Origin of the sequence: Streptomyces sp. NPDC127119, from assembly GCF_042677425.1 — a bacterium.
Classification (GTDB): domain Bacteria; phylum Actinomycetota; class Actinomycetes; order Streptomycetales; family Streptomycetaceae; genus Streptomyces.
The window spans coordinates 1-46,170 of record NZ_JBHXTO010000073.1 but is presented as its reverse complement, the minus strand read 5'-3'; the positions used below and the strand labels follow the sequence as shown (position 1 = coordinate 46,170).

Here is a 46,170-nt window from a genome sequence, read left to right as displayed (position 1 = left end):
AGACAGCGGTGGGGGTTGCCCGCGCCTTTCCCCGCGCCCCCAAACCCAAAAGCCGGGGCGCACCCCCACCCCCTAGGGGCGCGGGGAACTGCGCGATCAGCCACGACGGGCCCGCAGCCAAGCTTCCGGCCGGCACCCCCACCCCCTGGGGGCGCGGGGAACGGCGCGGTCAGCCACGACGGGCCCGCGGTCGAGTCTCCGGCCGGCACCCCCACCCCCTGGGGGCGCGGGGAACTGCGCGATCAGCCACGGCGGGCCCGCAGCCAAGCTTCCGGCCGCCACCCCCACCCCCTGGGGGCGCGGGGAACGGCGCGGTCAGCCACGACGGGCCCGCGGTCGAGTCTCCGGCCCGCGGTTCCCCCCCCGGCCCGGGGAACCGCGCGGACGGCCCCCGCCGGGGCCGCAGTGGGGTTCAGCGGGTTCGGGAAGTCGGGCGGCGGGCTTCGAACAGTCCCGCCTGGGTTTCCGGGGGCGCGTTGCCCAGGGTGATCAGGTGGGGGGCCTGGGACAGGGCCGTGGACCGGGTGGCCTCCTGGGCCGTCCACAGCGCCCGGACCGTGCCCTGGACCGCCGCGGACGGATAGGAGGCGATGACGGTCGCACAGCTGACCGCCGCCGTCACCGCCTCCCCCCGCCCCGTCACCTCCGACACCAGCCCCACCTCGTACGCCCGCCGCGCGGAAACCCGTTCGGCCGTTCCCATCAGGGCCATGCGGGCGACCTCCCCGAACGGCATCCGCTGGGCCAGGTACACGGACTCGTACGCGCTGACCATGCCGTACGTCGTGTGCGGATCGAAGAACGTGGCCGTCTCGTCCGCGATCACGAAGTCCGCCTCGCCGAGCAGGTAGAACGCCCCGCCGCACGCCATCCCGTTCACCGCGGCGATCACCGGTTTCCACAGGCCGGATGCCTTCGGGCCGATCGAGACGAGTGGATCGTCCAGCATGTAGGGCGACTCCGGCTGCGGGACTTCCGCGTCCCGGTCGAGTCCCGTCGAGAAGGCCCGGTCGCCGGCTCCGGTGAGGACGATCGCCCGTACGGTGTCGTCGAATCTGAACTCCGCCCAGAGCGACTTCAGTCGAGCGGTCATCTCCAGGTCGATGGCGTTGAGGCGTTCCGGGCGGTCCAGTGTCACCACCGCGACGCCCGTCTCCTTGTCGGTGGTGGTCCGCAGGGGGGTCATGGCCGCTCCAGTACCCAGCGCGGCAGCCGGAGGCCGTCCCCGCTGTCGGCGCCGAACACCACCTGTACCCGCGCCCCGATCCGGATCCGTTCCCCCGCGACCGAGTTGAGCGCCGCGTCGGGCCCGCTGACGAGGTTGCCCACCAGCCGGATCCGGGGCGCGTCCGCCAGTTCGACGACGATCACGTTGTAGGGGGCCTGCGCCGCGTAGTCCGGCAGGAGCGGGGGGTGGGGGATCACGTACGACCAGATACGGCCCCTGCCGCTCATCCTGCGCCACTCGCTGTCGAAGGAGTGGCAGTGCGGGCAGCAGGGGCGGGGCGGGAAGCGCAGTTCGCCGCAGCCGGGTTCGGCGCAGGCCTGGACGCGCAGCTCGCTGCGGGCCGCGTACTCCCAGAAGGGGGCGCCGTCGTCGTCCACCACGGGTGTGAGCATGTGGCCTCCTAGGTTGACTCGGTTCCTCGGTTCCTCAGTTCCTCAGGAGCAGCGCGGACGTCGGGACGCCCTCGCCCGCCGTGACCAGGCAGGTCGCCGCGCCCGGCACCTGCGCCGTACTGGTCCCCCTGAGCTGCTTCACGCCCTCGTTGATGAGGTTGAAGCCGTGGACGTACGCCTCCGAGAGCCCGCCGCCGCTCGTGTTCAGCGGCAGCCGGCCGCCGATCTCCAGGGCGCCCCCTTCCGTGAAGGCGCCGCCCTCGCCCCGGCCGCAGAAGCCGTAGCCCTCCAGGGAGAGCGGGATGAGCGGGGTGAACGCGTCGTAGATCTGGGCGACGTCCACGTCCTCCGGGGTGAAGTCCGCCTGTTTCCAGAGATGGCGGGCGGCCGTCCAGGCGGGGCCGGTCAGCGGGTCGTCGTTCCAGTAGTTGACCATCCCGTGGTGCTGGGCGGGCAGGCCCTGGGCGGCGGAGTGCACGTACACGGGTCTGCGGCGGCAGTCGCGGGCGCGTTCGGCGGAGACGATCACGCAGGCCAACGCCCCGTCCGTCTCCAGGCAGTTGTCGAAGAGGCAGAGCGGCTCACTGATCCAGCGCGAGGTCATGTACATGTCCCGGGTCAGCGGTCGCTCGTACATCATCGCGGCCGGGTTCTGGTTGGCCCGGTTGCGGCAGGCGAGTGCCACGTTGAAGAGGTGGTCGCGGGTCGCCCCGTACTCGTGCAGATAGCGGCGGGTCAGCATGGCTATCTCGTCGGCGGGGCGCAGGAGGCCGAAGGGGCGGGTCCACTGGGCGGGGGTGGGGAGCTGGACGGTCGTGTTCTTCCACGGGCGCGGTCCGCTGCCGCGTTTGCGTGAGCGCCAGGCGACTCCGACCGTCGCCTGTCCGGTGGCCACCGCGGACGCCAGATGCGCGACCGTGGCGCACGAACCGCCGCCCCCGAAGCCGACCTTGCTGAAGAAGCTGAGGTCACCGAATCCGACGGCCTTGGCGATCTCGACCTCGTCGGTCTCCTCCATGGTGTAGGAGGCGAGTGCGTCGACCTCGGCCGGTGCGATCCCCGCGTCGTCGAGGGCGGCGAGGATCGCCCGGCAGGCCAATGTCTTCTCGCTGTCCGGGAGTTGCTTGGCGAAAGGCGTCTCCCCGATCCCGACGACGGCCGTCGCGTCCTTGAGTCCCGCTGCCCCTGTGCCCGCCGCTGCCCGTGCCATGGACGCACCTCCACCCTGGTCCACGAATGCTGACAGGGCGTCAGGCTACAGCTAATCTGACGGGTAGTCAGCTAGCGGTCGGCCGGTCGGTCGACCGACCGCTCGGGCGATGGAGGGAGGCCTGCTGTGCGCGGCGACTTGGAGTGGGAGACGATCCCGGGGCTCGTGCGGGCGGCGGCCGAGCGGTACGCGGACGTGGAGGCGGTCGTCGAGGGCCGTACCCGCGTCACGTACGCGGAGCTGGGTGCCCGGGTGGAACGCGCGGCGGCGGCCTGCGTCGCGAACGGCGTGGAGCCCGGCGACCGGGTGGCCATCTGGGCGCCCAACACCCTGGACTGGATGGCGTCCGCCCTCGGCGCGGTGTCGGCGGGCGCGGTCCTCGTCCCGCTGAACACCCGCTTCAAGGGGACGGAGGCCGCGTACGTACTGGCCCGGAGCCGGACGAAGCTGCTGTTCGTGACGGGCACCTTCCTGGGGACCTCGTACGTGGCGTCCCTGCGGCGGGCCTGCGCCGAGCGCGAGGAGCCGGCCGATCCCGGCGCGGGCAGCACCCGTACGGGCCGGGGCGCGGGCCCCCTCCCGGGGCTCCCGCATCTGGAGCAGGTGGTCGTCCTGTCCGACGACGCCCCCGCCGACTTCCGCACCTGGAAGGACTTCCTGGCCAGCGGGGACGGGGTGGGGGAGGCCGAGGTGCGGGCACGGGCGGCGGCGCTCGACCCGTCCGCCCCCTCGGACATCATCTTCACCTCGGGCACCACGGGCCGCCCCAAGGGCGCCGTGATCACGCATGCGCAGACCCTGCGGGCGTACGACGTCTGGTGCGAACTGGCCGGTCTGCGTGAGGGCGACCGCTATCTGATCGTGAACCCCTTCTTCCACACCTTCGGCTACAAGGCGGGCGTGATCGCCTGTCTGATGCGGGGCGCGACGATGATCCCGCAGCCGGTGTTCACCGTGGACACGGTCCTCGCGAACGTGGCCTCGGAACGCATCTCGGTGCTCCCCGGCCCGCCCACCCTCCACCAGTCCCTCCTGGACCACCCCAAGCGCGACGCGTACGACCTGTCGGCCCTGCGGCTGGTGGTGACGGGCGCGGCGGTCGTGCCGTTGCTGCTGGTGGAGCGGTTGCGGGCGGAGCTGGGCGTGGGCACGGTCCTCACCGCCTACGGGCTCTCCGAGGCGAGCGGGATCGTCACGATGTGCCGCCGCGGCGACGAGCCGGACGTGATCGCGTCCACGTCCGGCCGCGCGATCCCCGGCACGCAGGTGCGGGTCGTGGACGGGGAGGGCACGGCCGTCGCCCCCGGCACCCCGGGCGAGGTCCTGGTCCGCGGCTTCAACGTCATGCGCGGCTATTACGAGGACGCCGCGGCCACCTCGGAGGCGATGACCCCGGACGGCTGGCTCCGCACGGGCGACATCGGTGTCCTGGACGCGGCCGGCAACCTCCGGATCACCGACCGCATCAAGGACATGTTCATCGTCGGTGGCTTCAACGCGTACCCGGCGGAGATAGAGCAGCTCCTCGGCCTCCACCCGGACGTCGCCGACGTGGCCGTGATCGGCGTCGCGGACGCCCGGCTCGGCGAGGTCGGCAAGGCGTATGTCGTACGCCGTCCGGGCGTCCCGCTCACCGGCGACGACCTGATCGCCTGGGCGCGCCGCGAGATGGCGAACTACAAGGTGCCCAGGGCGGTGGAGTTCGTCGGCGAACTGCCCCGGAACGCCAGCGGGAAGGTCGTCAAGGGGGAGCTGCGCAGCCGGCGTTGAGGGGCCCCGCCGGTTTCTGGCGGGGCCCCGGACCGCTCACGCGCCGTGCGCTACTCGCGGGCGGACAGCGCGTGGGCAGGGGCCGTGCGCAGGGCCTGCCGGGTGGGGAGTTCGACCGTGACGAAGGCCGTGGTGATCACGGTCAGCGCGACCGCCGGGAGCAGCCACACCGGTCCCGCGGGCCACGGCCGGTCCAGGAAGCCGATGCCGAGCAGCACGAGCGGGATCGCGGACAGCAGCAGCCCGGTGGCGACCGCGGCGACCCCGATCACCGCGGCCTCGCGGCGCATCATCGCGAGGATCTGGCGCGGGGTGGTGCCGTTGAGGCGGAGCGTGGCGATCTCGTTGCGCCGCTGGGCGGTCGTGGCGACCAGCTTGTTGGCGATGGAGAGGAGGAGGTAGCCGAGGAGCACGACGATGGTGGCGAGGTTGATCCAGACCGTCGCCGGTGCGTCGCTCAGGCTGTCGCCGGACCCGGTGTCGGTGGGCGCCAGGGCCAACCCGGGCCGGGAAGCGGCGAGTTCGGCGAGGGCGCGCTGTGCGGTGCCGGTGCCGTCGGTGCGTACGAGGACCCTCTGGTCGAGGCCGGCGGTGGTGTGCCCCGCGGCGAGGTCGTGGGAGAGCGCGACCGGGCCGAAACCGAGGCCGCGGTCGTAGACGGCGACGACCTTCGGGCTGACCCGGCTGCCGTCCCCGAGGACCAGGTCGATCCGCTTGCCGACACCGGCGTCGCGGGAGCGGGCGACCTCGCTGTCGACGGCGACCGTGTCACCGGTGAGCCCGGCCAGGCTGCCGTCCCGTACGCCGAGGTCCAGGACGCCCGGCGCGGCCGGGGTCAGGATCATCGCGGAGGCGGCCTCGACCTCCGGTTCGCCGAACATCTCGTACTCCCACACGACCGTGGTGTCGCTGACCGGGGCCGCCGCCCGTACGCCCTCGGTCCTCCGCACGTCCGCGAGGGTGCCGGCGGGCACACCGCCGAGTCCCGGTGCGCTCAGGCTCTGCTGGGCGAGGGTGCCGGTGCGGGTGTCCTGCGCGGTGGCGCTCATGACGGTCGTCTGGGCGAGAATGTAGGTCAGGACGAACACGACCGCCATGGCGAGGGCGCTGACGACCCCCGACAGCCGTAGCGCGTACCCGCGGATGTTCGCCACCGCGAGCCAGGTCGGGGCCGAGACCCCGGGCCGCAGCCGCCGGGCCGCCGTGTCCCCGATGCCCTTGACCAGGGCGGGTCCCGCCAGGGCGAGACCGATCGCGCCGATGATGCCGGCCATGGAGGTGGCCGCCGCGCCGAGGACCGTCCGGCTCAGCAGCGGCACCACCGAGAGCGTCGTCGCGGCGACGATCAGCAGCAGGCCCGCGCGGATCCGGATCTTCGACGGCGTACGGGGCTCGCTGCGCGACTCGGCGACCGCCTCGGTGGCCGGCAGCCGCGAGGTGCGCCACGCGGCACCACGGGCCGACACCTGCACGGCGATCCCCAGGAGGAGGACGGCGGCGAGCGCGGGCAGCGGGCTGTACGTGAGCGGCAGGCCGTCCGGGATCACCGCGCGGTCGACGAGCATCCGCCGGAACTGACCGGCCAGCAGATAGCCGAGGCCCACACCGGGCACGACCGCCACAGCGGCGATGACCGAGGCCTGCGCGGCGGCCAGCCGCCTGATCTGCTTCGGGGTCGCGCCGACGGCCCGCATCAGGGCGAGATCGCGGCGCTGGCCGCCGATCGACACGGCCAGGGCGCTCGCCAGCACGAACCCGATGATCAGCATGACGATCCCGGAGAGCGAACCGGCGAGCAGGATCAGCAGCGAACGGGCCGCGCCCGCGCCGGGAGAGGCGATGTCCCCACGGGCGGAACCGGTGGAGACGATCACTTCGGCGCCGTTGTCCGACTCCTTGCCGGCCTTCTTGTCCGTGTCCTTCTTGTCCGCGTCGGTGCCGGCGTTCCTGATCGTCTCGCGGGCCGCGGCGGCCACCGCGGCCTCGGCACCCGGCTCGGTGCGCAGACCCACCAGGTCGACGGTCCCGGCGCGCGCCGCCGCATCGCCGCTGCCGCCGTCGCGGCCCGCCAGCCGCCGGGCCGTCGGGTCGGCGAAGAGGATGCCCGCGCCCGGGGCGTCGACCACCGCCGTGACGCGGTACTCGGCGGCGGACCGGCCGGCCGCGACGATCTCGACCCGGTCGCCCGCCCGGACCCCCGCGGCCTCGGCCGTCGCCCTGTCGAGCGCCACCTCGGCGGCCCCGGACGGCTTGTCGCCACTGACCTCCCGATCCGTGAGCAGCTCGGTCGAGGACCAGCCGTGACCCGCCGCCCGCGGCTCCTCGGCCGGTACGACGCGGCCGTCGGCGTCGACCACGGCGGCGGGGAAGCTGACGTCACCCACCGCCGCGGTGACACCGGGCAGTTCGGCGAGCCGGCCGACCAGGGAGGCCGGGACCGTGCCGCGTTCCGGGAGGGCGATCGGCAGATCCCCGGCCGGACGGAAGCTCTGGTCGGTGGAGACCACGACGTCGGCTCCGGCGAGCCGGCCGGCCGGCAGCTGGGAGCGGAGGCCGGACTCGGCCAGTACCCCCGTGCCGGTGATCAGTGCCGCGCCGCCGAGCACCGCGCACGCCACCGCGGTCAGGGCGGTGATCCGGTGTCCTGCCATACGGACCGCGAGATGCAGCATGGTTCTAGACCTCTCCCAGCTTGACGAGACGGTCGGCCAGTTCGGGGGCGCTGGGCCGGTACAGGCGCTCGACCACCCGGCCGTCGGCCATCACCACCGCGTGGTGGGCCTGGGCGGCGGCGGCCGGGTCGTGGGTGACCATCACCACCGTCTGGCGCAGTTCGTCGACCAGTTCGCGCAGCAGGCCCAGCACCTCGTGGGCGCTGCGCAGATCGAGGGCGCCGGTCGGCTCGTCGGCGAACACGACGGCGGGCTTCGCCACCAACGCCCGTACGATCGCGGCCCGTTGCTGCTGGCCGCCGGAGAGTTCGGCGGGCCGGTGCGACATCCGGTCGGCGAGACCGACCCGCTCGACCAGCGTCCGCACCCATTCCCGGTCCGGCGCGCGCCCCGCCAGCCGCAGCGGCAGCGTGATGTTGTCGGCGACGCTGAGGGCGGGGACCAGGTTGTAGGACTGGAACACGAATCCGATGTGCTCGCGGCGCAGTTCGGTACGGCGGGTCTCGTTCAGCCCGCTGATCTCGCGCTCGCCGACACGGATGCTTCCCGAGGTGGGGGAGTCGAGTCCGGCGGCGCAGTGCATCAGCGTGCTCTTGCCGGAGCCCGAGGGCCCCATCACGGCGAGGAACGTGCCGTGCTCGACACTCAGCGACACGTCGTCGAGGGCGCGGACACCTCCCGCGTACGTCTTGCTGACGTTCACCAGCTCGATGGCCGGAGCGGTCGGCGCCGCCATCGGGTGGCCGGCTCCCGCGAGGACCCCGCTCATCGCCGGCCCCGCAGGTGACGGACGACGAGCGCGGTCACGCACAGGGCGGTGACCCCGCCGCAGACCAGGTGGACCCCGGTGGAGGCGGCGCTGTACGAGGCCACCATGTTGCCGACGGTGCTGATCACCAGGACCAGCCACAGCACCGTACGCACGAAGCGGTCCCGGGTGAGGCCTTCGCGGGGCGCGTCCTGCCGTGCGGGGTCCGTGCTCCCGGCGAAGCCGTCGAGGCGGTAGGGGTCCGTGGTCGTCATGGCTGTCCTCTTCGGAGTCGTCGAGTTCTTCGGACCCTGCGCGGTTCACGGTTCGCGGTGAGTGGTGCCTGGTTCGCGGCCGGCGGTTCGCGCTGCGGGTCTCGCTGTCGTGCCTTCGAAGTTACGGATCAGGACCCCGGCCGGCCGAGCCCGCCAGCAGCCCGAGTGGGGGTACAGCAGGCTGTACCTCTACGCTCCTCCACGACGGTGAAGCGGTCGCTCGTACGGGGCCGTGAACGAGCGAGAGAGGAGGGGCGGATGCCGACCCCGACCCCGCCCGGCGGACCCGATGACGGCGACGAGGACGACAGGCCCGGGATCCGGGAGACCGTCGTCCGGGCCGCCGGTGCGGCCGTCGCCGCGCTGGAGCAGCTCGTCGGCGGACTCGGCACCGCGCTGATGGCCCTGCTCGTCCTCGCCTGGACGGCCGTGACCGCCGTGACCTCCCTGGTGGGCGTCGGACTGCTGATGGCACCGCTCACCCTGCGCGCCCTGCACTCGCTCGCCGGCCGCGAACGCGACCGGCTCGGCCGGTGGGGACCCGAGGTCATGGGCCCGGACCCGGCGCCCACCGCGGTACGGCTCGCCGTCGTCGACCCGACCACGCGCCGCGAGCTGCGCTGGCTGACCCGGCACGCCACACTCGGTCTGCTGCTCGGCCTCGGCGGCCTGCTGCTGCCGTTGCTGGCCCTGCGCGACTCCCTCTTCCCGCTGTACTGGCGTCTGCTGCCGGAGGGCGCCACCAGCACGTCCCTCGGGATAGGGGTCGCCGAGACCTGGGCCGACGCGTCCGCCGCCGCCCTCCTCGGGCTCGGCTGGACCGCCATCATCCTGGGCCTCAGCCCCGGCATGGCACGCCTCCAGGCAAAGCCCGGCCGACTGCTCCTCGCCGCCGGACCCGACACCGACCTGTCGCTGCGCGTCGCGGAACTCACCGCCACCCGGGCCGCCGCCCTGGACGCCCACGCCACCGAACTACGGCGCATCGAACGGTCGTTGCACGACGGCACCCAGAACCGGCTCGTCACCGTCACCGTGCTCCTCGGCGCCGCGCGCCGCATGGTCGCCCGCGATCCGGCGGGCGCCGACGAACTCCTCGAACGCGCCCAGAGCGCCGCCGAACAGGCCCTGTCCGAGCTGCGTTCGGTGGCCCGGGGCATCCTGCCGCCCGTACTGGCCGACCGGGGGCTCGCCGGGGCACTCACCGGACTCGCCGCGAGCTGCCCGGTGCCCTGCCGGATCGACGTCCAGGCGCCCGAGCGGTGCGCCGCGTCCGTGGAGGCGACCGCCTACTTCGTGGTGGCGGAGACCCTGACGAACATCGCCAAGCACAGCGGGGCGCGACAGGCGGCTGTCACGGTCCGCAGCGGTGGCGGGCGGCTGCGCCTCGACATCACCGACGACGGCCGGGGCGGCGCCGACGAGAAGAGCGGGTCCGGGCTCACCGGCATCCGCAACCGGATCGCCGCACACGACGGCACCCTCGAACTGGCCAGCCCGCCCGGCGGCCCGACGACTCTCAAGGTGGAACTGCCATGCGGATTGTGATCGCCGAGGACGACGCGCTGCTGCGGGAGGGGCTGGCGCTGCTGCTGCGCGCGGAAGGACTCGACGTGGTGGGTACGGCCGCCACCGGTGACGGCATCCTCGACGCCATCGACACCCACAAGCCGGATGTCGCCATCCTCGACGTCCGCATGCCGCCGACGCACACCGACGAGGGGATCGTCGCGGCGGTGGAGGCCCGGCGGCGACGGCCCGATCTCGCGGTCCTCGTCCTGTCGGCGTACGTCGAGCAGTCGTTCGCCACGGAGTTGCTGGGCGGCGGGGTGAGCGGGCTCGGCTATCTCCTCAAGGAGCGGGTGGGGCGGGTGGAGGAGTTCCTGGACGCGCTCCATCGGGTGGCGGGCGGGGGTACGGCCATCGACCCGGAGGTCGTCGCGCAGCTGTTCACCCGCAGCCGGCAGGACACCCGGCTGGAGCGGCTGAGTCCGCGCGAGCGGGATGTGCTCGCGCTGATGGCGGAGGGGTTGGGGAACGGGGCGATCGCCGAACGGCTCGTGGTCACGGAGGGGGCCGTGCACAAGCACATCCGCAGCATTTTCGCGAAGCTGGACCTGTCGCCGGCGGATCAGGTGGATCGGCGGGTCGCGGCGGTTCTGAGGTACCTGGACGATGCGCGTCGGCGGGCCTGACTGGCCGTCATGGGATGGCGCTGGCCGGGTTGTGGGGTGCGGGTTCCTCCGGCCGGGGTGTGGGGTGCGGGTTGGTGGGGGCTGGTCGCGCAGTTCCCCGCGCCCCTGGGGTGGTGGGGGCCTCCGGCCGGGTTGTCGTGTGCGGGTCGGTGGGGGCTGGGCGCGCAGTTCCTCGCGCCCCTGGGGTGGTGGGGGTTTCGGCGGGATTGTCGTGTGCGGGTCGGTGGGGGCTGGGCGCGCAGTTCCCCGCGCCCCTGGGGTGGGAGGTGGCTTTGGTCGGGTCTCGTGTGCCCCGCGGTCCTTCGAGCGTGGGTACAGCAGGCGCTACCTTCTTGCGGGGGAGTGCACCCCCTTCTGCCGGGGCGCCTGCTTGATCGTGATGCACAGGTGGAGTTTCTAGCGTGGTGGTCGTACCGCGACGACGGCCCGACCCCGACCGAGACGCTTGGAGCCCGTGACCCATGAAGACCGAACTCACCTCCCGAGTGGTGGCCACGACCCTGGCGACCGTACTGGCCGGCATCGGCCTGACCCTGCCCGCCGCGGGCGCGACCGGCGCCACCGGCACACCCGCGCACAGCGCCTCGCACAGCAGGGCGCTGCAGGCCGGCGTGGACGCGGTCATGAAGACCGGGACCGTCGGGGTCGTGGCGCGCTCGACGGGCCCGCGAGGCGCGCGGTACGCCACCGGCGGGGTCGCCGACCGGACCACGGAGGAGGCCGTACGCCCCGGTGACAAGTTCCGGATCGCCAGCGCCAGCAAGACGTTCGTCGCCACGGTGATCCTGCAACTCGTCGGCGAGGGACGCCTGTCGCTCGACGACACCGTGGAGCACTGGCTGCCCGGAGTCGTCTCGGGCAACGGCAACGACGGCGGCGCGATCACCGTACGGCAGCTGCTCCAGCACACCAGCGGGCTCTTCGACTACACGTCGGACTTCCCCGAGTTCACCAGCACGGCCGGCTACCAGGCCGAGCGGTACCGCACCTGGACCCCGGAGGAACTGGTCGCCGTCGCGATGCGGCACACCCCCGGATTCGCGCCGGGCAAGGGGTGGAGCTACTCCAACACCAACTACATCCTCGCCGGAATGATCATCGAGAAGGCCACCGGGCACACCTGGAACGAGGAGGTCACCAACCGTCTCATCCGCCCGCTGGGCCTGCGCGACACCCTCGTGCCGACCACCGAGTCCCGTATCCCCGGACGCCATCTGCGCGGCTACTCCAGCTTCGAGGAAGCGGGACCGGCGATCGACATCACCGAACTCAACGCCTCCGCGGGCGGCGCGGCGGGCGCCATGATCAGTACGACGGCCGACCTGAGCCGCTTCTACCAGGCGCTCCTCGGCGGCCGGCTGCTGCGCCCGGCGGAGCTGACGGCGATGAGGACGACCGTGCCGGCCCCGGAACTGGATTCCGCCTGGCCCGGCGTGCGGTACGGCCTCGGCCTGATGAGCGTCCCGCTGTCCTGCGGGGGCGTCTACTACAGCCACGGGGGCAACCTCCCCGGCTACACCACCCGCAACGGCATCAGCGCCGACGGCAGCCGCACCGTGGTCCTGAACTCGACCGGCGACGGTTCGACGGACTCGTCCACCCAGGACACCGAGAACGCTGTGATCGACGACGAACTCTGCGCGTGACACCGACCCCGGGCGCACCCCGTCAGGGGCGCCCTGAAGGGGCGCGGGGAACTGCGCGACCGGCCCCCACCGGCCCGCAGATGCGCACGCAACGTGCCTACGTAGGAGTCGCCGAGCCCCGCGCAAGCGACTCCCGAGCCGCCGCGCGCAACGCATGGATCTCGTCCCGGGCCCCACTCCGCGCGGGAGCGCCCCGCCCGGCGGCGCCCACCGTGTGCTCGGCCTTGCGGAGCCGCGCCGCCGTGGACGGGAACCTCGCGATCTCCACGGTGACGGCCCAGGTGTCGAGCAGCTGGATGATCGGCCCGAGACTGCCGGTGCGCGCGGCGGCCTCGATGGCCCCGTCGGTCTCCCGCTCCAGTTCGGCGAGCCGGTGCGGGGCAACCCGGATGACGGCCGCGCGTAGGGCGCCGGGTGTCCGTTCCGGCCGGGGAACGAGGGGTCTGCCGGGCTCGATGGGCTGCGCTGTCATCGTGATCCGCACAGTACGGCGTACGGGCGGGCACCGCGAGGGGCGGGACGGGCCCGGCGACGAATTCCGGCCGCACCCCCGGAAGCCCCGGGCACGACGACGGGCCGAGCGCCGGTCCGGGGCTCGGCCCGTCGGGTGGCGGGATGTCAGCGCATCGGGTTGTCCGGCGGGGTCACGGGCATCGGGTTGTCCAGCGCGACCACCGGCATCGGATTGTCCGGCGCGGGCGCGGGCATCGAGTTGTCGGCCAGCGCCGGACTCGCGGCCGCGGCGGTGACGCCGAGCATCAGGGTGAGGGTCGTGAGTAACTTCTGCGTACGGGTCATACCGACTCCTGGGTGAGAGGGAACGGCCGGACGCCCGAAGACGCCGGTCCTGTACGGGTGCTTCGCCCCGCCGAGCCGAAACGGCTGACGTCGCCGATCGGCCGGATCGTGTCCGGACAGACTTCGGCCGCGGTGGCTCCCCCTCCGCGCCACCGCGGCCGATCCCCGTCGGGAGAAAGGTCTCTACTTGCCGCCGTCGAGGTCCAGCGCGGGCGGCGAAGGCATGCCGTTGTCCAGCGTCCGGATGTCGCTCTGGGGCGGCATCGGCATCCCGTTGTCCAGCGGAGTGGCGACCGGGTCCTCGGCGGGAGGAGTCGGCATCCCGTTGTCGAGCGGAGTGGCCACGACCGGGTCCTTCGCGGGAGGAGTCGGCATCCCGTTGTCCTGCGTGGTCGCGGTGGGGTTCGTGTCCTTCGTCTGGTCGCTCATGGCCTGTGTCCTCCGTTGTGTTGACGAGTGAGGAACGCCCGTCCAGAGACTCCCCCGAGGGCCGCTGGACGGGCGTTCGGAGCCGCACACTAGCCGTTGGGCTCCTGGTCAGACCGTCTGCCCCCCGACGCGACGGTGTGACAGATATGAGAGTGCCGCGCGGAGATAAACGAATGCTGAACGTCCGCAACGGCCCGGGTGCGGGCCCGTCGCTCACGCCGCCGTGGCGGGCGTGAGCAGGACCCTGACCTCCTCGGCCTGTGCGGAGCCGCCGTTCTGCTCCAGGAGGTTGACCGCCTCGCGCCAGCAGGCCCTGGCCCGGTCCACCTGCCCGACCATGGTGAGCGCCCGGCCGAGCAGCGTCAGCACGGTCCCCTGCATCCGGTCGCCCCCGATGCAGCCGAGCGCGAGCGCCTGCTCGGCGTGCTGGGCGGCCTGCGCGGGCCGGCGGGCCGCGAGATGCACCTCCGCCATACGGAAGTTGGTGGTGCCTTCCCAGAGCCGCTGGCGGTGGCTGGCGAAGACGGCGAGGGCGTCGGAGAACTGGTTGAGGGACTCGGCGTGCCGGCCGGCCCGGGTCAGCGCGATGCCCAGCGTGAAGTGCCCGTTGGCCAGCCGCAGCGTCTTGCCGATCTCCAGGTACGTGGCCAGGGCGCGCTGGGCGATCTCCACGGCCTTGTCGGTGTTGCCCATGCCGAGGTGGGCGCGTGAGAGGTTGCACAGGCTGAGCGCTTCGAGGGGCCGGTTGCCGATGGCGGCGTATCCCTCTATGGCCTGCTCGAAGTACGTCTTGCCGCTCGCGTACTGCTCCTGGTGGAGGAAGGTGAGCCCCCGGTCGTTGGCTGCCCAGCTCATGGCCATGGCGTCCTGGGCGGTCGCGGAGAGGCCCAGGGCGAGCTGGGCCTGCTCGGCCGCCTGCTGGATCCGGCCGGAGACCAGCATCGGGTGGGTGAGCGTGGTGCGTGCTCTGCCCTCCGCGTGGGCGTCCCCCGCGGCCCGGGTGGCGTCGCACATCGCCCTGGCCGTGGTCTCGTACTGATGGGAGTTGGCGCCCGACTCGGCGAGATCGCGGGCGGCCCACAGCAGATCCACCGCCCGCCGCAGGAACTCCGTCCCCGCCGACTGCCGTACGCAGGCCAGCAGCGGCGCGGCCTCCGTGTAGAGCCAGTCCAGCGCGGCGCTGCCTCCGGTGAAGGTCAGGCCCGGGTACTGCGTCGTCTCCAGGTGGTCGACCAGGCGGTCGCCGGGGCGCTCGATGGCGTACACGCCCGCGGCCGTGGCGAGGTAGAAGTCGAGCAGGCGCGACATCGCGGCGGCCCGTTCGCCCGGCGGCTGTTCGTCGCGTTCGGCGCACGCACGCGCGTAGAGCCGTACGAGGTCGTGGTAGCGGTAGCGGCCGGGTGCCGCCGATTCCAGGAGCGAGGTGTCGACGAGGGATTCGAGGAGTTCCTCGGTGTCGTCGAGGGGCAGGTCGAGGACCGCGGCGGCGGCGGCCAGGGACATGTCGGGGCCGTCCGCGAGACCGAGCAGCCGGAAGGCGCGGGCCTGGCCCGCCTCCAGTTGCCCGTAGCCCAGCTCGAAGGTGGCCTTCACGGCCAGGTCGCCGGCCTGCAGTTCGTCCAGGCGCCGCCGCTCGTCGGCGAGCTTCGCGGCGAGGACCGAGACGGTCCAGGTGCGGCGGGCGGCCAGCCGGGAGGCGGCGATCCGGATGGCGAGCGGCAGGAAGCCGCAGGCCGCCACGACGTCCAGCGCGGACTGGCGTTCCGACTCCACCCGCTCGGTGCCGACGATCTTCGTGAAGAGCTGGAGGGCCTCCTCCGGCGACATCACGTCGAGGTCGACCAGGTGGGCGCCGGCCAGGTCGACCATCCGTACCCGCGAGGTGACCAGCGCGGCGCAGCCCTCGGTGCCGGGCAGCAGGGGCCGGACCTGGGCCGCGTCGCGCGCGTTGTCGAGGAGGACCAGGACCCGGCGGCCGTCAAGCACCGAGCGGTACAGGGCGGCGCGTTCCTCCAGCGTGTCCGGAATGGACGAGTCCGGGGTGCCGAGCGCGCGCAGGAAGGCGCCCAGTACGGCTTCCGGCGCCGCGGCCCGTGCGCCGGCGCCCTGCAGGTCCACGTACAGCTGCCCGTCCGGGAAGGCGACCCGTGACTGGTGGGCGACGTGGACGGCGAGCGTGGTCTTGCCCACGCCGCCGATGCCGGCCAGCGCGGAGACGGCCATCACGCGGCCCTCGGCGCTCGCCAGGACCTCGCACAGTTCGGAGACGAAGGACGAGCGGCCGGTGAAGTCCGGCACGGTCGCGGGCAGTTGGGCCGGGCGCACCGGGGTGGCCGCGGTCTCCGGGGCCAGCGGCGCCGAGGGTTCGGCGAGGCCCGGGTCGGCCTGGAGGATGCGCTGCTGGAGTTCCTGGAGTTCCGGGCTCGGGTCCACGCCCAGCTCGTCGGCGAGCAGCCGCCGGGTGTCCGCGTACGCGGCCAGGGCCTCGGCCTGCCGGCCCGAGCGGTACAGCGCCAGCATCAGCAGCCCGCGCAGCCGCTCCCGCAGGGGGTGCGCCGCGGTGAGCGCGGTGAGTTCGGAGACCGCCTCGGCGTGGCAGCCCTGTTCGAGGTCCATGTCGAGGCGGGACTCGGTGAGCTGGAGCTTCCACTCCTGCAGCCGGGTGCGCTGGGTCTCCGCGTACGGGCCCGGAACGCTCGCCAGGACCTCCCCGTCCCACAGGCTCAGCGTCTTGTTCAGCAGGGCGCGCGCATGGCACAGATCGCCCCTGCTCTTCGCCTTCTCCGCGTCGGCCGCCAGCTCCTGGGCCAGCGCGAGATCGAGGGTGGCGCCGCTGCCGGAGACGTCGGTGAGCCGGATCGCGTACCCGCCGGACTCGCTGACCAGGACGCCGGGGGAGAGGATCTTGCGCAGTCGCGAGGCGTACGTGCGCACGGCCGCCAGCGCCTGCGAGGGCGGGTCGTCGCCCCACAGGGCGTCGATCAGCTCGCCTGACGTCGCCGTGCGGCCCTCACGGAGCAGCAGGGCGGCCAGCAGGGCGCGTTGCTGTGGGGACCCCGTGGGCAGCGCCTGTGCCCCCCGCCAGGCGCGCACCGGCCCGAGCACGCTGAAGCGCAGGGCCACCGATTCCTCGGGTTCCCACTGCTCCGGTACTCGCGGTACACCGTCCATCGCTGTCCCCCTGCCGAACCGTCATGACAACCAGGCCAGTTTGCCTTGTTCATGGCGGATGCGTCAGCCGTGGGAGACACCGATCACAGGCCGCCATGCCAGATTCACGCAAGCCCACACAGGGCCCACACCCCCTCCCCGCAACCATGCGGGGTCCCGCCCGCATTCCGGAGATCGCCCTCCAGTAGCTGACGGGCCGTCAGATCAGCGCTACCGTACAACGCATGGAGACCTTCCCGAAGATCATCTCGGTGGACGACCACACGGTGGAGCCCCCCAACGTCTGGCGGGACCGGCTCCCGTCGAAGTACCAGGACATCGGGCCGCGCGTCGTACGCGCCCCGCTGAAGGAAATGACCTTCCTCGGCGGGAAGTTCGCTCCCGTCATGGGCAGCCCCGGCGACGACGGGCCGATCGGCGACTGGTGGGTCTACGAGGACCTGCACCGCCCGCTCACCCGCCTCGACACCGCCGTCGGCTACGACAGGGACGAGATCAAGCTGGAGATCATCACGTACGAGCAGATGCGGCCGGGCTCGTACGACGTCCCGCAGCGCCTCGCCGACATGGACGTCAACCACGTGCAGTCCGCGCTCTGCTTCCCGACCTTCCCCCGGTTCTGCGGCCAGACGTTCACCGAGGCCGCCGACCGCGAACTGGGACTGCTCTCCGTGCGGGCCTACAACGACTGGATGGTCGAGGAATGGTGCGGGCCCGAGGCGCGGGGGCGGCTGATACCGCTCACGCTCATCCCTCTGTGGGACCCGCAGCTCGCCGCACAGGAGGTACGGCGCAACGCCGCCCGCGGAGTACGGGCCGTCGCCTTCTCCGAGATACCTCCGCACCTCGGACTGCCCTCCGTTCATACGGACGAGTGGGATCCGTTCCTCGCCGCCTGCGACGAGACCGGCACGGTCATCGCGATGCACATCGGGTCGAGCAGCCGGATGCCCTCCACCTCCGCCGACGCGCCACCCGCCGTCGGCTCCACCATCACCTTCGCCAACTGCTGCTTCTCGATGGTCGACTGGCTGATGAGCGGCAAGTTCGAACGCTTCCCGAATCTGAAGGTCATGTACGCGGAGGGCCAGATCGGCTGGATCCCCTACATTCTCGAACGCGCCGACGTGGTGTGGGAGGAGAACCGCGCCTGGGGTGGCGTCGCCGACAAGGTCCACCGGCCGCCGTCCGAACTCTTCACCGAGCACGTCTACGGCTGCTTCTTCGACGACGCCTTCGGCCTGAAGAACCTGGACGCCATCGGCGTCGGCAACGTCCTGTACGAGACCGACTACCCCCACTCCGACTCCACCTGGCCCGAGTCCCGCCAGGTCGGCGAGGCCCAGATGTCCCACCTGGACGCGGAAGTGGTGGACCGAATAGTCCGCACCAACGCGATAGAACTCCTGTCCCTGACAAAAGACGGCCTCTGGCCAGGGCAATAACCCCACCACCCCCGCCCCGAAAGGGGCGCGGGGAACGGCGCGCTGAGCCACGACGCACCCGCAGAAACGCGCAAGGGTCACCCCCCCTAAGGGGCGCGGGGAACGGCGCGCTCAGCCACAACGAGCCCGCAGAAACACACGAGCCCCCGCCAACCCCAACGCGTACACGCGAACACCTTGTCTGACGAGCCGTCAGCTACGACGATGGACCGCGGCCGATACATATGACGGCCCGTCAGATAAGGGGCGCCGCTCATGCAGATCCTGCCCGAAGGGCGACTGGCGTACGGGATGCAGCTCCCGGTCCAGTCACAGAGCACCCTCTACGCCGAGGCGTGGGAGGCCGACGCCGGCCCGGACGACCTCGTACAGATCGCCCGCACAGCGGACGCATCCGGCTTCGCCTACCTCGCGAGCTGCGACCACGTCGCCATCCCGCGACGCCTCGCCGCCGCGATGAGCACGATCTGGTACGACCCGGTCGCCACCCTCGCCTTCCTGGCCGGCGTCACCGAACACGTCCGGCTCCTCAGCCACGTCGCCGTCGTCGGCCTGCGCCACCCCCTCGCCACCGCCAAGCAGTACGCGACCCTCGACCACCTCAGCGGCGGACGGCTGATCCTCGGCGTCGGCGCAGGACACGTACAGGAGGAGTTCGAGGCGCTGGGCGCGGACTTCGAGCGGCGCGGGGCCGTACTGGACGAGAACATCGACGCGTTGCGGGCCGCGCTGGGCCCGGAGGAGTTCCCGTCCCACCACGGGAAGCTGTACGACTTCGAGGGGCTCGGCCAGCGGCCCCGGCCCGCGCAGGAACACGTACCCGTGTGGATCGGCGGGTCCTCGCCCGCAGCCGTGCGGCGGGCCGCGGTCCGGGGGGACGGGTGGCTGCCGCAGGGGGATCCGCGGGAGCGGCTGCCCGAGCAGATCGCCCGGCTGGGGCGGCTGCGGGAGGAGGCGGGGGTGTCCCGGCCGCTCGTCGTCGGCGCGATCACCGAGCCGCTGTACGTGGGGCGGCCCTCGTGGGCCGTGGGGCGCCGTACGGTCTCCGGCTCCGCCGAGGAGATCGCCGAGTCGCTGCGGGCGTACGGGGCGATGGGGGTGCATCAGATCCAGGTGCGGTTCCGGTCGCGGAGCCGGGCCGAACTGACCGACCAGATCGCGGCGTTCGGGTCGGGGGTCGGCCCGCTGCTCGGGTAGACGGCCGGCCCCGTACCCGGCTGCGGATGCGTCGTGGCTGGTCGCGCAGTTCCCCGCGCCCCTGACGGGGCGCCGTTCGCCGCGCCCTGACGGGGCGCCCATCGGCTAGGGAGTGATCATGGGCAAGTTGGACGGTCGGGTCGTCGTCGTCACCGGGGCGGCTCGGGGGCAGGGGGAGCAGGAGGCGCGGCTCTTCGCCGAGGAGGGGGCCTCGGTCGTCGTCGCCGACGTGCTCGACGAGCAGGGGGAGACCCTCGCCAAGGAGCTGGGGGCCCGCGCCCGGTACGTGCACCTGGACGTGAGCCGGGAGGACGACTGGACCGCCGCGGTGGCGGTGGCGAAGGAGGCGTACGGGAAGGTCGACGGGCTCGTCAACAACGCCGGCATCCTGCGCTTCAACGCCCTCGTCGACACCCCCCTCGACGAGTTCATGCAGATCGTGCGGGTCAACCAGGTCGGTGTCTTCCTCGGCATCAAGGCCCTGGCCCCCGAGATCGAGGCGGCCGGCGGCGGGACGATCGTCAACACCGCCTCGTACACCGGGCTCACCGGCATGGCGTACGTGGGCGCGTACAGCGCGAGCAAGCACGCCATCGTCGGCCTGACGCGCGTGGCGGCGCTGGAGCTGGCCCCGAAGGGGATCCGCGTCAACGCCGTCTGTCCCGGCGCGATCGACACCGCCATGAGCAATCCGGCCCTGCTCGACCCGGCGACGGCGGACACCGGCTCGGCGGACACCGGCTCGGCGGACACCGGTTCGGCCGAGGCCGAGGCCGCGGCGGAGGCCGCGGAGGCGGCTTCGGCGGCCGTCGCCAAGCTGTACCGCAAGCTCGTGCCGATGGGCCGGATCGGCCGGGCCGAGGAGGTGGCCCGTCTCGCGCTCTTCCTGTCCTGTGACGACTCCTCCTACATCACCGGCCAGCCTTTCGTGATCGACGGCGGATGGCTGGCGGGCGTGAGCGCGATGTGAGCGGTGGCCGGGAGCCGAGAGCCCGATGTGACGGTCCATCAGCTATTGACGCCTCACGGGTGCGGTGCCACAGTCGGCGGCAGGTCAATCTGACGATGCGTCAGGTTCGGCGTTCGCCGGACGGATGACGGACACAGGGGACGGTGAACCTCCTTGGAATTCGGGCTCTTTGTACAGGGATACGTGGGCAAGCGGGCCTTGACCGATCCGCTCGCGGAGCACAAGGCGCTGATGGAGGAGACCGAGTACGTCATCCAGGCCGACAAGTCCGGCTTCAAGTACGCCTGGGCGTCGGAGCACCACTTCCTGGAGGAGTACTCGCACCTCTCCGCCAACGACGTCTACCTCGGCTATCTGGCGCACGCCACCGAGCGCATCCACCTGGGATCGGGCATCTTCAACCCGCTCGCCCAGGTCAACCACCCCGTGAAGGTCGCCGAGAAGGTCGCCATGCTCGACCATCTCACCGAGGGCCGGTTCGAGTTCGGCAGCGGACGCGGGGCCGGCTCGCACGAGATCCTCGGCTTCCTCCCCGGCATCACCGACATGAACCACACCAAGGAGATCTGGGAAGAGACCATCGCCGAGTTCCCCAAGATGTGGCTCCAGGACGAGTACGTCGGCTTCCAGGGCAAGCACTGGCAGCTCCCGCCGCGCAAGATCCTGCCGAAGCCGTACGGGAAGTCGCACCCCGCCATGTGGTACGCCGCCGGGTCGCCGCCCTCGTACTCCATGGCCGCCCGCAAGGGGCTCGGGGTGCTCGGGTTCAGCGTGCAGAAGGTCTCCGACATGGAGTGGGTCCTTGAGCAGTACAAGACGGCCGTCGTCGAGGCCGAGCCGGTCGGGGACTTCGTCAACGACAACGTGATGGTGACGACGACGGCGGTCTGCGCGCCCACGCACGACGAGGCGATACGGATCGCCGTGAGCGGCGGACTGCACTATCTGCCCTCGCTCGTCTTCCGCTACCACGACACGTTCCCGCGGCCCGAGGGTTTCCCGGTCTGGCCTGAGACGCTGCCGGAGTACAACGAGGAGTTCATCGAACTGCTCATCGCCGAGGAGCTGTTGATCTGCGGGGACCCGGACGAGGTGCTCACGCAGTGCAAGCGGTGGGAGCAGGCCGGGGCCGATCAGTTGTCGTTCGGGCTGCCGGTGGGTGTGCCCAAGGAGGAGACGCTCCAGACGATCCGGCTGATCGGGGAGCACGTGATTCCGAAGATCGATACGGATCCTGTGCACCGGACCACGCGGTTCCGCGGGGCGGTCTGAGGTTCGTCGGAGGGTGCGGGCCGGTGGGGGCTTGTCGCGCAGTTCCCCCGCCCCCGAAAACAAACGAAGGGGCTGTCGTGCTTGACCATCTGATCAAGGGTGCGCGAGTCGTCGACGGGTCGGGTGGGCCCGCCTTTGTCGCCGACGTGGGGATACGGGACGGGCGGATCGCTGCCGTCGGGGCGGTCACCGAGGAGGCCCGGACGTCCGAGGACGCCTCCGGGCTCGTACTCGCGCCCGGGTTCGTGGATCCCCACACGCACTACGACGCCCAGCTCTTCTGGGACCCGTACGCGACGCCCTCCCTGAACCACGGGGTGACCACCGTCGCGGGCGGCAACTGCGGTTTCACGCTCGCGCCCCTGCATCCGTCCCGCCCCGAGGACGCCGACTACACGCGGCGGATGATGTCCAAGGTCGAGGGCATGTCGCTGGTCGCCCTTGAGGAGGGCGCGCCGTGGAGCTGGCACTCCTTCGGCGAGTACCTCGACGCCCTGGAGGGCCGGATCGCGGTCAACGCGGGCTTCATGGTCGGGCATTGCGCGCTGCGGCGGTACGTCATGGGTCCGGACGCGGTGGGCGGGCAGCCGTCGGACGAGCAACTGACGGCGATGGTCGCGCTGCTCGACGAGGCGATGGCGGCCGGGGCCTGGGGGCTGTCCACCACCCAGTCCTCGACCCACTCCGACGGCGACGGGAAACCGGTCGCCTCCCGGCACGCCGGACCCGCCGAACTCATCGCCCTCTCCCGGGCGGTGGGCGAGCGCGAGGGCACCCAGATCGAGGCGATCGTGGCGGGCTGCCTCGACCAGTTCAGCGACGACGAGATCGATCTGTTCGTCGAGATGAGCGCGGCGGCCGGCCGCCCCCTGAACTGGAACGTCCTGACGATCGACGCGGCCGTCCCCGAGCGCGTGCCACGGCAGCTGGCGGCGAGCGAGCGGGCCCGTAAGGCGGGCGGGCGGATCGTGGCGCTCACGATGCCGATCCTCACGCCGATGAACATGTCGCTGGGCACCTTCTGCGCCCTCAACCTCATCCCCGGCTGGGGCGAGATCCTGGCCCTCCCGGTACCCGAACGGATCGAGAGACTGCGGGACCCCGGGGTCCGCGCCGAGATGCTGCGGCGCGCCGACTCCAAGGAGGCGGGCGTCTTCCGCCGCCTCGCGGACTTCGGCCGGTACGTCATCGGGGACACGTACAGCGCGGAGAACGAGGGCCTGACCGGCCGCGTCGTACGGGACATCGCGGCCGAGCGCGGTCAGGAACCCTTCGAGACGCTGGTCGAGATCTGTGCCGCCGACCACCTCCGTACGGTTCTGTGGCCGATGCCGACCGACAACGACCCCGACTCGTGGACCCTGCGCCAGGAGACGTGGCGGCACGAGGACGTCATGCTCGGCGGGTCGGACGCGGGCGCCCATCTGGACCGGATGTGCGGGGCGCCGTACACGACCCGGTTCCTGGGGGATTGCCTGCGGGGCCGGAAACTCGTCACGCTGGAGCAGGCGGTGAAGATGCTCACGGACGATCCGGCACAGCTCTTCGGGCTCCGTGGGCGCGGACGGATCGCGGAGGGTTTCCATGCGGACCTCGTGCTCTTCGACCCGGAACGGATCGACGCCGGCAAGGCCACCCTGGTGCACGACCTGCCGGGAGACAGCCCGCGCCTCGACTCCAAGGCGATCGGCGTCACGGCCGTGTGGGTCAACGGCGTCGAGTCGATACGCGACGACGTGGTGACCGGGGCCGTACCGGGCAAGGTGCTCAGGTCGGGCCGGGACACCCACACGGTGAGCACCAAGTGATGACCCGTCAAGCGGGCCCTGAGCAGCGGCTGTTCATCGGCGGCTCGTGGGTGGAGCCGGACGGCGGCCACTACGAGGTGATCGACCCGGCGACCGAGGACGTCGTCGGGTTGGCGCCGGAGGCCTCGCGGGATCAGGTGCACGCGGCGGCAGGCGCGGCCCGCGAGGCCTTCCGGACGTGGTCGCGCACGACACCGGAGGAACGGGCGGCCGTCCTGCACCGGGCGGCCGAGGAGATCCGGCGCAACCTCCTCCCGTACGCCGAACTGGCGCAGGCGGAGACCGGGGCCACCACCGGCACCGCGCGCGGGATGCAGGTGGGGGTCGGGGCGGCCCGTTTCCAGCGGTACGCGCGCGTGGAGCCCGTCGAGGAGCCGCTGCCCCCGCAGATCAACGAGGCGGGCCCGTTCGGCGGGGCCGCCGTGCTGGGCGCGCTCGCCGTACGCCGTCCGGTGGGCGTGGTCACCTGCATCACGTCGTACAACAACCCCTGGGCGAACCCGGCGGGCAAGATCGCCCCGGCGCTCGCGATGGGCAACACGGTCCTCGTGAAGCCCGCCCCGCAGGACCCGCTCTCCGTCTACCGGATGGCCGAGGCGCTGGAGGCGGCGGGCGTACCGCCCGGGGTCGTGAACGTCGTCTCCGGCTCGCGTGCGGAGGCGGGAGAGGCGGCCGTCGACTCGGACGACGTCGACATGGTCAGCTTCACCGGCTCGACGGCCGTCGGCCGGCGCATCGCCGAGGTGTGCGGGCGCGGCATGAAACGGCAGCTGATGGAACTGGGCGGGAAGGGCGCGGCGATCGTCTTCGAGGACGCGGACCTGGAGTCGGCGGTCCGGGGCATCGGAACGACGTTCTCGTTCTACAGCGGCCAGATCTGCACGGCCCCGACCCGGGTGCTGGCGCACCGCCCGATCTACGACCGCTTGGTCACTCAACTGTCTTTTTACGCTCGCCAGTTGCCGGTGGGCGACCCCCGATCCCCGTCCACGGTCGTCGGCCCGCTGATCTCGTCCGCGCACCGGAACCGGGTGGAGTCGTACGTCGAACTGGGCCGCAAGGAGGGCGCGCGGGTCGTCGCGGGCGGCGAACGCCCGCCGCTCGACCGGGGCTTCTACGTGGCCCCGACCCTCCTGGCGGACTGCACACCCGACATGCGGGTGGTCCGCGAGGAGATCTTCGGCCCGGTCGTCGTGGTCGTCCCCTTCGACGACGAGGAGGAGGCGGTCGCCCTGGCCGACGACACCGACTACGGCCTGATCGACTACGTCTGGTCCGGCGACGTGTCCCGAGCCTTCCGCGTGGCGTCCCGCCTCCGCGCCGGCGGCGTGGGCATCAACACGGTGGGCCGCAACATGGAGGCCCCGTTCGGCGGCTTCAAACAGAGCGGAGTAGGCAGAGACGTGGGCTCGTACGCCCTGCACGCGTACGCGGAACTCCAGTCACTGGTGTGGCCGGGCTGACGTCTGCCGAGTCGGCTGACCGCCACCGTTGCACTCGGTGAGGCGTCAGGGACGAACTACTCGCGGACGAGGACCTCTGTCCCGGGCGCGAACGCGTCGACGGCCGTCTGAAGGGCGTGCGGGTCGAGGCGCCAGAGGTTGACGGGGCGGCTGGCCAGGAAGAGCTCGTGGTCGACGTGGGGAGCGAGTTTCGTCGTCTGATCCGGGCTGAGTCCGGCGTTCTGGCCCGGCAGGGGCGGTGCTCCGGCTCGTCGCTGAACCCCGACGTAGGCCATCGACGGGCCGGACATGCGCTGCTCCCACAGGACGACCGCGGTGACGTCCGCCCACGGCACGAACGCGGTCTGCGCCTTGTACCGGGCCGGAGCACCGCCGAGCAGTACGCCCTCGCCGTCCACGCGGAAGGCGACGAGCGGCGTCCACCCGGCCCCCGCCAGCACCTGGATCAGGGAGCGGCCGAAGCGGGCCTCGTACACGGCGTCATGGGAATCAGGCATGGCCAGAGGCTATCGGGACGCTGTTCGTCCCGGCCCGGCCGTCTGGCCTGTGCGGCATGCGGCATGCAGCAGGCTCGGAGGCGTGATCGGCGGCCGGACCACCGCGCGGACGCGGTGCGGGCCCGGCACCCGGCACCCGGCACCCAGCGCCCAGTGCTTCAGGGTGGCGTCCTGGCTCTCGGCGGGTTCCGCCGCGGTGGTCGCCATTGGTCAGCGGCGCCGCAGCGCCGGGTCCAGCAGGGACGGCGGGGTGTCGTTCTTTTCGTCGGGCGCCAGGTCCGTGCCCGGAGGCACGATCGTGTCGATGGCGTCCAGTACGTCGGCGGGCAGCACCGTGTCCGCGGCGGTGAGCTGTGAGCGCAGGTGGTCCAGGGTCCGGGGGCCGATGAGTGCGCTTGTGACCGCGGGGTGCGCGGTCACGAAGCCGAGGGCCAGCTGGATCAGGGTCAGGCCGGCCTCGTCCGCTACCCGGGCCAGCCGCTCGACGGCGTCGAGTTTGGCCCGGTTGGACGGGACCGCGGTGTCGAAGCGTTGCGGCATGAACGCCGAGCGGTTGGTGGTGACCTCCCGGCCCTCCCGGATCGCCCCCGACAGCCAGCCCGAGGCCAGCGGGCTCCACGCCAGTACCCCGAGCCCGTACTCCTCGGTGACCGGCAGGACGTGCGTCTCGATCCCGCGCTGCAGGATCGAGTAGGCGGGCTGCTCGGTGACGTATCGGCCCAGGTGGTGCTCCCGGGCGGCCCACTGCGCCTGCACGACGCGGTACGCGGGGAAGGTCGAGGACCCGAAGTAGCGGATCTTGCCCGCGCGTTGCAGGTCGGTCAGGGCCGACAGGGTCTCCTCGTCGCTGGTGGCCGGGTCCCACCGGTGGACCTGGTAGAGGTCGACGTGGTCGACACCCAGGCGCCGCAGGCTGTCGTCCAGCGCGGTGACCAGCCAGCGCCGCGAACCGCCCCGGTGATTGCGTTCGTCGCCCATCGGCAGGTACGCCTTCGTGGCCAGCACGATGTCGTCGCGGCGGCCCGCGATGGCCTTGCCGACCAGTTCCTCGGACTCCCCGGCGCTGTAGGCGTCGGCGGTGTCGATGACGTTGACCCCGCCCTCAAGGGCGGCGTCGACGATCGCGGTGGCCTCCTCCTGGGTGGTGCGGCCGATCCTGCCGAAGTTCATCGCGCCGAGCGCGAGGGAGCTGACCTGCACACCGGTGCGGCCCAAGGCGCGGTACTGCATGGCTGTGTTCCTCCAGGTGGGGCGGCCCCGCAGCCACCTCGTCGATAAGCGGAGCGTCGTTCCGGTAAACATACGGAACACTGTTCCGCTTTGCAAGGGCAGTCATCCCGCCTCTGTCGATAGCGGCGCTACGGTTGAGGGGTATCGTCGATACGGTATCGGTGTTAGCGTTGCTCTTGTCGGGAAGCGAGCAGCGCTACCCGCCGAGACGAGGAGCACCGTCATGACCGAGCAGACAGGCCCCGGTACAGCTACTGGCACCACCCGCGTCGCCATCGTCACCGGCGGCTCCCGCGGCATCGGCCGGGAGACCGCCGAGCGCCTGGCCGCCGACGGATTCGCCGTCGTCGTCAACTACGCGGGCAACCGGACCGAGGCCGACAAGGCCGTCGGCACGATCACCGAGGCGGGCGGCAAGGCGTTCGCCTTCCGGGCCGACGTGGCCGACGAGAACGAGGTCGCGGCCCTCTTCGACGCCGCCGAGTCGACGTACGGCGGGATCGACGTCGTCGTGCACGCGGCCGGTGTCATGACCCTGGCCCCGGTCGTCGACCTCGACCTCGACGCGCTGGACCGCATGCACCGCACCAACATCCGCGGCACTTTCGTCGTCGACCAGCAGGCCGCGCGCCGGCTGCGCGAGGGCGGCGCGATCCTCAACTTCTCCACCAGCGTGCTGGCACTCGCCCTCCCCGGCTACGCGGGCTACGCGGCCACCAAGGGCGCCGTCGAGGCCATCACCCTGATCCTGGCCCGCGAACTGCGCGGCCGGGACGTCACCGTCAACGCCGTGGCCCCCGGCCCGACCGCCACCGCCCTGTTCCTGGACGGCAAGGACGACGAGACGATCGCGCGGATGGCCGCGCAGCCGCCGCTGGAGCGCCTGGGCACGCCCGGTGACATCGCCGGGGTCGTGTCCTTCCTGGCGGGCCCGGCCGGCCGCTGGGTCAACGGCCAGGTGGTCCGCGCCAACGGCGGCATCGCGTAACCCCACCCTCTTTCCTCCCCTCTCCCTCAGGAGTTCCGTCATGGGCAAGACGATCGTCATCACCGGGGCGGGTTCCGGTTTCGGCGCGCTCGCCGCGCGGGCGCTGGCCGACGCCGGGCACACGGTGTACGCGGCGATGCGCGACACGGCCGGGCGCAACGCCCACCGGGTCGCCGAGGCCGAGTCCTACGCCGCCGAGCACGAAGTCGACCTGCGTACCGTCGAGTTGGACGTCCTGTCGCAGGAGTCCGCGGACGCCGCCGTCGCCACGGTCCTGGCCGGGGCGGGCGCGCTGGACGTGGTCGTCCACAACGCGGGCCACATGGTGACCGGACCCGCCGAGGCCTTCACCCCCGCCGAACTGGCCGCGGTGTACGACACCAACGTGCTCGGCACCCAGCGCGTGAACCGGGCCGCACTCCCGCACCTGCGCGCCCAGGAGCACGGCCTGGTGCTCTGGGTCGGCTCGTCCTCGACCAGGGGTGGCACCCCGCCCTACCTCGCCCCGTACTTCGCCGCGAAGGCCGCGATGGACGCGCTCGCCGTGTCGTACGCCGGCGAGCTGGCCCGGTTCGGCATCGAGACGACGATCGTGGTGCCGGGCGCGTTCACGTCGGGTACGGAGCACTTCGCGACCGGCGGCCACCCGTCCGAGCGGACGGTGCTCCCGGCGTACGAGGAGCGGTACGCGGGCCTGATGGAACAGGTCGCCGAGCGCCTCGCCGCCCTCGAACCGGCCGGCACCTCCGCGTCCCTGGTGGCCGACGCGATCGTCGAGGTCGTCGGCGCCCCGCACGGCAAGCGGCCCTTCCGTGTCCACGTCGACCCCTCGAACGACGGCTCGGAGGAGGTCAGCGTGGTGGCGGACCGTATCCGCGCTGAGTTCCTGGCCCGCATCGGCCTGGCCGACCTGCTCACCCCGCAACCTCCGCACTCCCCGGCCTCCTCCCCGCGGCCCGCCGTATGACCTCGGATAGCGTCACGGCCGTGAGTACGAAAGCGCGCATTCTCGAAGTGGCGGCGGCCCTGGTCGCCCAGTCCCCCGACGGGGACGTGTCGACCAGGGCCGTGTGCGAGGGGGCCGGGGTCGGCGCCCCCGCCCTCTACCGCCACTTCGGGGACAAGGAGGGCCTTCTGTCGGCGGTCGTCGACCACGGCTGGGACAAGTACCTCGCGACCAAGCGGGACCGGCCGCCCGGTACGGACCCGATCGAGGATCTGCGGGACGGCTGGACCACCCACGTCGAGTTCGCGCGGTCGAACCCGAACCTGTTCCGGCTGATGCACTCGCCCGCGATGCGTACGCCCCCGGCGGCGGCGCTGGAAGCCCACCGCATCCTCACCGCCGACCTGCAACGGGCCGCGGCGCAGGGCAAGTTGTGCCTGGCGCCCGAGCTGGCGGCTCAGATGATCATGTCGGCGAACGTCGGCGTGGCTCTGATGCTGGTCTCGCGCCCGGCGACGTTCACCGACGAGTCGGTGTCGCGCCGGGTCCGGGACGCGGTCCACGCGACGGTGTTCACGCCGGACGTGACGGGGGCGACGGGGGTGACCGCGAGGGGAGCGGCCGAACCGACCGAGCCCCACGTCCCCTCCACGGCCGCCCACCTGAACGCCCTCCTCCAGCAGACCCCGCCCCCGGCCCTCACCCGGGCCGAGGGCGCGCTGCTCACGGAGTGGCTGGACCGCCTGTCGAACGGGTCGGCCTGAGCCGGCGGGTCAGTCGCTGAGATCGACCCGTACGGTCAGCAGGTTCGACCCGACGAGGCGGACCGCCGCGCTGTTCATGCGCGGCAGGGACTTCAGACGGGCGCGGGGGTCGTCGCCCGGCAGCAGGTGGGCGGTGCCGTGGTGCCAGCGCCCACCGACGCGGACGCGTACGCGCGGGTCGGCCTGGATGTTCCGCACGTACTGCGACTTCTCGCCGTACTCGGAGACGAACCAGAACGCCCGCCCGACCCGGCGCCCCCCGACCGGCGTGCGCCGGGGCAGTCCGGAGGTGCGGCCGGTGGTCTCCACGAGCGTGTGGAACGGCAGCCGGCGGGTGAGCGGGTTCGCCAGATACCGCTGAACCCGGGTGACCGCCCGAAACCGCAGATCACGCTCACGCGCCATGCGGCTGCCGCCCCTTCACGGCACCGAGCAGCGCCGAGAAGGCCCCGGGGGAGGCCCCGAGTATCGCTCCACGGGGGTCACCGCTCTCGGTGAGGTGAATGAGACGAATCGTTTTCGCGGGCGCGGCGGCAACATGGAGGCAGGCGTCGCCTTCTTGGCAGAGGGAGGACTTCTGCCAGGTGGCGGCGATGTGGAGGCAGGACTCGCCCTGTCCACAGTGGGAGGACTTCTGCCAGTCATCGGTAGACATAGGGCTCCTCTTCACAGGTCTTGTGCGATTGCGTGGATCAGGTCCCGGGACTTCTCGGGACTCAGGGCGACCGACTCCACGACGTCGAGCAGGTTCCGGTACTTCTCCAACAATGCTTCGGCGTCCAGCAGTACGGGACCGTGAAACTGGTCGAGTGACGCGGTGTCGAGCTGTGGGACGGGACCGCACATGTAGTTGATGGACTGGCCCGACCCTGGGAATGCCCCGACCTCGAAGGGGAGCACCCGCAGGGTGATGTGCTGCCGCTCGCTCATGTGCGGACCGGTGAGGGCGCCGACTCCTCACCGGCGTGACGCCTGAGCCGTCCGGTTCGGGAAACCGCCCTTCCGACAGGCCAGTTGGCCGGATGGGCCCGGCGGGCCCCGTCCGTGAAGCTCGTCCGTATGACGAAGTCCCTGCGAAAGTCCAAGCGGAACACCGCCCTCCGCACCGCCTCCGGCGTGGTCCTCGGGCTCACGCTGCTGCCCGTTGCCGCGACGGCCGCCACCGCCGTCCCAGCCGCGGCCGGAGGCCACGGCACCGAACCCCTCACCTGGGGCACCTGCCAAGGAACCGGCCTCGATCCCCGGCAGCGGTGCGCCACCGTCGACGTGCCCCTCGACCACTCCGATCCCGGAGGCGCGCGGATCGGGATCGCCGTGTCGCGGATTCCCGCCGAGAAGCCGGAGGCCCGGCGCGGCGTGCTGTTGATGATCGCCGGTGGTCCCGGCGGGGGCAGTCTCGACGAGGTTTCCGGGAAGGGGCAGCGGCTGCCTCAGGCCGTGCGGGACGCGTACGACCTGGTCGGGTTCGATCCGCGCGGCGTCGGGCGGTCCTCGCCCGTCGGTTGCGGGCTCGACCGGGCCGACCTCGCCCTCACCAAGTTCTGGCCCTGGCCCGCCGCCGACGGGTCCGTCGACGCGAACATGGCGACCGCCCGCCGCACGGCCGCCGCCTGCGACCGCAACGGCGGCGACCTCGTCCGCCACATCAGCACCGCGAACAACGCCCGCGACATCGACCGCGTCCGCGCGGCCCTCGGCGAGCGGAAACTGTCCGCGTGGGGCGTTTCGTACGGGGCCTACGCCGGCGCCGTCTACAACGAACTGTTCCCGCACCGCACCGACCGGCTCGTGCTGGACAGCAACCCGGACGCCACCGGAGCGCGCAGCGGCGGCCAGTTCGCCCGGGGCGCCTGGGCCGCGTTCGAGACCGGTGTCGAGGATGCGTTTCCGACCTTTGCCAAGTGGGCCTCGCGGGAAGGGAATCCGTACCGGCTCGCCGACAGCGCCGCCGGTGTGCGGTCCCTCTTCCTGCGGCTCGCCGAACGGCTCGATCGCGAGCCCGTCCCCTGGCCCGGGGCCAACCCCGCCGAGTTGAACGGCAATGTCCTGCGGCAGGCGATGGTCTACGCCCTGTACGAACCCGATGATTTTCCGGGGCTGGCCCAGTTGATCCTGGCCGCCCGGAAGGGGGAGGTCCCGGCCGCGCCCGAGCCCGCCCCCGAACCTCTCCTCCAGAACGGCATCGCCGTCGCCACCGCCACCTTCTGCAACGACGGGGACTGGCCGGCCGCGGCAGCCGTGTACGAGGCCGACGTCGCGCGCAGCCGCACGGCGTACCCGCTCACCGCCGGGATGCCCCGCAACGCCACCGCCTGCGCCGCCTGGCCCGAGGACGCGAAGGACCCCGAGCGGAAACCCGTACGGATCACCGGCCGCGGCCCGTCCACCGTGCTGCTCGTGCAGAACCAGCGCGACCCCGCGACCCCCCTCGCCGGCGCCCGCGCCGTCCGGGCCGCGCTGGGGCAGCGGGCCGTCATGGTGACCGTGGACGCGACCGGCCACGACGCCTACCTCGGCAACGGCAACGCCTGCGGAGACCGCGCCGTCACCCGCTACCTGGTCACCGGACACCGGCCCTCGGGGGACAAGTACTGCCGATAGAGGCAGGGTTCACGCGCGCCACTGCCGTCACATCTCCTATCCTCGCTGCGAAGGCGTCTGCGGCGATGCGGCGGCGATTCGGCGGGTGTCGGGGATAGAGGAAGTACGCATGGACGGGTTGAGCCCGGACGATCCGGGCTGGATAGGCAATTACCGACTGCTCGGCAGACTCGGCGAGGGCGGCATGGGGCGGGTGTACCTGGCCCGCTCCGACCGGGGTCGTACGGTCGCGGTCAAGGTCGTCCAGGAGCAACTGGCCCGCAAGCCCGACTTCAGGCGGCGCTTCGCCCAGGAGGTCAAGGCCGCCCAGCGGGTCGGCGGCGAGTGGACGGCTCCTGTCCTGGACGCCGACACGGAGGCGGCGACCCCATGGGTCGCCACCGGTTACGTCGCCGGGCCCTCCCTCGCCGAGGTGGTGGACAAGCAGTACGGGCCGCTGCCGGCGAACTCCGTACGGGCCCTGGGCATCGGACTCGTCCGCGCGCTCCAGGCCATCCACGGCGCCGGACTCGTGCACCGCGACCTCAAGCCGTCCAACGTTCTGGTGACGATCGACGGCCCCCGCGTCATCGACTTCGGCATCGCCCGCGCCCTCGACCCCGCCATGCAGTCCACCGACGGGCTGACGATGACGGGCGCCGTCGTCGGTTCGCCCGGCTTCATGTCGCCCGAGCAGGTGCGCGGCGAGCGCGTGACGTTCGCGAGCGACGTCTTCTGTCTCGGCGCCGTCCTCGCGTACACCGCGACGGGAAAGCTGCCGTTCGGCACCGGCGAGGGCGGGATCCACTCGCTGCTCTACCGGATCGCGAGCGAGGAACCGGACCTGACCGGCGTTCCCGCTCCGTGGGACCAGCTGATCGCCTGGTGCCTCGTGAAGGACCCCTCCCAACGGCCTTCGCTGGACACGCTGCTGGCGCGTATCGAAAGCATGGAGGACACCGGCGGCGCATGGCTGCCGGGTGAGGTGCTGGCCGAGCTGGGCCGGCACGCCGTGCAGCTCCTCAACAGCGAGGACCCGCAGAGTCCCCAGCGCCTGCAGAGCCACGCGCTCGCCGCGCACCCGCCGCCGGCCGGAGCCGCGCAGCACCCGGCGCCCGCCCCGATCCAGGGTTTCGGGCCGCCCGTCGCGTTCGACCCGGGCCACCCCCCGCCCCCCTGGCAGCAGAGCCCTCCGCCGGGCAGCCTCCACGCGGGCAGCCCCCCGCCCGGCAGCCTGCCGCCCTCGCCGCACTACTTCTCGCCGCGCCCGCCGGCCCGCTCGGCCCGTGGACTGGGCATCGGGCTGGCCGTCCTGCTCGGCTTCTACACCGTGCCCCTGCTGCTCAGGGGCGCCGTCCTGGGCGAGATCTACCTCCGGCTCGACGCGCAGGACGCAACGGCGTCCCCCGGTGTCATCCGGGACTACGGGACGCTGTCCTTCGCGACGGACGCGCTGGAGGCCCTCGAAGCGGTGCTCGGGCTGGCCCTGGTGATCCTGTGGCCGATCTGGTTCCAGCGCATGCGCAACAACGCCGACACCTTCGCGCCGGTACGCCTGCGCTTCGCGCCCGGCCTGGCCGCCGGGGCCTGGTTCATGCCGTTCGTCAACCTCTTCATGCCCAAGCAGATGACGAACGACATCTGGACGGCGACGGCGGGCCGGGCCCGGGGCGCCGGACGCTGGCTGATGAACACCTGGTGGTGGTGCTGGATCCTCTACCTCCTGGCCTACTCGAACAGCTTCTTCAGCAGCTGGTACAGCCACGACACCGTCTCCGGGGCCATGTCCGACATCGTCGACACGCAGGTCGCCGCCGGCGCCGGAGTCATCAGCGCGGTGGCGGCCGTCTTCTTCGTCAAGCGGCTCACCTCCATGCAGCAGAAGCGCATCGACGGGGCCCAGGGCGTCGGGACCGCCTGACCACTTGCCGCAGAAGGGGCCGGGCAGTCCCGGAGCCCGGCCCCCACCGGCCGATCAGCGCCCTACCGGCCCAGGAAGACCGGGTTCGTGAACGCCGCCAGCGCCCCCGGCAGCGGGCCCGCCGCCGCCTCGTGCCGCACCTCCGCGCGTACGTACGCCGCGTACTGGGCCGTCGTACGCCATTCCACCGTGCCGGAGCCCGCCACCGGCAGGACGGCGCTGGTGTGCAGGACGCCCTGGTCCGTGACGAAGCGGACCGTGCAGCGGGGTGCGCCCGACACCTCCAGGCGGACCGTGACCGGGTCGTCGCCGTCCACCTTCAACCGGCCGCCGATGCCCGCGTGTTCGCCCTTCGGGCCGGTCGCCGAGAACGACAGCGACACCGCCTTCGACTCGGCCACGTACGACCGGCCCGCGCGGATGCCCTCCTGGATCGCCTCGCGGGACAGTTCGTCGGCGAGGACGACGGTCTGCGGGGTGCCGACGGGGTCGGGATCGCGGTGGGCGTCGCTGTTGCCCATCGCCGGGATCCAGTCCCGGCTGCCCCGCCCCTCCCGTACGGAGGCCACGAGCATGCTGTCCCAGTCGGCGAGCGAGACCTCGTCGTCGGGCCCGTACGCGCCGTTCCACACCTCGACCGCGTCCGCCTCGCCGAAGCCGAACTTCCAGTTGCAGCCCACGCAGGTCGCGTGCGGATGGGCGGGGACGACCAGACCGCCCGCCTGCCGGATGCGGCGCGCGTACTTGCCGAAGCGGTTGTCGCGGGCCCGGTAGCGCCAGTCGACGAACGTGCCCGGGTCCGTGCCGAGCGCGACGACGTGACCGTTCCTCGTCGTGACCTCCTCGCCCAGCAGGATCAGCAGTTCGCCGTCCGGGTGGGGGCCCGCCTGGTCGGCCCAGTGGGCGTGCGCGGAGTGCGTGTTGTGGTCGGACGAGTTGATGAAGTCGAGGCCCGCCGCCCGCGCGAGCGCCGCGATCTCGGCCGGGGTGCGGCGGCCGTCCGAGTACCAGGAGTGCAGATGGCAGTCGCCCCGGTACCAGGCCCGGCCGCGCCCCTTGGCCCGCGACGGCGGGTACACCGGCTTCACCGTCCCGCCCGGTTCCCCGTACGTCAGCGTGATGGTGACCTCGTACGCGAGGCCCTGCGGAGCGACCGTGTAGGGGCCCAGCGCGATGTGCCAGGTGCCCTCGCGGACCGGGCCCGGGAGGTAACCCGGGGTCGCGTCGTCCGCGCGGATGAAGAACTCCGTGCGCGCACCGCCCGACCAGCCCCGGAAGCCCCGTCCGCCCAGCTCGGTGCCGTGCTGGTCGAAGATCCCGATGTCGAGCGCGTTGCCCGCGGTGCCCGTCGGTACGGTGGGCCGCTCGTAGGTGTACGCGACCTTGATCTCCCGTACGCCGGACGGGACTTCGACGGGCAGGTACACGAAGTCCGGCGAACCGGTGGGCAGGGTGCCGCGGACGGTCCGGGTCACGGGTTCGCCGGAACCGGAGGGACCGTCGGCCGCGTCGGCCGCCTCGCTCGGAAAGCTCACGCTTCCCAACGTAAGCGCGGCGGCGGCCCCCGTCACGAACAGGGCGCGTCTGCCGACGCCGTGGTGTTCGTCCTCGCACATGTCTGCTGCTCCCGGTTCTCGTGAGTCATGGGCGGTGCATGGGGTGCATGGCGGTGCAGGAGTGGTACCGGCAACCCTCGTATTCAGCCGTGAACTGCGGGGCAAGGGAAGGGGATCGGCAGCTTTCGGGCACGGACCACTCGTACGACACGGTGTGAACGCGCGCCCCTGTGAATGCCGACCGGTCGGTATCGACACTTGTGCCGCGGGCCGGTAGAGATGGGGCATGCGCATCTCCGTGACGATCTTCCTCACCGATGAGACGATCACTCCGACCCGGCTCGCCCGTGAGCTGGAACAACGCGGCTTCGCCGGGCTCTATCTGCCCGAACACACCCATATCCCCGTGGAACGGACCACCCCGTACCCGGTGGGCGGTGAACTGCCGCCCGAGTACGGCCGCACCCTCGACCCCTTCGTCGCCCTCGGCCAGGCGTCGGCCGTCACCGAGGCCCTCGCGCTCGGCACCGGCATCACGCTCGTCACCCAGCACGACCCGATCGACCTCGCCAAGCAGGTCGCGACCCTCGACCACCTCTCCGGGGGCCGCTTCACCCTGGGGATCGGCTTCGGCTGGAACGTCGAGGAAGCCGCCGACCACGGCGTCGAGTGGCGTACGCGGCGGGAGCTGGGCCGCGACCGGATGGCCCTGATGCGGGCGCTGTGGGCCTCCGAACCGACCGCGTACGAGGGTGCGTTCGGCTCCGTACGGGCCAGCCACGCCCACCCCAAGCCCGTGCAGAAGCCGCGCGGGCCGGTCGTCGGGCCGCGCACGCTCATCGGGGGAGCGGCCGGGCCCAAGCTCTTCGCGCACATCGCCGAGTACGCGGACGGCTGGCTGCCCATCGGCGGCCGGGGCCTCACCGAGTCGCTGCCGGTGCTGCGGACCGCCTGGGCCGAGGCGGGGCGTGCGGCCGACAGCCTCCAGGTCGTGCCGTACGCCGTACTGCCCGGCGCCGGAAAGCTCGCGCACTACGCGGCCCTCGGCATCGAGGAGGTCGTCCTGCAACTGCCGCCGGCCGGCGAGAGCGAGGTACTGCGCGTACTGGACGAGTTCGCGCCGTACTTGTAGGGAGGGCTTGGGCGAAGTCCTTGTAGGACGCCTGGGCAGCTCGCCCGCGTGGGCCGCCGCCGGTGTGTCGTTTGTGACGCGGCACACCGGTTATGCCTGATCACTGCGATCGTATGCTCGGAGGATGACGACTTCCGCGACCTCCGGAACCGGGCCCACCGAGAACGCCATGCGGCGCGCGCTCAAACGCGCCCGCGACGGCGTCGCCCTCGACGTCACCGAAGCCGCCGTGCTGCTCCAGGCGCGCGGCGCCGACCTGGACGACCTCACCGCGTCCGCCGCCCGGGTGCGTGACGCGGGCCTGGCGGCGGCGGGCCGCCCCGGCGTGATCACGTACTCGAAGAGCGTCTTCATCCCGCTGACCCGGCTGTGCCGGGACAAGTGCCACTACTGCACGTTCGTCACCGTCCCGGGCAAGCTGCGCCGGGCCGGGCACGGCATGTTCATGTCCCCGGACGAGGTGCTGGACATCGCCCGCAAGGGCGCCGCCGAGGGCTGCAAGGAAGCCCTGATCACCCTCGGCGACAAGCCCGAGGACCGCTGGCCCGAGGCCCGCGAATGGCTCGACGCGCACGGCTACGACGACACGATCGCGTACGTACGGGCCATCTCCATCCGCATCCTGGAGGAGACGGGCCTGCTGCCCCACCTCAACCCGGGTGTCATGTCGTGGACCGACTTCCAGCGGCTCAAGCCCGTCGCGCCGAGCATGGGCATGATGCTGGAGACGACTGCGACCCGCCTGTGGAGCGAGCCCGGCGGCCCCCACTACGGCTCGCCCGACAAGGAGCCCGCGGTCCGGCTGCGCGTCCTCGAAGACGCCGGCCGCTCGTCCGTCCCCTTCACCAGCGGGCTGCTGATCGGCATCGGCGAGACGTACGAGGAGCGCGCGGACTCCCTCTTCGCGCTGCGGCGGGTGGCACGGGCCTACCACGGCATCCAGGAACTGATCATCCAGAACTTCCGCGCCAAGCCGGACACGGCGATGCGCGGGATGCCCGACGCCGAACTGGACGAGCTGATCGCGACGGTCGCCGTGGCGCGGCACATCATGGGCCCCGCCGCCTGCCTCCAGGCACCGCCCAACCTCGTCGACTCCGAGTACGCGCGGCTCATCGGCGCCGGGATCGACGACTGGGGCGGGGTCTCGCCGCTGACCATCGACCACGTCAACCCCGAGCGCCCCTGGCCGCAGATCGACCTGCTGCGCGAGCAGTCCGCCGAGGCGGGCTTCACGCTCCGCGAACGCCTCTGCGTCTACCCGGAGTTCGTGCAGCGCGGCGAGCCGTGGCTGGACCCGCGCCTGCTCCCGCACGTACGGGCCCTCGCCGACCCGGAGACCGGGCTCGCCCTGCCGGACGCGGTCGTGGAGGGCCACCCGTGGCAGGAGCCCGAGGAGGCGTTCACCTCGTCGGGGCGTACGGATCTGCACGCGTCCATCGACACCGAGGGCCGCACCTCCGACCGGCGCGAGGACTACGACCACGTGTACGGCGACTGGGAGTCGCTGCGGGAGGCCGCGGCGCCCGGGATGGTCCCGTCACGCATCGACACGGACGTACGGGCCGCCCTCGCCACCGCGGCCGACGACCCGACCCGCCTCACCGACGACGAGGCACTCGCCCTCCTCCACGCGGACGGCCCGGCCCTCGACGCGCTCTGCCGGATCGCGGACGACGTCCGGAAGTCGGCGGTCGGCGACGACGTCACGTACATCGTCACGCGGAACATCAACTTCACCAACGTCTGCTACACCGGCTGCCGCTTCTGCGCCTTCGCCCAGCGCCGGACCGACGCCGACGCCTACACGCTCTCCCTCGACCAGGTCGCCGACCGGGCCGCGCAGGCCTGGGACGTCGGAGCGGTCGAGGTCTGCATGCAGGGCGGCATCCACCCCGACCTGCCGGGCACCGCGTACTTCGACATCGCGCGGGCGGTGAAGGAACGCGTCCCCGGCATGCACGTCCACGCCTTCTCACCCATGGAGGTCGTGAACGGAGCCACCCGTACGGGCATGTCCATCCGCGAGTGGCTGACGGCCGCCAAGGAGGCGGGCCTCGACTCCATCCCCGGCACCGCCGCCGAGATCCTCGACGACGAGGTCCGCTGGGTCCTCACCAAGGGCAAGCTCCCGACGGCGACCTGGATCGAGGTCGTCACCACGGCCCACGAACTCGGCATCCGCTCGTCCTCGACGATGATGTACGGGCATGTGGACCAGCCCCGCCACTGGCTCGGGCACTTCCGCACCCTCTCCCGGATCCAGCAACGGACCGGCGGCTTCACGGAGTTCGTGACCCTGCCCTTCATCCACACGAACGCGCCGGTGTATCTGGCGGGGATCGCCCGGCCCGGCCCGACCACCCGCGACAACCGCGCGGTGATCGCGATGGCCCGGCTCCTCCTGCACCCCCACATCCCCAACATCCAGACCAGTTGGGTGAAGCTGGGCACGGAGGGCGCGGCCGAGATGCTGCGCTCCGGTGCCAACGACGTCGGCGGGACGCTGATGGAGGAGACCATCTCCCGTATGGCGGGGTCGAGTTACGGCTCGTACAAGTCGGTGAAGGACCTGATCGCGGTGGCGGAGGCGGCGGGCCGCCCGGCGAAACCGCGGACCACGCTGTACGGGGAGGTGCCGGAGGAGCGGCAGCAGGCCGCGGCGATCTCCGACGGGCACCTGCCGGAGCTGCTGCCGGTCCTGGAGTAGCGAGGCCGGCCCACGGTGAGGGCGGGCCTCCGGTTCCGGAGGGAGTTCCTCGTCGGAGTAGGATGATCGGACCTCCGACGGGGTGTCTCCGACGGGGTGAGCCAGAGCTGAGGAGATGCGTGCCCGTGCCTGCCCGACGGCTTCCCTCGTGGGCCTGGGTCACCGGTCTGACCGCCGCCGCCCTGGTGCTGGTGGCCGTGCTGGCCGTCAAGGCCGGGGACGGGCCCCAGCCGACCGCGTCGGCGAGCAAGAAGACCAACAGCCCCTCCGCGAGTCCCAAGCCCTCCGCGTCGCCCGACGAGGCCGCGCCGGTCGCCGTACCGGACGGCTCCGGCACGGGACGGCGGATCGTCTACTCCCTCGCGCAGAAGCGGGTGTGGCTGGTCGACGCGAGCGACGCGCCCCGGCGCACGTTCAAGGTGTGGCAGGGGACGGTGAGCCCGGACCCCGGTACGTACACGGTCGGCACCCGGCGCGAGACCGGGACCGGCAGCGACGGCGTGGAGATCGAGAACATCGTCTACTTCGCCCTGGCGTCCGGCACCAACGTCGCCTTCTCCAACGCGCTCGACGGCTCCTCCCCGCCGCCGCCCGCGTCGGGCGCGACGACGGGCGGGGTCCGGATGAAGGCGGCGGACGGGGACGCGGTGTGGAAGTTCGGCACGGAGGGGACGACGGTCGCGGTCGTGAAGTAGTCCCGGGAGAGGCTCCGGAAGGGGATTCGGAAAGGGATCTGGAAGGGTTTCCGGAAGAGGTCCCGGGAGAGGTTTTCAGCCAGGTCCTGCGTCGGTCCACGCGTGCAGTTTGTCCGGGTTGACCACGAGCCACAGATCACGGACCCGGCCCGCGCGGACACCCACACCGACCACGGCGACGGTCGTCCCGGCGATCCGGACGACGACCCCCGGGGAGCCGTTGACGTCGTCCTCCACGGCATCGAGCCCCGGGTCCTTGCGCAGCAGCCCGAGCAGGAACCGGGCCACCTTGTCCGCGCCGACGACCGGCCGCAGCGCCGCGCGGACCTTGCCGCCGCCGTCGCTGCGCGCCTCGACCGCGGGGTCGAGAAGCGCGACCAGCGTGTCGAGATCGCCGGTCCCGCACGCGTCGAGGAACGCCGAGACGACCCGCCGGTGCTCGGTCGTCGTCGCGCCGACGGGCCGCCGCTCGGCGAGCCGCCGCCGGGCCGAGGAGGCGAGCCGGCGGCAGGCCGCGGGGGAGCGGCCGACCGTCTCGGCGATCTCGGCGAACGGCACCCCGAAGACGTCGTGCAGCACGAAGGCCACGCGCTCGGCGGGGGTGACCGAGTCCAGCACCACGAGCATGCCCATGCTCACCGACTCGTCGAGCGTGACGCGGTCGGCGGGATCGCCGCCGTCCGCGCCATCCCTGCCGCTCCCTCCGTACCCGCCGCCGCCCGCGCTGGTCCAGGTAGTGGCGCCGCCCCTGACGGGCTCGGGCAGCCACTCACCGGTGTAGCGCTCCCGGCGCACGCGCGCCGACGCCAGCTGGTCGAGGCAGATCCGCGAGGCGACCCGGGTCAGCCAGGCCAGCGGCGCGACGATCGCCTCCTGCTCGGCGTCGGACAGGGTGTACCAGCGGGCGTACGTCTCCTGGACGACGTCCTCGGCGTCCTGCACCGAGCCGAGCATCCGGTAGCCCAGCCCGAGCAGCCGCCGCCGCTCGGCCATGAGGTCCCCGAGGCCGGGGCCGGGGCCGGGACCGCTGCCACCGCTCACTCTCCCCGTACCTCCTTCTGCTCCTGCCCGACATGCTCGGCCAGCCACGCGTCGAAGGTCTGGCCGCCCCGGGGTCCGGCGGACCCGGTCGGCAGGTTGCCCCCCTCGACCATGGCAGTGCCCGCCCTGCCGGGCATCTTCACCGGCAGCAGCAGTCGGCGCCGCCCGCGGGCCCGCAGCAGCCGCCGTGTCATGTCGACCAGCTCCTCGACCCGCGGCCCGGCCAGCTCGGGCGCCATGCCCTGCGGCGGTCCGAGGACGAGTTCCACGAGATGCCGGGCGACCTCGCGGGCCGCCACCGGCTGCGTACGCATGCGGGGGACCACGGCGAGCGGCCCGGGGACCCGGTCCAGGACCTGGAGCGGGAACTCGTGGAACTGCGTGGCACGCAGCACGGTCCACGGAACGGTCCCGCCCCCGGCCCCGCCCTGCGCGACGACCTGCTCCTGCCGCAGCTTGCCCTGGTAGTAGCCGAGGCCGACGCGTTCGAGACCGACGATCGACAGGACGACGTGGTGCCGTACGCCTACCCGGGCGCCGGCGTCCAGCAGACGGCGTCCGGCGCTCTCGAAGAACGCGATCGCCGTTCTGGCGCGGGTGGTGTCCAGATTGCTGACGTCGACGACCGCCTCGACGCCCGCCATGGCGGTGCCGAGCCCCGCGCCGGTCACGAGGTCGACACCCCGTGACCTGGCCAGCACCACCGGCTCGTGCCCGGCGGCGGTCAGCTCCCGGACGACGTGTCCGCCGACGAGCCCGGTCCCACCGGCTACCGCGACGCGCATGACGCATCTCCCTCGGTCGTTACGGGCTTCACGGGCTTCACCGGTACGAGCAGGACGGCCGACGCGAGTACCAGGGCCGTCAGCAGGACGACGTTGAGGACCTGGTCACGCGTGCCGTACATCCCCAGATGCCGCATGTGATAGCTGAGGTGCAGCACGTTGAAGACGAGCCACACCGCGCCGGTCGTCTGCACGAGCCGGGTGTTCCGTACGGAACACAGCGCGATCGCCGTGAGCGCGGCCAGCGCGAGGAACATGGCCCCGGCGTCCTTGGCGAGGTGTTCGTTGTACGGGCCCAGCTGAGGCAGCCAGCTCATCCCGAACCCGGGAAAGCCCGCGTGCCACTCCTTCGGCGCGAAGTAGGCCCAGGCCCCGGTGTACAGCGCGGTCACGCCCAGGAAGCCGAGGGTGGCGTACCGGATTTTCGTGTTCATGCCTCTATGACGAGACAGCCCGCGAAAGTGTGAGGCGGGCCCTGTCCGGCCCGGTCGCTCAGGGCTCCGGCGGCCGGGGGGCGGGACCGTCGGTCAGGGCGATGTGGGCGGTGACGCGCTTGCCGGTGTCTTCGAGGCGGACGTAGAAGTCCTCGGCGACGGCCGCGACGATCTCCAGGCCGTGCCGGCCGATGCGCTGCGGGTCGGAGGCGTGGATGGTGGGCCGTACGGGGAGGCTGTCCTGCACGGTCACCTCCACCGTGGAGTCCGCGATGCGCAGTTCCATCAGCGCAGGTCCCGGGGCGTGCCTGCGTGCGTTGGTGACCAGTTCGCTGACGACCAGCTGGGTGAGGCCCAGGGCATGGTCGGAGACGATCACGTGCTGCTCGGTGCCCGCGCGGGCGAGGAATTCGGCCGTGAGACGGCGGGCCGCGGCGATGCACGAGGTGTCACCGCTCAGCTCCATGGCAGTGGATATGACAGGCGGGCCCGATCCGTTCTCACCGTCGACTGACTGCACGCCCTCGGCCCGCCTTCGCGTTCGCCCGTGGCGGCCCGGTTCCTGACACGGTCCGCTTCCTACGACTCTGGCAGTCGCGGGCCGACCGGTCGAGACGGCACGTCGTCCGCCGACTCCTGTTCAGCCAGAGCCGAGTTGATCCACACTGGGACCCGTACCCGACCCGGCGTGGCGAGGAGGCGGACCGGTGGCGCAGGCAGGGCCGTCGTGGCAGGAGCTGATCCAGCAGGGCAACCGCGCCGGATTCGTGGGACGGGACGCCGAACGGGCCGCGTTCCTCGCGAACTTCGACCTCCCCGTGACCGACACCCGGCAGCGCTTCCGCTTCCACGTGCACGGCACCGCGGGCGTCGGAAAGACCTTCCTGGTCCAGGAGTTGCGGCAGCTCGCACGCGAACGCGGGGCGCTGACCGCGTACATCGACGAGCGGGTCGGCAGCGTGCCGGAGGCGATGGCCGAGGTGGCCCGTCAGTTCGCCGACCAGGGAAGGCGGTTGAAGGAACTGGAGCGGCGGCTCGCCGTGTACCGGGACCGGCGGCACGAGGCGGAGGCCGCGGCGCTCGCCGCCCTGGCCCCGGAGCGGGCGCAGCAGCAGGGACAGCACGGGCAGCCGCAACCGCAGTCGGCGTCCGCCGGGAGCAGGACCGCCGTCGGGCTCGGCCTCGCGGCCGTGGAGGCCGCCGTACCGGGCGCCGGACTCTTCACGAGCGCCCTGCCCGCCGACCTGCTCGCCCAGGGCGCCGACCGGCTGCGCACCGGCCTCAGCGCCCGCTTCCGCAACCCCGACGACATCGAACTCGTCATGTCCCCGGAGAAGGTCCTCACCCCGGTCCTGCTCCGCGAACTGCGCGCGGCGGCCTCCGCCACCCCCTGGATCGTCCTGTTCCTCGACACGTACGAAAGGACCGGCCCGTTCCTCGACCCGTGGCTGTACGACCTGGTCACCCGCCAGGAAGCGGACAGCGGACTGCCCGCCACCGTCCTGGTGGTCACCGCGGGACAGCGCCCCCTCGACACCGCCCGCTGGAGCGGCCTCGGCTCCGTGGCGGACATGCCGCTGGCGCCGTTCACCGAGTCCGAGTCCCGCGGGCTCCTCGCCGGGAAGGGGGTCGTCGCCGAACCGGTCGTCAAGGAGGTGCTGCGCCTCACCGGCGGCCTGCCCGTCCTCGTGTCGACGCTCGCGGAGACCCGCCCCGGCGCCCCGGACGACGTGGGCGACCCGAGCGCCGGAGCCGTCAAACGCTTCCTGCAGTGGGAGCCCGACGACACCCGCCGCCAGGTCGCCCGCGTCTGCGCGCTGCCCCGGCAACTGGACGCGGACGTCTTCCGGGTCCTCGTCGGTCACCCCGACGACGGCATGGACGTGCCGGACGAACCGGACGAGCTGTACGACTGGCTGACCGGGCTGCCGTTCGTCGGCGAGCGCGGGACCCGCGTGCGCTACCACGACGTCGTACGGGCCCCGATGCTGCGGCTGGAGCGACGCCGCTCCCGGCGGGAGTGGGCCGGCCGCCACCGGCGCCTCGCGGAGACGTTCGCCCGCTGGCGGACCGAGGCCGAGGCCGGCCGTGAGAGCGGGACCGAGAACCTGTGGGCCGACGAGGAGTGGCGCGAACTGCGCCTGGAGGAGACCTACCACCTGCTCTGCGCCCGGCCGCCCGCGGCGCTCGGCGCGGCCCTGCGCACGCTGGTCGAGGCCTGCCGCGAGGACGCCGTCCTCGGCCGGGCCTGGGCGCGGATGCTGGAGGACGCGGGCCGCGACACCGACCACGCCGACCTCGCCGAGTGGGGCGTACGACTCGGTGCGGCGCTCGACGACGACACGGCCGGGATCGCCGGCGCGATGGCCCTGCTCCTGGCCCGCCCCGGCCCGGACCCGGCCGGCCGGGCCCTCGCGCACACCCTGCGGGGCCGGGAACTGCGCTACGGCGGCGAGCACCGCCGGGCCCTGGAGGAGTACGGCAGAGCCCTGGAACTGGACCCGCGGCTCGCCTGGGCGCACTACGGCCGCGGTTACACCCTCCAGCTGCTGGACGACTTCCCGGCGGCACTGGCCGCACTCGACCGGGCGGACGAACTGGCCCCCGGCACCGGATGGATCATCGCCGGGCGCGCCGAGACCTACCGGCTCGCCGGCCGCTTCGAGGAAGCCGTCGCCGACTTCGACCGCGCCGTCGCCCTCGTCCCCGCCGACGCCGATCCGCTGACCGGCCGGGCCGTGAGCCGGCACGCACTCGGGCGGTACGACGAGGCGCTCGCCGACTTCGACCGGGCGCTCGGCATCGAACCGGACAACGCGTGGGCGCTGGTGCGCAGGGCCCGGCTGCGCCGCACCAGGGGCGAACCGGCCGAGGCGTTCGCCGACCTCGACCGGGCGGTCCGGGTCGCCCCCGACGCGGCCTGGGTCGCCTCGGAACGCGGGGACGCCTACCGGCTCGCCGACCGCCCCGAGGAGGCCGTCACCGAACTGACCCGCGCGCTCGCTCTGCAGCCCGACTACGCGTCCGTCCTGGCGAGCCGCGGCGCGGCCCTGTCGGACCTGGGCCGTCACGAGGAGAGCCTGGCCGACTTCGCACGGGCCGTCGAACTGCGGCCCGACTACGCGTGGGCGCTGGTGATGACGGCCCGCGCGAAGAACGGACTCGGCGACCGGGCCGCCATGTTCACGTACCTGGAACGAGCCGTCGACACGGCCCCGGACATCGACTGGATCAGCCACGAACTGGCCGTGGAGTATCGCGACGAGGGCCGGTACGAGGAGGCGGTCGCGGTCTTCCGCCGCATCCTGGACGGCAGCCCGGACGACGAGACCGTACTGGCCTGCCTGAAGGGCCTGGGCGGCACGCACCTCCTCACGAGGCAGTACGAAGAGGCTTTCGTCCTCCTCTCCCGCGCCCTGACACTGAGCCCGGACGACGGCTGGACGTACGCCATGCGCGCGCGGGTCTGCCTGGCGACCGGCCGGACCGGACAGGCCCTCGCCGACCTGGACCGCTGCGCCACGCTGGAACCGGCGTCACAGGCGGCCTGGGCACGCCGCACGGCCATCGAACTCCTGACGCAGTGCGACCGCTGGGACGAGGCGACGGCGAGACTGTCGGCGGCGGAGGACGCGGGTGAGGCCGACGACCTCGACGACCTGCGCTGCGACGTCCACCGCCACGCGGGACAGTGGCCGCAGGCCCTGCGCACGGCCGAACGGCTCCGCGCGACGGCCCCGATCCCGGGCACCTTCGCACTCGCGATGACGGTGAGCCAGTCGGAGGGCCTGCGGGCAGCGGAACCGTTGTGGCGGGAACTGGCGGCCCTGGTGGCCTCCGACGCGGAACTGCCCGCCCCGGAGAGCAGCCTGGGCGACCTGGAACGCAGCCAGGCGCGCTGCTTCCTGGCCTGCGCGCTGTCGGACTGGCAGGCGGCACAGGAAGCCCTGACGGACTTCCTGACCCCCACCCCCGACTGGGACGACCTGGCGACCCTCACCCAGATCCTCAAGGACCTCCACACGTCCCCGGAGGCCGACGCCCCGCGCATGGAGCGGTTGCTGACAGAGACAACAAGGGCCGCCGAGAACATCAGATCCCACCAGGCCCCGTAAAGGACTCCCGTCGACTGCGGCCCCGGCGGGGGCTGGCCGTGGGGGGGGCGCCGCCCCGGCCGCACCGGGGCGGCGGCCGGCGGGGTT

38 protein-coding genes and 1 pseudogene are annotated in these 46,170 nt (G+C 72.4%); 19 read left to right on the top strand and 20 right to left on the bottom strand.

Going from position 1 to position 46,170, the window contains the following annotated elements; all coding sequences use genetic code 11:
- Positions 1–412: 412 nt before the first annotated feature.
- Genes ACFVH5_RS26895 through ACFVH5_RS26885 form a run of 3 tightly spaced genes read right to left on the bottom strand, consistent with a single transcriptional unit; the run spans position 413 to position 2,830 of the window.
- A complete protein-coding gene (locus ACFVH5_RS26895) occupies positions 413–1,186 on the bottom strand; it encodes an enoyl-CoA hydratase/isomerase family protein (protein WP_385836326.1) in 774 nt (257 codons plus the stop codon).
- Positions 1,183–1,620 (bottom strand): Zn-ribbon domain-containing OB-fold protein, encoded by a 438-nt coding sequence (locus tag ACFVH5_RS26890; protein WP_385836325.1) that lies wholly within the window; start codon positions 1,618–1,620, stop codon positions 1,183–1,185. The genes ACFVH5_RS26895 and ACFVH5_RS26890 overlap by 4 nt, the downstream gene beginning before the upstream one ends.
- 34 nt (positions 1,621–1,654) lie before the next feature.
- On the bottom strand, positions 1,655–2,830 hold the full coding sequence (locus ACFVH5_RS26885; protein WP_385836324.1) for a lipid-transfer protein: 1,176 nt from the start codon (positions 2,828–2,830) through the stop codon (positions 1,655–1,657).
- A 126-nt stretch (positions 2,831–2,956) separates the two neighbouring features.
- Between ACFVH5_RS26885 and ACFVH5_RS26880 the strand changes: the two genes are divergently transcribed.
- Positions 2,957–4,600 (top strand): fatty acid--CoA ligase family protein, encoded by a 1,644-nt coding sequence (locus ACFVH5_RS26880; RefSeq protein ID WP_385836323.1) that lies wholly within the window; start codon positions 2,957–2,959, stop codon positions 4,598–4,600.
- Between the two features lie 50 nt (positions 4,601–4,650).
- Here ACFVH5_RS26880 and ACFVH5_RS26875 read toward each other — a convergent pair whose 3' ends face one another.
- Genes ACFVH5_RS26875 through ACFVH5_RS26865 form a run of 3 tightly spaced genes read right to left on the bottom strand, consistent with a single transcriptional unit; the run spans position 4,651 to position 8,295 of the window.
- On the bottom strand, positions 4,651–7,272 hold the full coding sequence (locus tag ACFVH5_RS26875; protein ID WP_385836322.1) for an FtsX-like permease family protein: 2,622 nt from the start codon (positions 7,270–7,272) through the stop codon (positions 4,651–4,653).
- 4 nt (positions 7,273–7,276) lie between these two features.
- On the bottom strand, positions 7,277–8,041 hold the full coding sequence (locus tag ACFVH5_RS26870) for an ABC transporter ATP-binding protein (RefSeq protein WP_385836321.1): 765 nt from the start codon (positions 8,039–8,041) through the stop codon (positions 7,277–7,279).
- A complete protein-coding gene (locus ACFVH5_RS26865; RefSeq protein ID WP_385836320.1) occupies positions 8,038–8,295 on the bottom strand; it encodes a hypothetical protein in 258 nt (85 codons plus the stop codon). Before ACFVH5_RS26865 ends, ACFVH5_RS26870 begins: the two co-directional genes overlap by 4 nt.
- Positions 8,296–8,553: 258 nt before the next feature.
- Between ACFVH5_RS26865 and ACFVH5_RS26860 the strand changes: the two genes are divergently transcribed.
- The 3 genes from ACFVH5_RS26860 to ACFVH5_RS26850 all read left to right on the top strand — a co-directional run bounded on the left by ACFVH5_RS26860 (position 8,554) and on the right by ACFVH5_RS26850 (position 12,136).
- Positions 8,554–9,843, top strand: a complete 1,290-nt coding sequence (locus ACFVH5_RS26860) for a sensor histidine kinase (protein WP_385836319.1) — start codon at positions 8,554–8,556, stop codon at positions 9,841–9,843.
- On the top strand, positions 9,831–10,490 hold the full coding sequence (locus ACFVH5_RS26855) for a response regulator (RefSeq protein ID WP_384806321.1): 660 nt from the start codon (positions 9,831–9,833) through the stop codon (positions 10,488–10,490). The genes ACFVH5_RS26860 and ACFVH5_RS26855 overlap by 13 nt, the downstream gene beginning before the upstream one ends.
- Positions 10,491–10,951: 461 nt before the next feature.
- A complete protein-coding gene (locus ACFVH5_RS26850; protein WP_385836318.1) occupies positions 10,952–12,136 on the top strand; it encodes a serine hydrolase domain-containing protein in 1,185 nt (394 codons plus the stop codon).
- Positions 12,137–12,233: 97 nt separating this feature from the next.
- Here ACFVH5_RS26850 and ACFVH5_RS26845 read toward each other — a convergent pair whose 3' ends face one another.
- The 4 genes from ACFVH5_RS26845 to ACFVH5_RS26830 all read right to left on the bottom strand — a co-directional run bounded on the left by ACFVH5_RS26845 (position 12,234) and on the right by ACFVH5_RS26830 (position 16,534).
- Positions 12,234–12,608, bottom strand: coding sequence for a DUF6247 family protein (locus ACFVH5_RS26845; protein WP_385836317.1), 375 nt, complete (start codon positions 12,606–12,608; stop codon positions 12,234–12,236).
- Between the two features lie 146 nt (positions 12,609–12,754).
- Positions 12,755–12,934 (bottom strand): hypothetical protein, encoded by a 180-nt coding sequence (locus tag ACFVH5_RS26840; protein WP_385836316.1) that lies wholly within the window; start codon positions 12,932–12,934, stop codon positions 12,755–12,757.
- 183 nt (positions 12,935–13,117) lie between these two features.
- On the bottom strand, positions 13,118–13,363 hold the full coding sequence (locus ACFVH5_RS26835) for a sigma-like protein (protein ID WP_385836315.1): 246 nt from the start codon (positions 13,361–13,363) through the stop codon (positions 13,118–13,120).
- A gap of 213 nt (positions 13,364–13,576) precedes the next feature.
- Positions 13,577–16,534, bottom strand: a complete 2,958-nt coding sequence (locus ACFVH5_RS26830) for a BTAD domain-containing putative transcriptional regulator (protein WP_385836314.1) — start codon at positions 16,532–16,534, stop codon at positions 13,577–13,579.
- A gap of 224 nt (positions 16,535–16,758) precedes the next feature.
- Between ACFVH5_RS26830 and ACFVH5_RS26825 the strand changes: the two genes are divergently transcribed.
- The 6 genes from ACFVH5_RS26825 to ACFVH5_RS26800 all read left to right on the top strand — a co-directional run bounded on the left by ACFVH5_RS26825 (position 16,759) and on the right by ACFVH5_RS26800 (position 24,689).
- Complete coding sequence (locus ACFVH5_RS26825; protein ID WP_384806309.1) at positions 16,759–17,979, top strand: amidohydrolase family protein; 1,221 nt, start codon at positions 16,759–16,761, stop codon at positions 17,977–17,979.
- Positions 17,980–18,234: 255 nt separating this feature from the next.
- Complete coding sequence (locus ACFVH5_RS26820; RefSeq protein WP_385836313.1) at positions 18,235–19,176, top strand: LLM class F420-dependent oxidoreductase; 942 nt, start codon at positions 18,235–18,237, stop codon at positions 19,174–19,176.
- 118 nt (positions 19,177–19,294) lie between these two features.
- The gene (locus tag ACFVH5_RS26815) at positions 19,295–20,146 is read left to right on the top strand and encodes an SDR family NAD(P)-dependent oxidoreductase (protein ID WP_385836312.1); all 852 of its coding nucleotides are present in this window, start codon (positions 19,295–19,297) and stop codon (positions 20,144–20,146) included.
- Between the two features lie 153 nt (positions 20,147–20,299).
- Positions 20,300–21,418, top strand: a complete 1,119-nt coding sequence (locus ACFVH5_RS26810; protein ID WP_384806303.1) for an LLM class flavin-dependent oxidoreductase — start codon at positions 20,300–20,302, stop codon at positions 21,416–21,418.
- A gap of 77 nt (positions 21,419–21,495) precedes the next feature.
- Positions 21,496–23,226: an amidohydrolase family protein gene (locus ACFVH5_RS26805; RefSeq protein ID WP_385836311.1), complete on the top strand. Its 1,731-nt coding sequence runs from the start codon at positions 21,496–21,498 to the stop codon at positions 23,224–23,226.
- Complete coding sequence (locus ACFVH5_RS26800) at positions 23,226–24,689, top strand: aldehyde dehydrogenase family protein (RefSeq protein ID WP_385836310.1); 1,464 nt, start codon at positions 23,226–23,228, stop codon at positions 24,687–24,689. The genes ACFVH5_RS26805 and ACFVH5_RS26800 overlap by 1 nt, the downstream gene beginning before the upstream one ends.
- 56 nt (positions 24,690–24,745) lie before the next feature.
- On the opposite strand, the gene ACFVH5_RS26795 is transcribed toward ACFVH5_RS26800, so the two are convergent.
- Together ACFVH5_RS26795 and ACFVH5_RS26790 are read right to left on the bottom strand one after the other, a co-directional pair.
- Positions 24,746–25,186: a hypothetical protein gene (locus ACFVH5_RS26795; protein ID WP_385836309.1), complete on the bottom strand. Its 441-nt coding sequence runs from the start codon at positions 25,184–25,186 to the stop codon at positions 24,746–24,748.
- 210 nt (positions 25,187–25,396) lie between these two features.
- A complete protein-coding gene (locus tag ACFVH5_RS26790; protein WP_385836308.1) occupies positions 25,397–26,416 on the bottom strand; it encodes an aldo/keto reductase in 1,020 nt (339 codons plus the stop codon).
- Between the two features lie 223 nt (positions 26,417–26,639).
- On the opposite strand from ACFVH5_RS26790, the gene ACFVH5_RS26785 reads away from it, so the two are divergent.
- Genes ACFVH5_RS26785 through ACFVH5_RS26775 form a run of 3 tightly spaced genes read left to right on the top strand, consistent with a single transcriptional unit; the run spans position 26,640 to position 29,114 of the window.
- The gene (locus tag ACFVH5_RS26785) at positions 26,640–27,404 is read left to right on the top strand and encodes an SDR family oxidoreductase (protein ID WP_385836307.1); all 765 of its coding nucleotides are present in this window, start codon (positions 26,640–26,642) and stop codon (positions 27,402–27,404) included.
- 40 nt (positions 27,405–27,444) lie between these two features.
- The gene (locus tag ACFVH5_RS26780) at positions 27,445–28,371 is read left to right on the top strand and encodes an SDR family NAD(P)-dependent oxidoreductase (RefSeq protein ID WP_385836306.1); all 927 of its coding nucleotides are present in this window, start codon (positions 27,445–27,447) and stop codon (positions 28,369–28,371) included.
- A complete protein-coding gene (locus ACFVH5_RS26775) occupies positions 28,368–29,114 on the top strand; it encodes a TetR/AcrR family transcriptional regulator (protein ID WP_385836305.1) in 747 nt (248 codons plus the stop codon). Before ACFVH5_RS26780 ends, ACFVH5_RS26775 begins: the two co-directional genes overlap by 4 nt.
- A 9-nt stretch (positions 29,115–29,123) precedes the next feature.
- On the opposite strand, the gene ACFVH5_RS26770 is transcribed toward ACFVH5_RS26775, so the two are convergent.
- From ACFVH5_RS26770 to ACFVH5_RS26760, 3 genes and pseudogenes are all read right to left on the bottom strand, one after another.
- Positions 29,124–29,519, bottom strand: a complete 396-nt coding sequence (locus ACFVH5_RS26770) for a nitroreductase/quinone reductase family protein (RefSeq protein WP_385836304.1) — start codon at positions 29,517–29,519, stop codon at positions 29,124–29,126.
- A complete protein-coding gene (locus ACFVH5_RS26765; protein ID WP_385836303.1) occupies positions 29,509–29,769 on the bottom strand; it encodes a DUF397 domain-containing protein in 261 nt (86 codons plus the stop codon). Before ACFVH5_RS26765 ends, ACFVH5_RS26770 begins: the two co-directional genes overlap by 11 nt.
- Before the next feature lie 11 nt (positions 29,770–29,780).
- A pseudogene (locus tag ACFVH5_RS26760) lies at positions 29,781–30,044 on the bottom strand (Scr1 family TA system antitoxin-like transcriptional regulator); the annotation flags it as partial.
- A 129-nt stretch (positions 30,045–30,173) separates the two neighbouring features.
- Here ACFVH5_RS26760 and ACFVH5_RS26755 point away from each other — a divergent pair.
- Together ACFVH5_RS26755 and ACFVH5_RS26750 are read left to right on the top strand one after the other, a co-directional pair.
- Positions 30,174–31,715, top strand: a complete 1,542-nt coding sequence (locus ACFVH5_RS26755) for an alpha/beta hydrolase (RefSeq protein WP_385836302.1) — start codon at positions 30,174–30,176, stop codon at positions 31,713–31,715.
- 109 nt (positions 31,716–31,824) lie between these two features.
- The gene (locus ACFVH5_RS26750) at positions 31,825–33,615 is read left to right on the top strand and encodes a DUF4328 domain-containing protein (protein WP_385836301.1); all 1,791 of its coding nucleotides are present in this window, start codon (positions 31,825–31,827) and stop codon (positions 33,613–33,615) included.
- A 62-nt stretch (positions 33,616–33,677) separates the two neighbouring features.
- Here the strand turns inward: ACFVH5_RS26750 and ACFVH5_RS26745 are convergent, their stop codons facing one another.
- Positions 33,678–35,231 carry a CehA/McbA family metallohydrolase gene (locus ACFVH5_RS26745; protein ID WP_385836300.1) on the bottom strand — a complete coding sequence of 518 codons (1,554 nt, stop codon included), beginning with the start codon at positions 35,229–35,231 and terminating at the stop codon, positions 33,678–33,680.
- Positions 35,232–35,457: 226 nt separating this feature from the next.
- Here ACFVH5_RS26745 and ACFVH5_RS26740 point away from each other — a divergent pair, with 226 nt between their 5' ends.
- The 3 genes from ACFVH5_RS26740 to ACFVH5_RS26730 all read left to right on the top strand — a co-directional run bounded on the left by ACFVH5_RS26740 (position 35,458) and on the right by ACFVH5_RS26730 (position 39,708).
- The gene (locus ACFVH5_RS26740) at positions 35,458–36,303 is read left to right on the top strand and encodes a TIGR03619 family F420-dependent LLM class oxidoreductase (protein ID WP_385836299.1); all 846 of its coding nucleotides are present in this window, start codon (positions 35,458–35,460) and stop codon (positions 36,301–36,303) included.
- Between the two features lie 124 nt (positions 36,304–36,427).
- A complete protein-coding gene (locus ACFVH5_RS26735) occupies positions 36,428–39,013 on the top strand; it encodes a bifunctional FO biosynthesis protein CofGH (protein WP_385836298.1) in 2,586 nt (861 codons plus the stop codon).
- A 119-nt stretch (positions 39,014–39,132) separates the two neighbouring features.
- Complete coding sequence (locus ACFVH5_RS26730; protein WP_385836297.1) at positions 39,133–39,708, top strand: hypothetical protein; 576 nt, start codon at positions 39,133–39,135, stop codon at positions 39,706–39,708.
- A 75-nt stretch (positions 39,709–39,783) separates the two neighbouring features.
- Here ACFVH5_RS26730 and sigJ read toward each other — a convergent pair whose 3' ends face one another.
- Genes sigJ through ACFVH5_RS26710 form a run of 4 tightly spaced genes read right to left on the bottom strand, consistent with a single transcriptional unit; the run spans position 39,784 to position 42,434 of the window.
- Positions 39,784–40,701: an RNA polymerase sigma factor SigJ gene (gene sigJ / locus ACFVH5_RS26725; RefSeq protein ID WP_385836327.1), complete on the bottom strand. Its 918-nt coding sequence runs from the start codon at positions 40,699–40,701 to the stop codon at positions 39,784–39,786.
- Between the two features lie 44 nt (positions 40,702–40,745).
- Positions 40,746–41,534: an SDR family oxidoreductase gene (locus ACFVH5_RS26720; protein ID WP_385836296.1), complete on the bottom strand. Its 789-nt coding sequence runs from the start codon at positions 41,532–41,534 to the stop codon at positions 40,746–40,748.
- A complete protein-coding gene (locus ACFVH5_RS26715; protein WP_385836295.1) occupies positions 41,519–41,968 on the bottom strand; it encodes a hypothetical protein in 450 nt (149 codons plus the stop codon). Before ACFVH5_RS26715 ends, ACFVH5_RS26720 begins: the two co-directional genes overlap by 16 nt.
- A gap of 58 nt (positions 41,969–42,026) precedes the next feature.
- On the bottom strand, positions 42,027–42,434 hold the full coding sequence (locus ACFVH5_RS26710) for an ATP-binding protein (protein WP_385836294.1): 408 nt from the start codon (positions 42,432–42,434) through the stop codon (positions 42,027–42,029).
- A 241-nt stretch (positions 42,435–42,675) separates the two neighbouring features.
- Here ACFVH5_RS26710 and ACFVH5_RS26705 point away from each other — a divergent pair, with 241 nt between their 5' ends.
- Positions 42,676–46,083 carry a BREX system ATP-binding domain-containing protein gene (locus tag ACFVH5_RS26705; protein WP_385836293.1) on the top strand — a complete coding sequence of 1,136 codons (3,408 nt, stop codon included), beginning with the start codon at positions 42,676–42,678 and terminating at the stop codon, positions 46,081–46,083.
- The last annotated feature ends 87 nt before the right edge of the window (positions 46,084–46,170 follow it).

Excerpts from the sequence above, each read along its gene's own strand:
- ACFVH5_RS26840 (WP_385836316.1), bottom strand. The coding sequence starts at position 12,934 with ATGACCCGTACGCAGAAGTTACTCACGACCCTCACCCTGATGCTCGGC.
- ACFVH5_RS26800 (WP_385836310.1), top strand. The coding sequence starts at position 23,226 with ATGACCCGTCAAGCGGGCCCTGAGCAGCGGCTGTTCATCGGCGGCTCG.
- ACFVH5_RS26870 (WP_385836321.1), bottom strand. The coding sequence starts at position 8,041 with ATGAGCGGGGTCCTCGCGGGAGCCGGCCACCCGATGGCGGCGCCGACC.
- ACFVH5_RS26830 (WP_385836314.1), bottom strand. The coding sequence starts at position 16,534 with ATGGACGGTGTACCGCGAGTACCGGAGCAGTGGGAACCCGAGGAATCG.
- ACFVH5_RS26750 (WP_385836301.1), top strand. The coding sequence starts at position 31,825 with ATGGACGGGTTGAGCCCGGACGATCCGGGCTGGATAGGCAATTACCGA.
- ACFVH5_RS26710 (WP_385836294.1), bottom strand. The coding sequence starts at position 42,434 with ATGGAGCTGAGCGGTGACACCTCGTGCATCGCCGCGGCCCGCCGTCTC.
- ACFVH5_RS26745 (WP_385836300.1), bottom strand. The coding sequence starts at position 35,231 with ATGTGCGAGGACGAACACCACGGCGTCGGCAGACGCGCCCTGTTCGTG.
- ACFVH5_RS26875 (WP_385836322.1), bottom strand. The coding sequence starts at position 7,272 with ATGCTGCATCTCGCGGTCCGTATGGCAGGACACCGGATCACCGCCCTG.
- ACFVH5_RS26715 (WP_385836295.1), bottom strand. The coding sequence starts at position 41,968 with ATGAACACGAAAATCCGGTACGCCACCCTCGGCTTCCTGGGCGTGACC.
- ACFVH5_RS26845 (WP_385836317.1), bottom strand. The coding sequence starts at position 12,608 with ATGACAGCGCAGCCCATCGAGCCCGGCAGACCCCTCGTTCCCCGGCCG.
- ACFVH5_RS26780 (WP_385836306.1), top strand. The coding sequence starts at position 27,445 with ATGGGCAAGACGATCGTCATCACCGGGGCGGGTTCCGGTTTCGGCGCG.
- ACFVH5_RS26865 (WP_385836320.1), bottom strand. The coding sequence starts at position 8,295 with ATGACGACCACGGACCCCTACCGCCTCGACGGCTTCGCCGGGAGCACG.
- ACFVH5_RS26770 (WP_385836304.1), bottom strand. The coding sequence starts at position 29,519 with ATGGCGCGTGAGCGTGATCTGCGGTTTCGGGCGGTCACCCGGGTTCAG.
- ACFVH5_RS26855 (WP_384806321.1), top strand. The coding sequence starts at position 9,831 with ATGCGGATTGTGATCGCCGAGGACGACGCGCTGCTGCGGGAGGGGCTG.
- ACFVH5_RS26720 (WP_385836296.1), bottom strand. The coding sequence starts at position 41,534 with ATGCGCGTCGCGGTAGCCGGTGGGACCGGGCTCGTCGGCGGACACGTC.
- ACFVH5_RS26825 (WP_384806309.1), top strand. The coding sequence starts at position 16,759 with ATGGAGACCTTCCCGAAGATCATCTCGGTGGACGACCACACGGTGGAG.
- sigJ (WP_385836327.1), bottom strand. The coding sequence starts at position 40,701 with ATGGCCGAGCGGCGGCGGCTGCTCGGGCTGGGCTACCGGATGCTCGGC.
- ACFVH5_RS26890 (WP_385836325.1), bottom strand. The coding sequence starts at position 1,620 with ATGCTCACACCCGTGGTGGACGACGACGGCGCCCCCTTCTGGGAGTAC.
- ACFVH5_RS26885 (WP_385836324.1), bottom strand. The coding sequence starts at position 2,830 with ATGGCACGGGCAGCGGCGGGCACAGGGGCAGCGGGACTCAAGGACGCG.
- ACFVH5_RS26820 (WP_385836313.1), top strand. The coding sequence starts at position 18,235 with ATGCAGATCCTGCCCGAAGGGCGACTGGCGTACGGGATGCAGCTCCCG.
- ACFVH5_RS26815 (WP_385836312.1), top strand. The coding sequence starts at position 19,295 with ATGGGCAAGTTGGACGGTCGGGTCGTCGTCGTCACCGGGGCGGCTCGG.
- ACFVH5_RS26790 (WP_385836308.1), bottom strand. The coding sequence starts at position 26,416 with ATGCAGTACCGCGCCTTGGGCCGCACCGGTGTGCAGGTCAGCTCCCTC.
- ACFVH5_RS26795 (WP_385836309.1), bottom strand. The coding sequence starts at position 25,186 with ATGCCTGATTCCCATGACGCCGTGTACGAGGCCCGCTTCGGCCGCTCC.
- ACFVH5_RS26850 (WP_385836318.1), top strand. The coding sequence starts at position 10,952 with ATGAAGACCGAACTCACCTCCCGAGTGGTGGCCACGACCCTGGCGACC.
- ACFVH5_RS26835 (WP_385836315.1), bottom strand. The coding sequence starts at position 13,363 with ATGAGCGACCAGACGAAGGACACGAACCCCACCGCGACCACGCAGGAC.
- ACFVH5_RS26765 (WP_385836303.1), bottom strand. The coding sequence starts at position 29,769 with ATGTCTACCGATGACTGGCAGAAGTCCTCCCACTGTGGACAGGGCGAG.
- ACFVH5_RS26755 (WP_385836302.1), top strand. The coding sequence starts at position 30,174 with ATGACGAAGTCCCTGCGAAAGTCCAAGCGGAACACCGCCCTCCGCACC.
- ACFVH5_RS26775 (WP_385836305.1), top strand. The coding sequence starts at position 28,368 with ATGACCTCGGATAGCGTCACGGCCGTGAGTACGAAAGCGCGCATTCTC.
- ACFVH5_RS26740 (WP_385836299.1), top strand. The coding sequence starts at position 35,458 with ATGCGCATCTCCGTGACGATCTTCCTCACCGATGAGACGATCACTCCG.
- ACFVH5_RS26895 (WP_385836326.1), bottom strand. The coding sequence starts at position 1,186 with ATGACCCCCCTGCGGACCACCACCGACAAGGAGACGGGCGTCGCGGTG.
- ACFVH5_RS26860 (WP_385836319.1), top strand. The coding sequence starts at position 8,554 with ATGCCGACCCCGACCCCGCCCGGCGGACCCGATGACGGCGACGAGGAC.
- ACFVH5_RS26785 (WP_385836307.1), top strand. The coding sequence starts at position 26,640 with ATGACCGAGCAGACAGGCCCCGGTACAGCTACTGGCACCACCCGCGTC.
- ACFVH5_RS26735 (WP_385836298.1), top strand. The coding sequence starts at position 36,428 with ATGACGACTTCCGCGACCTCCGGAACCGGGCCCACCGAGAACGCCATG.